Here is a 46,468-nt window from a genome sequence, read left to right on the forward strand (position 1 = left end):
TGATTGACGAGAAACTCAGGAAGTATGAGTTTTAGTAATTCTAGGTAATTATCCAATTTGAGTTTTTTTTACAAAAATCGCGATCTTATTTCAATTCACACACACAACTTTTGTGCTTGATCCAAAATAATCTTATTTATAACGTTAATGGTAGTAGGGTCTGTAACAGCCCAAATATTAGATCCAGTAAAATGGACTACATCTGTAACGAAAATTTCTGATACCGAATATGAATTGGTTGCTACAGCAACAATAGATCAGGGATGACATTTATATTCGCAATCCGTTCCAGAAGGCGGCCCTATTCCAACACGTTTTAGTTTTAAAGGCAATAAAGATTTTTTAAAAAAGGGTAACACTCAAGAAGGAGAAGGACATGTTATAGATGATCCTATTTTTGAAATGAAAATAAAATATTTCGATGGTCAAGCGGAATTTAAACAGCGTATAAAATTGAAAGGTACTGTTCCTATTACTGTTAATGGTACTGTAGAGTTTATGGTTTGCGACGATACTAGATGTTTGCCACCAAACGAAATAGATTTGGTGTTTGATATAAAATAGCCAACTTGCTATAATAATAAAAGTGTGAAACATAAAAAAACCTTCAACATACAATAATGTCGAAGGTTTTTTTTATATCAAGTTGTTTTACTCTGTAACTTTATCTACAACAAGTTTGTTTTCTCTATTTGCCAATTCCCAAGCGGTATAAAACACCAAACGGGTTCTGTTTTCTAATAAATCGTATTCAATTTTATCAGGTGTATCTGTTGGTTTGTGGTAATCGTCGTGGGTTCCGTTAAAATAGAAAATAACAGGGATGTTATTTTTTGCAAAGTTGTAATGATCCGAACGGTAATAAAAACGATTAGGATCGTTGTCTTCGTTAAAGGTGTAATCCAGTTCAATTTTACAACATGACTCGTTTACCTCTTCAGAAATTGTATGTAATTCAGTACTTAATTTATCACTTCCAATTAAATATAAATAATTTCTGTTTGTGCCTTCACGTTTAGGATCTATTCTACCAATCATATCAATATTTAAATCAACCATAGTTTGATTTAACGGAATAATAGGATCGTAATCGGCATAATAACTAGACCCTAATAATCCTTTTTCTTCACCAGTAACATGTAAAAGTAAAATAGAACGTCTAGGTCCTTGCCCGTTATTTTTTGCAGTTTTAAATGCTTCAGCAATTTCTAAAATAGCAACAGTTCCAGAACCATCATCGTCTGCACCATTATAAACTACACCATCTTTAATACCTTCGTGGTCTAAATGCGCAGAGATAACAATAACTTCGTCTGCTTTGTCTGTTCCTTTTATAAAGGCCGCAACGTTTTCAGAATTAAAATTATCGCTTACTTTTTTATACTCTAAATTGAAATCTGTTTTAATCGTTTCCTGAGTGTGTGTAGTTGCTATATTAGGTAAAATGGTTTGTGCTAAATTAGTATCGATTACGAAGTAGTATAATGTTTCTTCTTTAGCTTGCAAATTCATTCTTCCTTGAGATTTACCATAGCGATTTGCTGCCGTTTGGTAAATGTCTGGAGCATAGAATAAAATGGCTTTAGCACCTTTTTCTCTGGCTAAATCTCTTTTTAAAGCAAATTCTTGTCTGAAATTAGACCATTTACTTGCATCTGTTGTTCCCGAAATTGCATAAGTTCCATCTGCTTTTTTAGGTTCACCAGCTTTAAATAAAACAACTTTACCTGCGATGTCTAAATTGGTATAATCAGAATACGATTCGGTTTCAATACCATAACCAATATAAGTAATTTCGTTTGTTTTTATGTTTCCTGATTTGCTAGGAAGAATAGAAACGAAATCGGTAATTAGTTCAAAATTTTTGTCATTTATAGATAAACTTGCTTCTGGTGTTTTTAGAATTTCTAAAGGCACTTCTTGAAAATAATTACCATCTGTTTTAGCAGCTGGAATATCTAAATCTACATATTGTTTTTTTAAGAATTCTACAGCTTGTTTTTGTCCTGGCTGTCCTGTTTCTCGACCTTCAAATTCATCTGAAGCATAAACCATTAAATCTGTTTGTAATTCTTCAGCTGTAATAGTTTCAGCATAAAAATTAACATCATAAGATTTTTTTACTTCTGTTTCCACAGTCGTGGTTGTTGATTTTTTAGAACTTCCGCAACCAATAACAATAGCGGTTATGCTTGCAAGCAGAAAGGTTTTTTTCATAAAATAAAGAGATTAGTTTTTTAGGGTTACGATATTACAAAAATTGATTTAAAACATTTTAATAATCAATTTACTTTAACAAAATTTTACTTACAAAAATGTCATTTTTTATGAATCTGGATCAATGTCAGTATTAATTTCGGGACGGTTAGGCTGGTTTGCCAACTGCCATGCGGTTGCAAATACAAATTGCGCTCGTTTTTGAAGCATTTTAAAATTAATTTTATCTACAGTATCTGTAGCTTTATGGTAATCTGCATGCGTACCATTAAAATAGAAAATAACAGGGATGTTATGTTTCGCAAAGTTGTAATGATCTGATCTGTAATAAAACTGATTTTCATCGTCTAGAGCATTAAATGTATAGTCTAGTTCTAAATTGAAATAAGTATCATTTACTTTTTCAGATGTATAATGAAGGTCTTCACTTAAACGATCGGATCCTATTAAATAAACGTAATTAGGATTGTCTATATGTTTATCATCCACACGACCAATCATATCAATATTTAGATCGGCAATAGTGTTTTCTAAAGGAAAAATTGGATGTTCAGAATAAAAACGCGAACCGTATAATCCTATTTCTTCTCCCGTAATATGCAAGAATAAAACACTGCGTTTTGGCGGATACCCATTTAGTTCAGCTTTTTTAAAAGCTTGAGCAATTTCTAAAACGGCAACTGTTCCCGAACCATCATCGTCTGCACCATTATAAATTTCGCCATCAATAATTCCAACATGATCTAAATGCGCTGAAATAATGACAATTTCTTCAGGTTTTTCTGAACCTTCTATAAATGCTAAGACGTTTTCTGAATCACCTATGTTTTCCGGTAAATAGGAGGCAGGTATTTGCTGGAAATAAACCGTATCGTTAATTGGTGAAGAAATCTGTTCCTTTATATAATATTGTTTTAAATATTCTGCAGCTTTTTTCTGTCCTCTAGTTCCTGTTCTGCGACCTTCAAACTCATCTGATGCATAGATTTCTAAATGACCTTTTAATTCGCTAGTTGTAATTGTATTGGCGTATTGCCTTACCAAACTACTATCCAGGATAGAGATAGATTCTACAATATCTTCAGTTTCTGTGCTATCTTTTGTCTTTGCGCAAGATGCAATCATAAAAAAAGTAGCAAGGATGAATAAAAATGTTAAAGGTTTTGATTTACTATTATAAGAGTGAACATTCATTTGAAAACTTATTTTTTATAATTCTGTTTTAGAAGTGATTGTGTCTATTTTGTGTTCTCGTAACCCTCTTATAGAATCTTCTTTGAATTCCAATAATTCAAGTTCATAGTCGTCAAGCTCTTCTTCAATAATACGTTTTTTTACTTTTACTTCTTTGGTCGTTTCAGGTTCAGTTTCTGAAGTCATAAAAGCCAATTTGTATCCAACAAGTAAAATTGCTAAAACACTTAATACTATGGCAAGTTGTGCTGTTTTATTCTGTTTTAATTGATTTTTAGATATTTTCATCCCAAAATATCCTAAGATCAATGCAATACATGCCGGTATAAGGGCATATAAAAATACAGTAAGAGATCCTAAAATGATTGCTAAAACAGACAGTGTTAATGCTAATAGCACAACTAATTTTCTCATATATTATTTTTTAAGCTGAAGTGATTTTGAATTGTGTCTCAAAAATACGATGTTTTTTAAATTAAGTCTAACTATACCGTGAAGTTTAGAATGAATAAAGCCCTTTTTTTAATAAAAAAAAGGGCTTTATATATAATCTATTCTAATTAGGTAACTGTGTTATTTCCATCCACCACCAAGGGCTGCATATAAATCTACAACATTTAATAGTTGTTGAAGTTTACTTTCAACCACACTAAGTTCTGCATTTAAAGCAGCAGCTCTTGCTGTTAATAAATCTAAATATGTACCGTAACCATAATTTAATAATTCTTCAGAATTTGTTTCGGCTTTTCTAAGTGCTACAACTTCATTTTCTCTAAACGTAATTTTTCGATTTTCTGCATCGTATTTATACAATGTATTAGAGACTTCACCTCCAGCAACAAGTAATGTCTTTTCGAAATTTAAAAGGGCTTGCTCTTGTTGTGCTATAGACACTTCGTGTTGCGTTCTAATATTTCGTTTGTTTAAAATGGGTTGAGCTAAACCACCAATAATGTTTGCAAAAATAGAGTTCGCACTAATCCAATCTTTTAAATCTAAACTTTGAAATCCTCCAGACGCTGTAATCGTTAACGATGGGTAAAACTGACTTTTAGCTACGTTTGTTAATTCGAAAGCATTTCTTAAACCAAATTCAGCAGCCATAACATCTGGTCTGTTTCGTAATAATAACGATGGCACCCCCGTTTTCATATCAGTATCTAATTTCTGATTGTCTAATTCTGTTCTTGCTATAGGGCTTCCAGGTTTTCCTAAAAGGAGATTAAACGTGTTTTCTGTAACGAAAATAGCGGTTTGTATATCTACTCGTAATGCGCTGGCACTATTAAACTGTGCAATACTTTGGTCTACCGCAACTTGATTTACCTGTCCAGCATTTTTTAATGCGGTTATGGTCTCTACACTTTTTTCACGCGTTGTTATCGATAAATTTGTGACTTCTAGTTGCGCATCTAAAGCTAATAACTGATAATAGACTGTTGCAATACTCGCAACTAATCTAGTTTTTACAGCTTTATGTGCCGCAACAGATTGTAAATAACTGGCATCTGAAGCACGTTTAGCACTTCTAATTTTTCCCCAAATATCGGCTTCCCAAGATAAGTTTGCCGCTAATTCGTACTGGTCTAATGAACCATTAAATAAAGCACCAAACTGACTATTGTTAGATAATTCTTGATGCGTTGCAGTTGCCCCTATACCTAAAGTTGGATAATAACCTGCTTTGCCTTGTTTTGCATAAGATTCGGCAATAGACATTTGCTGTATGGCCATTCTTATGTCGATGTTATTTTGCAGACCTTCTTCAATATATTGATTTAAATAGGTATCTGTAAATAACGTTTTCCAAGATACATCTGCCATAGAAATAGTATCTGTTGGCAGATTATCTGTACGGTATAAATCCGGTGTATCTTTAAACTGAGGTTGTTCATAATCTTTAGCAACAAAACAACTTTGTAATGTTACCATAGCAAAAAGCATGATTGCAATTTTACTGAGTACTTTGTGTTTTATAATTGATATCATACGATTATTCTTCAATGTTTTGTTCGATTACTACTGGCTTACTAGATACTTTTTCTTGTAACCATTGGAATAAAATAAATAATATAGGGATAACAAATACTCCTAATAAAGTACCTATAAGCATACCTCCAGCAGCACCTGTTCCAATAGATCTGTTTCCTTCTGCACCAACACCTTTAGCTAAAACTAGAGGCATTAATCCTAAAATGAAAGCAAAAGAAGTCATTAGAATAGGGCGCAAACGTGACTTCGCTCCATTAATAGCAGCACTTACAATATCTTCACCGTTTTTCCGTCGTTGTAGCGCAAATTCTACAATAAGTATGGCATTCTTGGCGAGTAACCCAATAAGCATTATGAGGGCAATTTGAAAATAGATGTTGTTCTCAAGACCAAATAATTTAGTACTAATATAGGCTCCAAAAACTCCAAAAGGTATTGATAGTACAACAGCAAATGGTAACAAATAACTTTCGTACTGTGCACTTAATAAGAAGTACACAAATAGAATACTTAATGCAAAAATAAATGTAGTTTGGTTACCTGCATTCACCTCTTCACGTGTTAAACCAGAATACGCAATAGAATAATTACTAGGTAATTTTGCTGCTTCCGCTTCTATAATTCGAATGGCATCACCAGTACTAAAACCATCGTTTGTAGCTCCTGTAATTGCTGTAGAATTGAATAAGTTAAATCTGGTAACAGATTGTGGACCATAAACTCGTTTTAAACTCACAAACTGAGTAATTGGAGCCATTTCGCCAGAATCAGTTCTTACATACATACTGTTTAAAGCATTCTCATCGGCTCTGTCTTCTGGTAATGCTTGGATATATACTCTAAATTGTTTTCCGAAACGCGAGAAATCTGAAGCATAAATACCACCAATATAACCTTGTAAAGTAGAGAAGATACTATTAATAGGGACTCCTTTTTCTTTAGCTAATGGCACATTAACTTCCATTTCGTATTGTGGATACTTGGTGTTAAACGAAGATTGGGCATATTTAATTTCAGGATGCTGCATTAATGACGCTGCAAACTCCTGATTCATTTTATCTAAGTCTGTAAACTCACCTCCGAATTTATCTAGTAAATTAACTTCAAATCCAGCAGAGTTACCAAAACCACGAATACTTGGTGGAGAAAAGAATATAATATTTGCTTCTGGAATGGCAGCTGCTAATCCGAATAATTTTCCCGTAATAGCATTAGAAGACAGTGATTCGTCTTCACGTTCATCCCAATTCTCTAGCTTAATAATTCCAAAACCGTAGTTACTACCGGCACCACTAATTAAACTACGTCCTTTAATAAAGTTTACACCTGCAATACCTTCTATACCACTTATTCTATCGTATAAATCTCTTGATACAGCATCTGTTCTATCTAAAGAAGAACCAGCTGGTAACTCTATGTTCGCAAAAATAATTCCTCTATCTTCATTAGGTACAAATCCAGTAGGCGTTGTTTTCGCTGCCCAAAAAATTCCAATTACAGCTAAAACTAAAAGTAAAACTGGGACCCATTTTTTTCTGTATAAAAAGTGAAGTGATTTCCCATAACGTTCTACTGTAGCATTAAACCCACGGTTAAAAAGTGTGTAAAAACGTTTTAATGGACTTTTTCCTTTTAGTTCTTCATCGTCTTTATGTGTTTTTAATAATAACGCACACAAGGCAGGACTTAAGGTTAATGCATTTACTGCAGAAATTAAGATGGCAATAATTAATGTCACACCAAATTGCTCGTAGAATACACCTGTTGGTCCTGTAACGAAGGTTACTGGTATAAATACAGCTGCCATAACTAAGGTTATCGAAATAATGGCTCCCGATATTTCGTTCATTGCAACTAGTGTAGCCGTTTTTGGGTTTTTTTCTCCTTCATCCATTTTTGCATGGACGGCCTCAACAACTACAATGGCATCATCTACAACAATACCAATGGCGAGTACAAGCGCGAATAGCGTTAATAGGTTTATAGAATATCCGAAGACATTCAAGAAAAAGAATGTACCAATAATCGATACCGGAACCGCTATGGCAGGGATTAATGTAGAACGGAAATCTTGTAAAAAGATAAATACAACTAAGAATACAAGTAAAAAGGCTTCTAATAAAGTATGGACTACTTTTTCTATCGATGCATTTAAGAATAAACTCGTATCATAAGGAACAAAAATCTTTAATCCATCTGGTAAATCTTTTTCAACCGTACCTAATGTGATTTTTATATTTTCAATAATCTCTTGTGCATTTGATCCTTTTGTTTGGAAAATCCCCATAAATACAGCAGGGTTTCCTAAACTCATGGCGTTAGAAGAGTACGACTGTGCGTCTAATTCTATTTCTGCTACATCGTTTAATCTTAGAAATTCACCATTTCCTAAAGCTTTAATTACAATATCACCGTATTGTTTTACTTCTTTAAAACGTCCGCTATAAGTTAAAACGTAAGAAAATGCTTCTCCGCTATTTTGACCTAAAGCACCCGCTGCAGCTTCTAAGTTTTGTTCTTTTAATACCGCAGTAATATCTGTTGGAATTAAATTGTAGGCTGCTAATTTTTCTGGTTTTAACCAGATACGCATGGCATAATCTTGTTGAGAGAAAACACTAACATCTCCAACACCGCTAATACGTTGCATAGCAGGAATAACATTTATTTTTAAGTAGTTCTGAATAAATGTAGCATCGTAATCGTCATTCTCCGAATACATTGAAATAAACATCAATGCACTGGTTTCTTGCTTTTGTGTGGTCACACCCGTAGCAACAACTTCTGCAGGTAATAATGGATTTGCTCTAGACACACGATTTTGAACGTTTACAGCCGCAATATCGGCATCCATTTCCTGATCAAAATAAACTGTGATTTCGGCAGTACCGGTGTTTGAAGCCGTTGAAGTAATGTACGTCATGCCTTCAACACCGTTAATTTGTTCCTCAATAGGAATAATAACACTCTCTAATACTGTTTCTGCATTGGCTCCTGGATATGATGCCGTAACCTTAATGGTTGGTGGTGCAATATCCGGATATTCCTCTACGGGTAAACTGGTTATACTGATTACCCCAAGGATAACTATGATAATAGAAATTACCGTTGAAAGAACGGGTCTTTCAATAAATGTTTTTAACATGTTTTATGAATTTCTAGTTTTTAAATAATACTACTATTGGCTTAGTAACCTCGTTAAAAGGGACATCTTGTGGTGTAATAACCATATCGTTTCTTACTTTTCCAATACCCGATGCAATAATTTTATCGTTGGCATCTAATCCAGATTCTAAAACATATAAACCGTCTATGGAAGCTTTAACTTTAATAATGGTGTTTACTGTTTTATTATCTTCTCCAACTTTAAAAAGCATAATATTTCCTTGTTGCTCGTAAGTCGCTTTTTGTGGCACTACAATAGCTTCTTCGTATATTGTAGGGATTTGAATTGTGCCACTACTACCATTTGTAATTAACTGATTTGGGTTGTTAAAAACAGCTCTAAGACTTACTGTTCCTGTATTTTGGTTAATTTGACCGGAACTTGTTTGAATTTTTCCTTTTTCAGAATACATACTTCCATTTGCTAATATTAAGTTTACATCTGGGTAGTTAGATAATTTCTCTTCTAAATTTTTTCCTTTAGCATTTTGTAGAAAATCTAAATACTGAGTTTCATTTAAACTAAAAAAAGCATAGACTTTACTAATATCGCTTACAGTAGTTAAAGGTGTAGGGTCGCTAGGACTAATTAATGCACCTTCTCTAAAATTAATAGCACCAACATAACCATCTACTGGGCTTTTAATTGTTGCATAACTTATGTTCGCGTTTACGCTACTGTAGTTCGCATTTGCTTGTGCTAAATTAGCTTTTGCAGTTTCTAATTGTACAGCACTAATAATACCTTTCTCTACTAAGGGGATTAATTTATCAACTTCAACTTGAGCCACATTAACACGGGCTTTTGCAGCTCCAGCATCTTGACTTAAAGATTGCGTTTCTAATTTAAAAAGCACTTGACCTTTTTTTACAGGCTCACCTTCATCTATCAATACTTTTTGAATATAGCCGCTAACCTTAGCTCTAACTTGGCTACTTACTATACCATTAATACTTGTTGGGAAATTTTCGTAAGCAGTAACAGTTTTGTTTTGTAAAACAGTAACCGGAAAAGTAGGAGCTTGTTGTGGCTGCTGCGGTTGTTCGGCTTTATTTTCGCCACAACTTATAAAAGTTATTGCTATTAGGGCAAGCGAAATTATAGTGTAATGTCTTTTTTTCATTTGATTTTCGGAATTTATAATGCTATTAATTTGACTGATTGTTAATTATTTTTTCTTTTAGAACGGTAACTAAATTCATGGTCTCATCTAAAAAAGTGATATAATTATTATGAAATTCTAAATTGAATTTTTCTGCATCATCAGCAGTTACATCATTCATTTTCTCTTTGTAAGATTTCATTTCTAAATGCAATTCTTTTTCAGAGTTCCACGAGTTAATTATATTGTCCATATGTGTTAGAATATGACATTGGCTAATAATATAATATTTCTTTCTGTCGCCTTGTTTTGTGAAGTATTCTAATTGTTTTAAATCTACTAAATGATTTAAATGCGTGGAAATTGTGCTTTTACTGGCGCATAAATTTATCACTAAATCATCGAAAGTAACTCCCGATTTCCCTGTTAAAACTACATAAGAAATAATACGAGAAGCAACTGGAGCCAACTTGTTATTATTTTCTATAATAACACCAAGTTTTTCTACAAGTCTATGTTTTTCCTCTAGAAGGTGTTTGTTCATATTTAATATATTTACAGCAAAGGTAAGGTTGGTTCGGTAATTTCCGAACTAACAAGTGGTTAATAAAATGTTAAAAGTAAAATATTCATTTTTTGACACTGTTTTTTGAGTTTTTATTAAAAGGAAAGTCTGTTTTTTAATGTATTGGAGGTGTTTTTTTATGGTCCTGAAATTGATTGTCTAGTATTTATGCTAAAAATGTATTGTGCAATATAAATGAGAAAGGACATGCGCTTGTTTTAAAATATATAAAGCTTAATAAGAAAAGTAATTCATAAATTATTGAAATTAATTGGTGTATAATTTAATACGTGTTCCTTACAATTTTTATACTTTTAAGCTTTGTATTTTTTTATATATAAAGTCAGTAATTAATAATTAGTAAAACATAATGGCAAAAGCATCAATTACCAAATCAGGATTCGGAATAACTCCAAAAGGACAAGAAGTAGATCTTTACACGCTTAAAAATGCAAACGGGATGCAAGTCGATGTGATTACGTTTGGAGGAATTATAACAACTTTAAAAGTTCCCAACAAAGAAAATATGTTCGAGAATGTGGTTTTAGGTTACGATACTTTTGAGCCTTACTTAACAAATCCTACGTTTTTTGGTGCTATAATTGGGCGTTACGGAAACCGTATTGCGAATGGAAAATTTACATTGAATGGAACAGATTATAATTTAGCCAAAAACAATGGTCCGAATAATTTACACGGTGGTAATAAAGGGTTTGATAAAGCTATTTGGAGCGCAGAACCTATAGATGGCGCAGAAACAGTAGCTCTAAAATTAACCTATTTAAGTACGGATATGGAAGAAGGATTTCCTGGGAATTTAAAGACTACAGTTGTGTATACTCTAACTGCAGATAATGCTTTAGAGGTTTATTACCAAGCGACAACAGATAAAATTACGATTGTAAACTTAACACAACATTCATATTTTAATTTGTCAGGCGATTTTTCTAAAACGATTTTAAAGGAGGAGGTTATGATTGATGCAGATCGTTATATACCTACCGATGAAACAGCAATTCCAACAGGAGAATTAGCATCGGTATCAGGTACGCCTTTCGATTTTACTTCAGCAAAAACTGTAGAAAAGGATATCAATGCAGACCATATTCAAATTAAAAATGGCTCAGGTTTCGATCATTGTTGGGTGTTAAATAATCAAAATAAAGGTGTTCGTTTAGTGGCAACGGTTCATGATAAATCTAATGGTAGATTCTTAGAAGTAGCAACAGACGAACCAGGAATTCAGTTTTATACAGCAAATTTTTTAGAGACACCTTTTGCTCCCCGAACAGCATTATGTTTAGAAACACAACATTATCCAGATTCACCAAATAGAGCAGAATTTCCAACTACAATTTTAAAGCCCGGAGAAACTTATAAATCGCAAACTAATTTTAAATTTTCAATAAAATAAATCAATAAAATTAAGTCTTTAATACATTTCATACCATGATTTTTAGGCCTTTTTTTGAAAGCATTCTACTTAAGAATAAAATTGAATTTGCTTTGTAATACTTATCTTTAAAATCTTATTTGTAAGTTATGGTTGAAGCATTAAAGCAACATTATGGGTATTTATTTGAAGAAGAGTTACTTCAAGATATAAATCAGAGTGGTCTTTTTAAAGAAGTTCCCGAAGGATTTATACTAATGGATATTGGTCAAACCATTACGCATATGCCACTTTTAATGAGTGGAGCACTTAAGATTTTAAGGGAAGACGAAAAGGGAGATGAATTGCTATTGTATTTTATAGAACAAGGAGATACGTGTACCATGAGTATTTCGTGTTGCATGGGGAATTCTAAAAGTGAAATTCGAGCTATTGCCGAAACTCCTGCGACGCTAATTATGGTTCCTGTAGAGAAAATGGGAGAGTGGATGAGTAAATATAAAAGTTGGCAAAATTTTATTCTTCAAAGTTATCATGAACGGACTCTAGAATTATTAGAGTCTATAGATTCCATTGCTTTTTTAAAAATGGACGAACGGCTATTAAAATACTTAAAAGATAAAGCAATGGTAAATCATAATGAAATGATTTTGGTAACACACCAAGATATTGCACAAGATTTGCATACATCGAGAGTCGTAATTTCTAGATTGCTTAAAAAACTAGAAAACGATGGCCTTTTAAAACTGTACCGTAATCAAATTCACTTGTTAGATTTGTAATATTTAAAGACATCTTAAGTATTGTGTTTTTTAGTTCTTAATAGTTAATTAAAACATATGTTCGTCTAATTTTAGTTTGCTATAAATCAATTTCGTTAGTCTATTTTGTAAAACACATTGTAACCTATGTTACTTCCAGAACTTAGGTTAAAGAGTACATTTGTTTAAAGTTTACACATGGACATTTCACAACTCATAGGTTTTATAGGCGCATTAATTGTCGGTTTGGTTTTGGGTCTCACCGGTGGTGGAGGTTCTATTTTAACCGTTCCTATTTTGGTGTATTTATTAATGCTAAATCCAGTAACGGCAACGGCGTATTCTTTGTTTATTGTAGGTGTTTCATCCAGTTTTGGTGCGTATACTAATTTTAAAAAGGAATTAGTCGATTTAAAAATAGCAGCCGTGTTTGCAATACCAGCCTTTACCATGGTATATATCACGCGGAGATTTATAATTCCTGCAATACCAGACTCTATTTTTGAAATAGCAAGCTTTGTTGTCACAAAAGACATGTTTATAATGGTCATGTTTGCAGTCATGATGTTGGTTGCTTCGGTAACTATGTTAAAGCCTAAAAAAGATGATTTTGAAGACCATTCGCCAAGAAAATTAAGTAATCTTTTAATTTTTAATCAAGCTATCGTTATTGGTTTTTTTACCGGAATAGTTGGTGCTGGTGGCGGATTTATTATTATTCCTGCTTTAATTATATTAGGGAATTTGTCCATGAAAAAAGCAGTAGGGACGTCTTTATTTATAATCGCAATTAACTCCTTAATTGGATTTATTGGAGATATAGGGAATATACAAATCGATTGGGTGTTTTTATTAAGTTTTACATCAATAGCAGTCGTAGGTATTTTTTTAGGAAGTTATTTGTCGAATTATATTCCTGGAGAAAAACTTAAAAAAGGATTTGGTTGGTTTGTATTAGCTATGGGGATTTATATTATAATTAAAGAACTAATTATGTAATATAGAATGCCAAAAATTATTAAAAACAGAAGTATTTTAAATAGAATAAACAGATTATGAAAGTAGATCAAATATATACAGGTTGTTTAGCGCAAGGTGCTTATTATATAGAAAGTAAAGGTGAAGTTGCAATTATCGACCCGTTGCGTGAGGTAGAACCTTATATCACTCGTGCAGAAAAGGAAGGATCAAAGATTAAATATATTTTTGAAACGCATTTTCATGCAGATTTTGTTAGCGGACATGTTACATTATCTGAATTAACGGGTGCTCCAATCGTGTTTGGCCCAACTGCAAACCCTTCTTTTGATGCTATAATTTCTGAAGATGGTCAGGAATTTAAGTTGGGAGATGTTGTTATAAAAGTGTTACATACACCTGGTCATACTATGGAAAGTGCTACGTTTTTGTTGAAAGATGAAAATGGAAAAGATTATGCTATTTTTAGTGGTGATACGTTGTTTTTAGGAGATGTTGGTCGTCCGGATTTAGCTCAAAAATCAGATATTACACAAGATGATTTAGCGGGATATTTATTCGATAGTTTACGTACTAAAATTATGCCTTTAGCTAACGATGTTATTGTATATCCTGGTCATGGTGCTGGTTCTGCTTGCGGGAAGAATATGATGAAGGAAACGGTTGATTCTTTAGGAAATCAGAAAAAGATGAATTATGCTTTACGTGAAGATATGACCAAAGCAGAATTTATTAAAGAAGTTACGAATGGATTAGCACCGCCACCGTCTTATTTTCCTCTGAATGTAAAAATGAATAAAGAAGGTTACGATAATATTGAAACTGTAATTGAGAAAGGAACAAAAGCCTTAGATCCTGATGCTTTTGAAACCCTTGCAAATACTATTGAAGCTTTAGTTTTAGATGTACGCCATCACAATGATTTTATAAAAGGACATATTCCACGATCAATTTTTATTGGTTTAGACGGCGGATTTGCGCCATGGGTAGGTGCATTAATTAAAGATGTGAAACAGCCTATTTTATTGGTAACAGACCCTGGAATGGAAGAAGAAGCAGTTATCCGTTTATCTCGTGTGGGGTTCGATAATACTTTAGGGTTCTTAAAAGGTGGTTTCGACGCTTGGAAAGGAGCAGGGAAGGAATATGATTCTATTTCTTCTATTTCAGCAGATACTTTTAAAAGCCGTTTAGAATCAGATAAATTACATGTTTTTGATGTCCGTAAAGACTCGGAGTTTGCTTCAGAACATATTGAGAATGCTAAAAACGTGTCATTAGAATTTATAAATGATTATCTATCAGAAATTCCAAAAGAAGCCCCTTTTTATGTGCATTGTGCAGGTGGATACCGTTCGATAATTGCAGCTTCAATTTTAAAAAGTCGTGGATTTCATAATTTAATAGATGTTGCAGGAGGTATTAAATCCATAAGAGAAGCTGGAATTCCTTTAACAGATTTTGTCTGTCCTTCAACTTTAAAGAAATAATTCCTTTAACTATGAATTGGACTTCAGAAAAAACAACAATTCAACACTACTTATTTTTCTAAAATATGTTTTAAATCACCGAGTCACCCTGAGCTTGTTTCAGGGTGATATCTTAGTGGATCCAAAAGTTAATGTATTGCCAAATTGTGTTTTGAACATCTAACTTCATTCATTAATAATTTAAATCCGATAGCTTCAATATTAACTAAAGGTTAAATAAATATTAAACAATAACATGGTAATTGATTAAAAGTCATACTTTTGCAATCGCAAATTTTAATACATTTTGACAAATGAGTCGGTTTTCAGAATTAATAAAACAAGATAAACCTGTATTGGTAGATTTTTTCGCCGAATGGTGTGGGCCTTGCAAAGCGATGGCTCCGATTTTAAAAGACGTAAAAGATAGTCTTGGTGATTCGGTTTCAATACTAAAAATAGATGTCGATAAGAATCAAGAGTTAGCCTCGCAATTGAATGTAAAAGGCGTGCCTACTTTAATTCTTTATAAGTCGGGAAAACAAATATGGAGACAATCTGGAGTGGTTCAAAAATCGGAATTACTTCAAATTATAAAACGTGATAGTTAAACCTTAGGGTTACTTATCTAGTGTTGATTAATAGCGATAAAAGCATCCTTCCCGGGGTGCTTTTTGATTTTACAAAATTGATTTCTAAACCGATTTAAAGTTTTTTTAAAGTTGTAATATTTTATTTATCTGATAACTAATATTGTAATGAAGATGAATTAATTGGATAAATCGTACTGTTTACGTGACTTTTGTTAACATTTTTTTAGAATTCAGATTCGACTTTCTTCTCAATTTTGAGTACATTTGGAGATTAACACAGACTAGTTTTTAAAAAGTGAATTTGTTTAATCAGAAAAAAAATAAAGCGTTTAATTATAAACCTAAACTTCGAGAAGAAGCGGTTAAACCTTCTAACGAAATGTCTTCTAAATGGGACGAGCTTAAACAAACGCGAAAGCATCAAGGTAAAAAAGGCATCCGTTTAACGGGGTGGCTTGTAATTTTTATTTTGGTGATAGTTTTATGGTATGTTTTAAATAATTATGAATTGTAGCAAGTAACATGGGGATTTTTAAAACCAGAACAAATAAAAAATTTACGTACACGTCCAGACATTTTAAAAATGATGGCGAAGGGAGTCCGTACGAAATGAAACATAAATTCGACGAGTATAGAAAAACGGTTGGTCCATCCGGTGGTATAAAATCTAAATTCCAAAATGCATTTGAAGAATTAAAAGAAACACCTGACCGTTCTGCTAACCGACGTATTATAATTATTATTGCTATTCTTATTCTTGTTTTTCTGTTTATTATAGAATTCGATTTATCCATATTCCTTCCAAATAAATAATGGCAGATATTATTCAACTTTTACCAGACCATGTTGCCAATCAAATAGCAGCGGGCGAGGTAGTGCAACGGCCAGCTTCCGTAGTTAAAGAATTATTAGAAAATGCAATTGATGCCCAAGCAGGAACCATAAAATTATTGGTTAAAGATGCCGGTAAAACATTAGTACAAGTTATAGACGATGGCTTAGGAATGAGTGTTACAGATGCGCGTTTGAGTTTTGAGCGTCATGCTACTTCAAAAATTCGTTCTGCCGAAGATTTATTCCAACTCAATACAAAAGGTTTTCGTGGAGAAGCTTTAGCTAGTATTGCTGCGATTGCACATGTAGAATTAAAAACAAAACAAGCTGATGAAGAAGTTGGTACAACAATAACTATTGAAGGTAGCGAGATTGTAAACCAAGATGTGGTAGTTACGCCAACAGGAACATCGATTGCTGTAAAACATTTGTTTTTTAATATTCCAGCACGCCGTAATTTTTTAAAATCGAATACGGTTGAAATACGTCATATTATTGATGAGTTTCAGCGTGTAGCCTTGGCTCATCCCAGTATTTGTTTTGTCATGTATCATAACGGATTGGAAGTTTTTAATTTACCACAAAGTAATTACAGACAACGTATTGTAAATATTTTTGGACCTAAAACCAATGAGAAATTAGTACCTGTAAATGAGGATACTGATGTCTTGAAAATTTCTGGTTTTGTTGGAAAACCTGAATATGCTAAGAAATCTAGAGGAGAACAATTCTTTTTTGTGAATCATAGATTTATAAAAAGTGCCTATTTAAATCATGCGATAACAGCCGCTTTTGAAGGACTTATAAAAGATGGTACCCATGCGAGTTATTTCTTGAATTTAGAAGTGAATCCGCAAACCATCGATATTAATATTCATCCTACAAAAACCGAGATCAAGTTTGACGATGAGCATACGTTATACGCCATTTTAAGGGCATCTGTAAAACATAGTTTAGGACAATTTAATATTGCACCTGTTTTAGATTTTGAACGTGATGCGAATTTAGATACACCTTACGATTATTCAAATAAATCTGCAAGTACACCGACTATTGAAGTAGACCGGTCTTTCAATCCGTTTAATGCCGAAAAACCTGTAGCGCCTTCAAGATCATTTTCATCATCTTATTCTGGACGCAAAGACCCATCAACAGCGGGTTGGGAAAGTTTATATGTTGGAATGGAGTCGAAAGGCACAAAATCGAAAAATGATTTTAGTGAAATCCAATTCGAAAGTGTAGAAAGCACTGCGTCTCTGTTTGATGATTCACAGATGTCTTCAAAGCAATCTTCGTATCAACTTCAAAATAAATATGTATTAAGCGCCATTAAATCGGGGATGTTAGTTATCGACCAACATCGTGCGCACCAACGTATTCTTTATGAAGATTTTCTAAAGTATATAACAGGAAAAGATACGGTGAGTCAGCAGTTATTATTTCCGCTGCAAATTCAATTGTCAAAACAAGAACATGATATTGTTTTGAATTTAAAAAGTGATTTAGAATACGCTGGTTTTGTGTTTCAGAATTTCGAAGATCATATGGTAGAAATAATTGGTCTGCCAATTAATGTTCCAGAAAGCGAAGTAAGTATTATATTAGAGCAATTAATTAGCGATGTGGAACACGAGGTGCCGGATGCAAATTTTAGTGCAGCCGATTTATTAGCAAAATCTTTAGCGAAAAGTTTAGCAATTAAATCTGGGCAATCGCTTGCTCAAGCAGAACAAGATCATTTGGTAAATAGTCTATTTGCTTGTAAAGATCCCAACGTTTCGCCTACTAATAAACCTACATTTATCACCATGACGGTTGATGAGTTAGATAAAAAATTTATGTAATTTCATAGAAATAAAGATATTATGAGTAGAATTACCGATATAGTTAAACACCTTATAATCATAAATGTTATTATGTTTATTGGGACCCAGTTTGTAGGTGGTGGCACCTTGTTTTATGATTGGTTTGCATTGCATTTCCCTAAGAATGAAGCTTTCCAACCTTGGCAAATATTCACACATATGTTTATGCACGGAGGCCTTATGCATATCGCATTTAATATGTTAGCGCTTTGGATGTTTGGTTCTCCTGTAGAACAACAATTTGGAGGGAAGAAGTTTTTATTCTTCTATCTGTCTTCTGGTTTAGGAGCCGCGCTCTTAATGTTGGGATACTATTATTATCAGTATTCCTCTGGAATGTCTGCTTTAACAGGAGCAGGTTTTACGCAAGCAGAAACGTTGGAGACTTTACGTTCCGGGTATGCGATGTACGACACACGCTGGTCTCAAGTTTTAGACCCCGAACAATTAGGACAATTTGTAAGTGTTTTTAATGGTACTATGGTGGGTGCTTCTGGAGCCATAATGGGGGTATTAGTCGCTTTCGGGATGTTATACCCAGAGTCTAAATTGATGCTTATATTTTTACCAATTCCTATAAAAGCGAAGTATTTTATTCCTGGAATTATTGCTTTAGATTTAATTTCGGCTGTTACTGGACAATCATTCTTTAGTCCGAGTAACACGGCATATGTTGCCCATATTGGAGGAGCTTTAACCGGTTTCTTAATTATGTGGTATTGGAAGAAAACACAATTCAATAAAAACCGTTGGGACTAATATATGAACACACTTAATAACGATATTAAAGAAAAATTAACGCATTTAAATGTTCTAGAAAAGATAATAGCTGTAAACGTTGTTGTCTTTTTTGTTGGATTTATTTTACAAGCGTTAACGTCTTCATTACCCCAGCATTCTAGTTTAAAATGGTTAGAATTATCAAGCCATTTATCTGAACTATTAGTGACGCCTTGGACGTTTATAACTTATGCTTTTGTGCATTACGATTTTATTCATATGCTATTTAATATGATTTGGTTGTATTTTATTGGGCAATGGTTTCTAAATGTGTTCAATAAAAAACTGGCGATAAACATTTATTTTTTAGGAGCTATTGCTGGTGCTCTAGTTTTTATATTAGGCTATAATGTATTGCCAAATGTCTTTAATACAGGAAGCAGATTAGTTGGTGCTTCGGCAGCTATACGTGCACTTTTAATTTTTATGTGTGCCTATATGCCACAAATGGATTTACGTTTTTTTACGTTCAATATTAAATTATGGATTGTTGGTGCTGCCATAGTTGCGATGGATGTTATAGGTTTATTCGGGACAAATTCAGGTGGGAATTTAGCACATATTGGAGGCGCTGCATTAGGATACTTTTATGCCATTCAGTATAAAAAAGGAAATGATATAGGTAAAGGTTTCGAGTCTTTGATTGATCAAATTACAGGCTGGTTTTCTAAATCCAAAAAATCACCACTTAAAACCGTTCATAAACGTAACAAGAAAGATATGGCTGGGTTTAAGAAAGAAGAATTTGATGCGTTTACCAATCAAAAACGTATCGATGTTATCTTAGATAAAATTAGTAAAAGTGGTTATGACAGTTTGACTAAAGAAGAAAAAGCATTTCTTTTTAAAGCCGGAAAATAAGTATGAGTAAGTTAAGTGTTATTGATAAATTTATCTTTTTCATCAATTCGATTTTAGCCACCTTGTTGCTACTATCTTATATTTTACCCCTTTTTCCGCCTAAGATTTTTGCCCTTTTATCTGTTTTAAGTCTTACCGTGCCTCTGCTAATAGCAGTGAATGCATTATTCGCTTTATATTGGTTATTAAAGCTAAAACGCCAAATGTTATTATCTATTATAATTTTGGTAATTGGTTATTTTTATTTGGGTTCGTTGTATAATTTTTCAAGTGATTCAGATAGTGACAGTGTTAGTGAAGACAATCTTTCCATTATGAGTTATAATGTAAGATTATTTAATATTTACAATTGGATTCCGAATACAGATACGGGTTTAGAAATTTCGAAATTTGCAAAAACGGAATACCCTGATATTTTAAGTTTACAAGAATATCATCCAAATAATAAAAGTGCAGATTTTTCATTTTATAAATATAAATACATTCAATTAGCTGGAGAAAAAAAACAATTCGGGCAAGCTATATATTCTAAATTTCCAATAATTGCGAAAGGTTCGGTTACATTTCCTAATACGCCAAATAATGCTATTTATGCTGATATTGTAAAAGGAAAAGATACCATTCGTGTTTATAATATTCACCTGCAATCTCTGAAAATTAACCCAGAAGTTGAAGCCCTAAAAAAGCAAGATTCCGAACGTTTACTGAAGAGTATAGGAAAGTCTTTTGCTATGCAGCAGTCGCAAACTGAGTTGTTTTTAGAGCATAAAAATAGTTGTCCGTATAAAATGATTATTACTGGCGATTTAAATAATACGGCTAGTTCTTATGTATATCGCATGATTAAAGGTGATTTAAATGATACGTTTAGAGAAGCAGGACATGGTTTTGGAAAGACCTTTAATTTTAAGTTTTTCCCTGTGCGAATTGATTTCATTTTTACAGACGAAGAAATGCAAATAACCGGATTTAAAACCTTTACCGAAGTGTATTCTGATCACTATCCCATCATGGCCAATATCACTTTACATTAAGCTACAATCTACAGTGTCTGCTATAATATGAATAACTAAACCCAAGCCTATAAGTCGTGTTTTCTTCGGAAATAAAAGCAAGATGTAAAAAGCAATAGCCCAATAGGAGTGAAGCGGATGAAAGTTTATACTACAACGTCCTGGGCTGAAAATAGGGGTTGCAAAAAGATGATCCACATCAATCAGCATACCACAAATCATGATTAAGTAGGCGTATTTCCATTGTGGTTTATAAAACCATAACGCAATAGCCAGAGGTACTAAAAAGTGAATTCCATAATGTATAAACGATTGTAACATTACAGCGAAAGATCTTGATTTTCTAGATACTCTAAAGCATTTGGACCTTCATTAAATAATAAATCTAAAACGCTTAAATTGTTTATAAATCCATGTTTATCATCGAATACTTGTGTGTATTTTTCATTTTGAAAATTCACAAAAGATTGTGGGTTTACCAACGACCTTAAATCAGAAGCCTCACTAATTTCATGCTTAAATTCTTCAGTTTTTTGAATTGATTTTTCCAATTGAAGGCATTCAGAAATGACGTCGAAACACTTCAAATTAAAATCTAAAATGTAATCTGCTTTCATTTCAAAAAGCGGACGTAAATCATCTTCGTAATATTCAAAAAATGGTGATGTTTTATATGCTGAAAGTAAAGATTTCCAATGTAAACTTTGCCAGTTTTCGGTATTTGAAATTTTTACATCACGATATTTCTGACGATTCTTTTGCGTATAAATTACAGGGATATTTAGTAATAATTTCCCGTTTGCAGCATATATATATGTACGCGTTCTATAAGTTTGTTTGGCAAAATTATCATCCATTTCAAATGTTACAACATCAGATTGCGCAATGGCAGCCATATGTGCAACATTTGGAAAATATGTAGGATGTAAAACGCTATTAAAACTCATAAAACGTTTATGCTTTAGCTTTTTTACGTTTTCTATAGGCGTTGAAACCAAATAATCCTGCGATTAAAATTAGCGCTGGTATTAGGTAAGATACTGGTTTTCCTGATCCACCAACAGTGGTAAAGAAACGGTCCCAACGCGGTTTCCCGTATTGATCCCAACTCATCCAAATAAATACAGGCTTTCCAACAACATGATCGAAAGGTACAAATCCCCAGGCTCTAGCATCTTGCGAGTTATGTCTGTTATCTCCCATCATCCAATAATAATCTTGTTTAAAGGTGTATGTGTCTGTAGCTTCTCCATTTATAAAAATCTGATTGCCTTTAACTTGTAATGTATTCCCTTCGTATTCAGTTAAAACACGTTTGTAAAGCGGTAACATATCTACATTTAAGTCAATTGTTGCACCTGCTTCTGGAATATATAATGGTCCGAAGAAATCGTTATTCCAATCGTAATTAGGGTTGTGAGGGAAAATTCTAGAATCTCTAACTCCTTTTTCTTCTTTAATTGGTGTTATACTTTCTACGTTTGGATGATTTTTAAATTCGGCTGCAGCTTCATCTGTAATCGACATAAACATATACGTATTTTTGTCGTTTATGATACCAAAACGGTCGGTAATTCCGTATCTGTCTGCTAATTCTTTAGCATTAAATTGATGTGTTTTAGGTTGTACCAAGTAGCTAAATTGAAGTTTAGCACGGTCTGGTAATTCATTTTGTACACCATCAATAAAGACATAGCCATCTATTATTTCAATAGTATCACCAGGCAAACCAACACAACGTTTTACGTAATTCGATTTCTTATCGATTGGTTTCCAATAACTACGGTCTGGATTTTTAAAGAATGCCTGAACAGTATCTACAGGCCAGTTAAACACAACGATATCGTTACGTTTTATTTTCTGAAAACCAGGGAATCTTAAATACGGTAAAAGTGTTTTATTTTTTAATGAGTTGGCTTTTGTTTCAACATTATCATCGGCTACATATGATTTTAATTTGGTCTTCGGAATAGAATCGTGAACCATTGGTAACGCTAAAGTTGTTTGTGGTAATCGTGGTCCGTAATTTAATTTACTTACAAATAAGAAATCACCAATTAGTAATGTTTTCTCTAGAGAAGACGTCGGAATAGTAAATGGTTGAATAATGTATGTATGAACAATAGTTGCAGCAACAACGGCAAATAATATTGAACTAATCCAATCGCCAGCGCTAGTTCTGGGCTCTAAACTACGGTCTTTTTTATACTCTACTTCTGCCACATAGTTTAAGTAATAGTTATAAAAACCAAGTGAAAATATTGCTAATAGAGTATCTGTAGTCGAGTTTTTACCGAAACTTCTAGCTGTCTCCACCCATATTACAGGGAACATGATTAGGTTAACAATTGGTAAAAATAAAAGGATAGTCCACCACCAAGGTCTGTTTATAATTTTCATTAAAATCACAGCATTGTAAACCGGGATAAAAGCTTCCCAAGCTTGTCTACCTGCTTTTACATAAAGTTTCCAAGTTCCTAATCCGTGAAGTACTTGGATAATTATAAAAAAAATGAACCACTGAGTTAAAGTCATAATCTACTTTTATTGCTAACTGTCTTACCGACAATAATTAATCTGAATATTTGTATAAATAAAGGTTGGAATGTAACAGAATTTTAAGCTATTAACCAATATTTAACACATCTTTCATGCTATACACGCCTGTTTTTCCTAATAACCACTCTGCAGCAACAACAGCACCTAAGGCAAAACCTTCTCTATTATGTGCTTTGTGCTCTATAGTAATTGAATCTACATTACTTTCGTAAGTTACAACGTGTGTTCCAGGAACTTCTGGGATACGTTTTGCAACGATAGGAATTGTATTTGTTTCTGGAGTATTTAACGCCCATTTTTCGTAGCTTTTATGCTCCGTAATAATATCGTTTGCTAAAGAAATTGCTGTTCCGCTAGGTTCATCTAGTTTTTGTATATGATGAGTTTCTTCCATAGAAATATTATACTGGTCTAGGTTACTCATCATTTTTGCTAGTGTTTTATTCAATTCAAAAAAGATATTTACACCTAAGCTAAAGTTTGAAGCGTAAATAAATCCGCCTTTTTTCTCTGCACATAAAGCAGTTACTTTATCGTAATCTTGTAACCAACCTGTAGTTCCAGAAATGACAGGAACACCATTATTAAAACAATTTGAAATATTTCCTACAGCAGCATTGGGCATACTAAAATCGATAGCAATATCTGCTTTTGTAATATCGTATTCAGGCGCTTCGATACTTGCTCTAATTACTATTTCATGGCCACGTTTAAGGGCAATTTGTTCTATGGTTTTACCCATTTTACCGTATCCTAGTAATGCGATTTTCATGTTTTAAAATTTAAAGTTAAGGGAAAGTCCGAGATTTGTGGTGCTTTCAATCTGGTTGTAATTAAAATGTGGTGCTAGCGATAAATTATCATCTATATTAAATTGTAATAAATGCGCGTCTACGTTGGCATCAACAATGTTTAATACATATAAACCAAATGTGATAAGCAGAGACATTTCCATATTTTGGCGTAATTGCTCTTGTGCGTTTATTAAACCATCGTCGGATATGCGGCCGTAATATTGATCGTCAGTAAAACCGGCCAATCTACTTTTATATGCATCTCGATAGCTATTGTAAGCCTTATTATTATCGACATAAAAATAAATTCCTGTACCTAATGCGGCATATACGATAGGAATTTTCCAATATTTTCTATTGTAAGCCTGACCTAAACCAGGAAGGATTGCAGAATAAAATGCAGCACGAGCAGGTGCCAAAGGATCTATGAAGCGGGATTCTATTTCGGGATTTGTAATCGCTAAAGAATCCTTTAATTTTCTCCGCATTTCTTTTTTAGAAACAACTTTACTAGTGTCCACCACTAAGGTGTCTCCAGTTTTTATGTTGTCTGCAGCGGGTTCTTTACTGTCTTCCTGCGCAAGGCTATTTAAACAGAAAAAAAATGAGAAAAGAGTAGTTATAAAAAATTTACTTTGCACTCTGTACAAGTTTTTTTATGCGATTAAAATCTTCTTCAGATTGAAAGGGAATAGTGATTTTTCCTTTGCCATTTTTTGCAACTTTAATATCAATTTTTTGTCCGAAGTATTCGGAAAAATCTTGAATACTTTTCTTAACAAATACAGGCGTTTCTACTTCTGGTTTAGTAGTAGATTTAGGATCTTCCAATTCATTAGTTTCGTTATAATTACGAACCAAAGTTTCAGTATCTCTAACCGATAATTTATGTTTTAAAATACGTGTGTAAATGTCTAACTGTATGTTCTGGTCTTCAATATTAATAATTGCGCGTCCGTGACCCATAGAAATAAATCCGTCACGCATTCCTGTTTGAATAATCGGATCTAATTTTAAAAGGCGTAAATAATTTGCAATTGTAGAACGTTTTTTACCAACACGATCGCTCATTTGCTCTTGTGTCAGGTTAATTTCATCAATTAAACGTTGGTATGATAAGGCGATTTCTATAGGATCTAAATCTTGACGTTGAATATTTTCAACCAAGGCCATTTCTAAAGATTCCTGATCGTTTGCAATTCGAATATAAGCTGGAATTGTTTTTAATCCTAAAGTTTCAGAAGCTCTAAAACGACGTTCTCCAGAGACTAATTGATAGGTGTTGAAATTTAATTTTCTAACAGTAATAGGCTGAATTACACCTAATTCTTTAATAGAAGATGCTAATTCGCGAAGTGATTCCTCGTTAAAATTTGTACGGGGCTGAAACGGATTCATTTCAATAGTACTTAATTCTAACTCAACAATATTACCTATAACTTTATCCGCATTTTTATCTTGAACCGAATTAATATCGTTTGCTGGGTCTCGTAATAATGCAGATAATCCTCTTCCTAATGCTTGTTTCTTTAATGCCTTCGCCATAGTTCTTTTCTAAGAATTTTTATTTATTACTTCTTTAGCTAAACTTAAATAGTTTATTGCACCTTTACTACTAGCATCAAAATTTATAATGCTTTCACCAAAACTTGGCGCTTCACTTAAACGTACGTTTCTCTGTATAATTGTTTTAAAAACCATATCGTTAAAATGTTTTTGAACTTCTTCTACCACTTGGTTTGAAAGTCTTAATCGCGAATCGTACATGGTTAATAAAAGGCCTTCAATATCTAAATCTGGGTTGTGTATTTTTTGAACGCTTTTAACAGTGTTTAATAGTTTCCCTAAACCTTCAAGTGCAAAATATTCACACTGAATAGGAATAATTACGGCATCGGCCGCTGTTAAGGCATTAAGTGTTAAAAGACCTAAAGATGGTGCACAATCTATAATTATATAATCGTAATCGTCTTTAACTTCTGCCAAAGCAAGCTTCAACATATATTCTCTATTGTCTTTGTCTACAAGTTCAATTTCAATTGCAACTAAATCGATGTGAGACGCTATAATATCTAAATTTGGTGTCTCTGTTTTAAGAATTGCTTCTTTTGCTGTATTTGTATGTTCTAATAATTGATAAGTTCCAATTTCTACCGTTTCAATATCTATACCTAATCCGGAAGAAGCATTGGCTTGAGGGTCAGCATCAATTAGCAATACTTTTTTTTCAAGCACCCCTAAAGAGGCAGCTAAATTAATAGAAGTCGTTGTTTTTCCTACTCCTCCTTTTTGATTTGCAATTGCAATGATCTTGCCCATTAATGATTTAGTTTTATAAGGTGTAAAAATACAACTATTTATGACTTTTAAAAATGTAACTTGTTAACAAATGTTAAGCCTAGTTTCTTTTTGGCTTTGGTTTGCTTTACTGTTGATTTCCAGTACGAAAGAAATCCTAAAAGGCTATTAGAATATAAAGTGAATTGGATGTATAAATATTATGAACTAAATGCTAGAAAATCCTTAATCCTAATAACTTCAAATTAAGTGAATTTTATTTTTTATTCATATGGTATAATCACCTATAAAACCTATCGCTTTTTTAAATAAATTAGGAATAGGTGAGTTTTCTTATTTTGCTTATATATAATGGTTTACCTTTAAAAATAACATAAAATTTATTATGGTGTCAGAAACTGATAATTATCATTTTTTATTATAAAAACTAACTTTAAATTTGATCTATATAAAAGATAAAAAGGTCTTTTATGAGTTTAAAACTAATTTGTTAAAACCAAGGATATGAAAATAAAACAAAATGCTCTAAGAAAAGTCTTCAATTTGAGGCACTCATTGATTGCATTAGCTTGTGTCGCTCTAGCATCTTGTGCTGATAAAAGTAAATCTGAACAAAAAAACGCAGAAGATATTACAGTAAGTCAAGAAATGATAGCCGAGTTAACCGCCCCGCCATTTGTGCCTACGCCCATTGGTTCTCGAAAAGCGAAAAAGCTTATAGTGGATATGGAAATTCTTGAGCAAGAAGGTGAAATGACTAATGGCGTTAAGTATGTGTATTGGACTTTTGGAGGTTCGGTGCCAGGAAGTTTTATTAGAACGCGAGTTGGAGATGAAATAGAATTTCATTTAAAGAATCATCCAGATAATAAATTACCACACAACATCGATTTACATGCTGTAAATGGTCCGGGTGGAGGAGCAGAATCATCTTTTGTAGCACCAGGACATGAAAAAGTATTTTCATTTAAAGTTTTAAATCCAGGATTATTTGTTTACCACTGTGCAACAGCACCTGTAGGAATGCATATTGCAAATGGAATGTACGGACTTATTTTAGTGGAACCGGAAGGTGGTTTACCTCCAGTAGATAAGGAATATTATATGATGCAAGGAGATTTTTATACCAAAGGCGCTCATGGCGATCGTGGTTTACAACCTTTCGATATGCAAAAAGCAATTGATGAAAAAGCCGACTATGTTGTGTTTAATGGTAAAGTTGGTGCCTTAACAGGAGATAATGCAATTACTGCAAATGTTGGAGAAACGGTTAGATTGTTTGTAGGAAATGGCGGTCCAAACTTGGTGTCATCTTTTCACGTAATTGGAGAAATTTTCGATCGTGTTCATGTTGAAGGTGGAGATCTTATTAACGAAAATGTGCAAACTACATTAATTCCATCGGGTGGTGCAGCTATAGTTGAATTTAAAGTTGATGTTCCTGGAACATTCATTATGGTGGATCATTCTATTTTTAGAGCTTTTAATAAAGGGGCTTTAGGTATGCTTAAAGTTGAAGGAGAAGAAAATAAAACCATTTACTCTGGAGAATTAAGAGATGACATTTACTTGCCTGAAGGTGGAGGAATCCAAACTATGCCAGATACTGGTGAAATTGCAGAAAGCGATATTCCTGCACAGTCTCTAGACGAACAACTAGAATTTGGTAAACAGACATATATGCAAACATGTTTTGCATGTCACCAAGCAGAAGGTCAAGGTATACCAAGCGCATTTCCTCCTTTAGCAAATTCAGATTATTTAAATGCAGATGTAGATCGTGCTATTGGTGTTGTTTTACATGGTTTAACAGGAGAAATAACAGTAAATGGAGAGCAATATAATAGTGTAATGACAAGACAGACTTTATCGCCTAGCGAAATTGCAAACGTATTAACCTACGTGTATAATAGCTGGGGAAACTCTAAAAAAGTGGTGACTCCTGAAATGGTTCTTAAAGTAAGAAATCAGAAATAATTAAAACTAAAACTATGCTACAAAAAACATATTTAGTGTTTTGTATGGCATTGCTTACGCAAATACTTTTTGCGCAAACAACTGAAGATATGGTTACGATTAAAGGGGGAAGTTACATTCCCCTTTATGGTCGTGATTCTACACTTGTAAAAGTTAGTGATTTTTTAATGGATAAGTTACCGGTTACAAATGAGCAGTATGTTGCTTTTGTAAAGGAGTATCCAGAATGGCAAAAATCTAAAGCTAAAAAACTATTTATTGATGGTACATATTTAAGAAATTGGAAAAATGATACCATGTTAAACGATACCGAAAAGCCTAAAAGTCCCATTACTTATGTGTCTTGGTTCGCCGCAAGTAATTATTGCAAATGTCAAGGGAAACGATTGCCTACGGTTGATGAATGGGAATATGTTGCCATGTCTGACGAAGAACTTGCCGATGCTCGTGTAAAGGAAACTTATAATCAAAAGATATTATCTTGGTATGAAGCTCCACGAACAAACACCTATGAAGTTGGTCGAAATTCTGAAAATTATTGGGGTGTTAAAGATTTACACGGATTGGTTTGGGAATGGACTTCAGATTTTAATTCCATTTTAATTACTGGAGAATCTAGAAAAGATGTCGATAAAGATTCCAATTTATTTTGCGGAAGTGCTGCCATTGGTGCAACCGATTTAATGAATTATGCTGCATTTATGCGCTATGCTTTTAGAGGAAGTATCTCTGCACGTTATAGTATTAAAAATTTAGGTTTCAGATGCGTTAAAGATGTGCCTCTACCTTAAAATATATGATTATGAAAAAAGCAATTTTAGTCTTTACTCTTATTTTATTAGGATTTGTGTCTTGTAAAAAAGGTACTAATACTACTGAAACAGAAAATAAAACTCAGCAAATGGAAAAATCTGATGAAATCTCAGACATGTCTATTTACAATTTGCCTTCAACTTGGACGAATCAGAATGGTGAAGATATTCAGTTAAAAGATTTAAAAGGAGATGTTTTAGTCATGGTAATGATTTATACTACTTGTAAAGCGGCTTGTCCAAGGTTGGTTGCCGATATGCGTAATATTGAAAAGCGTTTACCTGAAAATACTAAAGGAAAAGTAAAAATGATTTTTGTAAGTATCGATCCTGAAACAGATACACCAGCACGTTTAAAAGGGTTTGCAAAAGAAAATTTTATGGACGAAGAACCATGGGTATTCTTACGATCTTCCGAAGAAAATACAAGAGAATTTGCTGCAGTTTTAGCGGTGAAATATAAAGAAATTACGCCAATGGATTTCTCACATTCAAACATAATTAGTGTGTTTAATGAAGCTGGGGAATTGGTGTTTCAACAAGAAGGTTTGGGTGTAAACTCAGACGAAACCATTGAGAATATTGAGAAAGCAGTGAATGAAATGTAACGTCTAAAATCTCGAATAGTAACTCTATTTAAAACTTACGTTTAGTGTTTAAGCACCAATTTGAAACTATATATGTTTTGTTGGTGCTTTTTGTGTTTTATTTGTCAAAATACGTTAGAGCTTTATGTGAGACCCTGAACTAAATTCAGGGAGACGGTAAGCTAAAAAGTGAGTCATGCTGAATTTATTTCAGCATCTCATTATTGTTATCATCAAAAGATTGTAAGTGATAAATGTGCTATGCTTAGTGTAAATTAGAACTATAGGAAATCATGACTTTTAATACTGAAAATTCAAACTACTTCCAAAATTCGTCATCAATTTTATCAGGAATGTTTGGTTCGTAATGAATAGTTTCAATATGCGCCATTTCTTCAGGAGTTGCTATGTTCTGAATTTCAGGAAATAAAACACGCTCTTCAAAACGTATGTGCTTTTCTAAAACATCGGCGATTTGATTCAAATTTTCATCTAAATTGTCGGTATTTTCTATCAAATCTTTTATTTGCTTGTGTTCATCAATAGCCTGTATTCTTAAGAGGTTGTCTTCCGCTAAAAGCGAAAAGATATGAGCTTCTTCCATTTCAAAATGAGGGATTAAATGAGCCGTATAAAACCAATCTGTATAGGTTTTAATACGGTTAGCCTCAACATTTTTCTTAAATCCTGTTCTAATTTTCCAGGACAATAATAATCCATGATGATGATCTCTGCTAAGAGGTTGTAAAGATTTATGTCGTTTTAATGGTTTCTTTTCTGTCATAATAGTTTGTTTTTGATTGTAATATGCTAATAAAGATAAGAGTTATGCCTAAGACTAAAAAGGAACTCAATATAAATAATAAAAGGTAATAATTAGGAATTAAACCAATGCCAAACACAAAGCGTATCCCTTGAAAGAAAAGCATAAATTCGGTGCCTAAAAATCCTAAAATAAAGCTATAGACTCCATATTTGAAAAGGGATGCCGTATAGGTTGTTTTCGATTGAATGATATACGCAAATAGGAATCCAGTTACAACACCTAGCATCGTTAAATGAATAAATCCAATCACGAAATTATGATTTTGTTTAGCGATTAGGGCTATGTACGGAAAAAGTGATGCACTTTGGAATATAATTTTTATAGTAAAAGAAATCAGTGCAAAAATATATAGATATTTAGCGTCTTTGGTAACGGAATTGAGATGTGTTTTAATAGCAGATTTAGACATTTTAATAAACATAATGAAACACGCAATCTGGCATAGAATACCAAATCCATTTATCCAATTTAAAATTGGAGTAGGAGCGAACCAACTTACAGGTAAGGCTAAAGTACACACTGTAGATAATACCAATGTAAGATGAAAATGCTTAAATAATGAATTGTCTTTTAAATTGAAAAAATGAAAAAACAACCCCAAGAGTCCAATTAAAAACCAGCCATTAAACTGAAAGTGTAAAAAGAACTGAATTGCGATTTGATAAAATGCAGATGCCTGTCCTAAAAGGCCAACGGCTGGTCCTAGACACCAAACACCAATAGTCGAAATTAGCATGAAGATTAGTGCGGTTTTCAAAAGTATTCTAGTTGGTTTAGAGTCTATATTTTGATGTTTAAAAACAAGATATACAAAGTAATAACTGCAAAAAATATGAAGGGTAGAAAATGATATAGAAAATGCGGCATAACCTTGTATAGGAAAACTAATCATCATACCAACCACAGCAAATTCAGTAAGCCAAAATAAGCGATTGAAAACTTTTTGTTTCTCAGAAACAAAGTAATTCACTATAAAAACATATAGCATTAAATATACCCAACCCAACATGGCGACATGCGAATGTGCATGCATTAAATTTCGGTAGTTAAAATCTATGGGCGATACAAAAGCAAAACGCATAGTAAGCCCCATTAATGCGGCAACAAGGAAATTAAAAAGACAAACAAGAATCAGTTTTTTTGAAATCATTTTTACATAAAATAGAAATTCCGAAACATTATAAAATTAGTGTTCCGGAATTTAAATTATTTAATCGGATTTTTAACAAAACTCACTTTCCAATTTTTCGGCAGCAGGGAACAGTATGTTGTTTTCTAAATGAATATGCAGATGTAAATCTTGTTCAAATTCTTTTAGCATTGCATAAGTTACCTTGTACGTATTACACCCATCGGCAGGTGGTGTGTATCCATCTGTAATGGCTGCTATTTGTCTAAAACGTACACCTTCATTATCATGTTCTTGCATCATCATGGCAATCGGGTTTTTAACAGTGCCAAATCCTGGAGCTTCAATTGGGGTGTTAGTCGATTTTGCTTTTAATAAACGTTTAACGAAAGGGAATAAAATAATTTCTTCTTTCTTTAAATGTTGCGCTAATTCGCCGGCAGATGCTGTGAATAATTCATTTACCTCGAATAATTCTGGATGTCTCTCTCCATGAACGTTGCATAACTTATCTAAAAATTGTTTGATGATAGGTGATTTTTCTTCCACATATCGATGATGTTTTTTCTCGATATAATCAATTAACAAATCTAATGGCCAAGATTTATAATCTATAGATTGATCTGTTTTAGAATTGATAACATGCTCTAAACTGTCTACTAATTCACTCGTTAAAATGCCGTTTTTCTCGCAAACTTCTTCTAACGATCTGTTTCCTCTGCAGCAAAAATCGATTCCATATTTAGTAAAAACTGCGGCAGTTCTAAAATCTTCAGCAACAAATGTTCCTACGTGTTTTTGTGTTATAGTGTCCATAATATTATGTATTAATTGTTTTTTGTTATTTTATTTTTTAGTGTTAAGTCGAATACAAACCAGCATATAGAAACAATTCCTACAGCGAAGATGACGTCTCCTATGGTTCTCATCCATTTTAATGTAATCATTGTGGGGTCTTGCATTAATTCCGAAGAACGGGCATACCACATACCGTGTTCAATACTTTCAATAGCTTGCCAGATTCCCATTGGAAGTAAGCTTAATAGTGCCATTCCTAAAAGGCCAAAGTTTAACGACCAAAATGCGGTTTTTAAAAGTTTGTTGTTCCACTGTACATTTCTGTATAAGCTTCGCAATACAAACAGCATCAATCCGATTCCTAACATACCATATACTCCGAATAATGCAGTGTGTGCATGTAAAGCCGTAGTGTTTAATCCTTGAATATAGTATAATGCAATTGGCGGATTAATAATGAAACCAAAAATTCCAGCACCTAAGAAATTCCAGAATGCAACGGCAATCATAAAGTATATTGGCCATTTGTAATCTTCAATCCATTTGGTGGCTTTAGATAGTTTATAATTATGATAAGCTTCGTATCCGATTAACGTTAATGGTACAACTTCAAGTGCACTAAACGTTGCTCCTAATGCCATAATTGCTTTTGGTGTTCCAGAGAAATATAAGTGGTGAAATGTTCCTAAAATACCACCAGACATAAACACAATAGTTGCTATTAAAACATTTAAAGTTGCTGTTTTTGTTTTTAATAATCCCAGTCTAACAAATAGGAATGCTATTACTACAGTGGCAAAAACTTCAAAGAATCCTTCAACCCATAAGTGTACAACCCACCATCTCCAATATTCTGCAATGGCAAGATTTGTATGTTGTCCCCACATTAATCCAGAAGCATAAAACAGAGCAATAGCTGTACAAGAAATTAAGAACATGATAATAAGATTCTTCTCTTCAGTTTTACGTTTTAGTACAGGAAGTAACGGTCTTACCATTAATGCTAACCATAATACAAGTCCAATAAAAAGGAATATTTGCCAGAAACGACCTAAGTCTACATATTCGTAACCTTGATGGCCGAACCAGAAATTTTCTAAATAGTTTAATTTTTGCATCACACCAAACCATTGTCCAATCATAGATCCCAATACAATAATTAAAAGGGCAAAGAATAAGAAGTTTACACCAAATTTTTGGAACTTAGGATCTTTACCTGAAACTGCTGGAGCAATGTATAAACCCGTTGCTAACCATGCTGTGGCGATCCAGAAAATAGCCAATTGGGTATGCCAAGTTCGTGTTACAGAATATGGTAATATTTGGTCTAATGCAAAGCCGTAGAATCCGTCACCTTCAACACCATAGTGTGCGGTAACTATTCCTAATAACATTTGTAGAACCATTAATAAAGTCACAACCCAAAAGTATTTTTTAATAAGGTGCATACTTGGTGTCATCCCTTGTTTAAGTAATGGATCTTCAGCAGGAACAGGCATATCTTCGTCTACACCAGATTTTACATGATAGAACACAAGAACACCAATACATAGAATAAGTAGAATAATACTAACACCAGACCAAACCATTAAATCCATTGTTGGTACGTTTCCAACAAGATCGTCTGCAGGCCAGTTGTGTGTGTAAGATACGTTACTGTCGGGACGTTCTGTAACCGTTGCCCATGTTGCCCAAAAGAAAAAGGCATTCATTTTTTGCATTTTCGCATCATCCTTAACTGTGTTTTTCGGAATGGCGTAATCTGCTCTTAATTTGTCAAAAGATGGGTCGTTTGTAAATAATCCTTTATAATAATTACTTAAATAACGAATCGCTTCTACACGATTTTGACTAATGGTAATTGTATTTGTTGCAGCATTAAAGGTGTTTTTTCTAACATCGTTTTGTAATCTTATTTTTAAAGCAGCTTGTTGCTCGTCGGATATGTCATCATAAGGTTTTCCAAAGTCCTTTTCAGCATAAATATTTAGAATATAAACGGCTTCTCTGTGTAACCAATCTGCGGTCCAATCTGGTGCTACATAAGCTCCGTGTCCCCAAATAGAACCTAATTCTTGTCCGCCAATACTTTGCCAAATATTTTGTCCGTCTTGAATATCTGCCTCAGTAAAAATGGTTTCTCCGGTATCGGAAACCACTGTATTAGGTATAGGAGGAGATTGTTGATAAATTTCAAAGCCATAGTAACCCAGTACGCTAAAGGAGCAGATAACAACTGCGGCAAATAATATCCATAGTTTTTTTTCTTTGTTCATAATGATAATAATATAGAGGTTGTTTAATTGATTTTAATTCAGACAAAATTGTCTTTTTTATTTGCAAATTTTTTTTATCGTTTTAAAAAGGTTTCCCCTAATTTGATATCTAAAGCTAAAGATTCTAAATCTGTAGATTCTAACATATATCTTAATTCGTCTCTTACCGACTTAAATTTTTCGTGCATAGGGCAGGGTCTATTCTCATCACATTCATGTAAACCTAATCCGCAACCTTTATAAATATTGTCTCCATCAATAGCATCAACAATATCAGATAACTTTATAGTTTTAATATCCTTTTTATTGATTTCAAAACCACCATGTGCACCTTTAATTGAATTAACAACATTATGTTTTGCTAAGGCTTGTAAAATTTTAGCGGTAAAGGCTTCGGGTGAATTTATTTCTTTAGCTATTTCTTTAGGACTAACGCGACGTTCTTCTAGGGAACTTAACGCAATAAAAATAGAAGCTCTAATACCGTACTCACATGCTTTTGAAAACATAAATTATTAATTAAGGTGTAAATATATATATTAATTTTAATTAAGACAAATTTATCCGAATTAAATTAAACTATCATTTTAAAAGGTTAATTTGTTAGTCGTCAGTCTGATAATTAATCAAGTTGTAATTTATAAAGATATATAATTAAGATAGATACAGATATGATTTACATCAGTTTTCTTTTTTGATGTCTATTTTAATTAAAGGAGGGTACAAATTAAGTGGAAGTGTGTTTTTTCCTTTAATGAAGAGTCTTCTGGATTTAGCTTGCGATACCTTTTAAAAAGTGATGTATTTAGATAATGCTGAAGAAATAATTTCACTAAGTTTTGTGTACCTATAATTAAAGCTAATATCTATTTGCTGAATTTAATATTGAGCCATATTTCCAATAAAAATTAAAATATAAAATTTATTTACATAAATAATAAAATTTTTTAATAGGTAACTTGATTTTGAAAACAGAGTAGAATTAAGTTTTAATAATATGATAATCAGTTGTATGAAAAAATAAAAACGCGACTAAGTTAGACGCGTTTTTAAAGGTGTTTTATTTTATTTTAAAATTTTTATCCAAATTACGGGTTTCAGTAAAATATAAATATTTAAGCTCCTTACCTTTGAATAGCTATTAGTTGAAGTAGTTCTTACTACTTAATTAAGAAGAGGCTGTTTGGGAGGGCAGCCTCTTTACTTTTTTAATAAAGTATTGAATTTATTTTAAAGCTTTCAATGCAGTAATAATATCTGCAGGTTCTGCTCTTTTACGGTAATCGACATCTAAAAAAGCATATGTAATTTTACCATCTGGGTTAATTACGTAAGTTGCAGCTAAAGGTAATTTATCACTTTCATCTCCATTAGATCCATGTAAATCGAATCCTTTTTGATAACGATCTGCAACAGCTTCTGTAAGTTTGTAAATAATACCATAATCTTGTCCAACAATATTTCCAACATCACTTAAAACTTCAAATTTAAGTTCGTTTTTCTCAGTTGTATCCATAGATTTGTCTGGTAATTCAGGAGTTAAGGCTAACAAATTGGCACCTTCAGCTTGAAAATTACTTAATTCTTGTTGTAATCTGTGTAACGTTAAATTACAATAAGGACACCAACCACCACGATACCATGTTAATACTACAGGTCCTTTTTTTAGATATTCGTTTAAAGATACGTCTTTACCAACTGCATTTTTAAGTGTGAAATTAGGAGCTTTGTCTCCAATATGTTTTGCATTTTTAATTATGCCGCTTTCTTCAACAGCTTTTAAGCCTTCAGCATAATCTTTCTTTTTGTCTTCTGGAGCTTCGGTGTTAAAATCATCTTTTTTAGCGTCTAATACACTTATTAAAGAGGGGTTTTTTTTCTTTTTCCATAATTATTTCTGTTGAGGTTTTAGGTCGTTGAACTATTATTTTTTGTTGATTTTACTTGCAACCAAATACTGTGACTACAGCGAATAAAGAACGTGATGTCGTACTAAATTTGATATAGAAAAGTTTGATTTCTGATTGGTGTTTTTATTTAGGTCGTAAGGAACAAAAAGACTTAACAATTTGGATTAAATTAAATTCAAAAATTAATAGCATTTGTTAACGTGTAAACTTTCTTAAACAATTTAGCTCAGAAATGAGTTGTTCAAAGTTTTTGAATTTTTCAGAAATAAAAAAAAGAGATATTTAATTTTTTGAAAAAAAAAAGGAGGTTTAAAATATAATTTTAAACCTCCTTTTTGATATCGATATATTATTCGCTAATTTGAATCTAATCGTGTGATTTTTGCTCCAATAGCGCGTAAACGTTCGTCTATGTTTTCGTAACCTCTATCTATTTGTTCAATATTATGAATTGTAGATGTTCCTTTCGCAGATAATGCAGCGATTAAAAGAGAAACACCAGCTCGAATATCTGGCGAGGTCATGGTTGTTGCTTTTAAACTCGATTTAAAATCGTGACCGATAACAGTTGCACGATGCGGATCGCAAAGGATAATTTTTGCTCCCATATCGATTAATTTATCGACAAAGAATAATCGGCTTTCAAACATTTTCTGATGTATAAGTACGCTTCCTCTTGCTTGTGTTGCTACAACTAAAATAATACTTAACAAGTCTGGTGTAAATCCAGGCCACGGTGCATCGGAAATTGTAAGTATAGAACCGTCAATAAAACTCTGAATTTCATAACCATCAGTATGTGCTGGAATATGAATATCGTCGCCTTGTCGTTCTACAGTTATACCTAGTTTTCTAAATACATTTGGTATTTGTCCAAGATCGTCCCAACTTACATTTTTAATTGTAAGTTCACTTTTTGTCATTGCAGCTAAACCAATCCAACTTCCAATTTCAATCATATCTGGAAGCATGCGGTGTTCTGTTCCTCCTAAAATATCAACACCATCTATAATTAACATGTTAGAACCTATGCCGCTAATTTTTGCGCCCATACGGTTTAACATCTTACACAGCTGTTGTAAATAAGGTTCGCAAGCAGCATTATAGATTGTAGTTCTTCCTTCGGCTAAAACAGCAGCCATTACAATATTTGCTGTTCCGGTAACCGAAGCTTCATCAAGAAGCATGTAAGTTCCTTTTAGTTTTTTAGCTTCAACACCATAAAAGTGATCTTCTTTATTATATCTAAAATCGGCTCCTAAATTTATAAACCCTTCAAAATGCGTATCTAATCTTCGACGACCAATTTTATCTCCACCAGGTTTAGGAATATATCCTTTTCCGAAGCGAGCTAATAGTGGACCAACAATCATTATAGAGCCACGAAGACCTTTTCCATCCTCTTTAAAGGCTTCAGATTCTAAATATTTTAGATTAACCTCGTCTGCTTTAAAAGTATATGATCCTTTTTCAAGTTTGTTCACTTTTACACCTAGTTTGCGTAATAGATCTATAAGTTTATTAACATCAACAATATCGGGGATGTTGTTAATGGTAATTTCTTCAGCAGTTAAAAGTACTGCACATAAAATTTGTAAAGCTTCGTTTTTTGCGCCTTGTGGTTGGATGCTACCTTGTAATTGGTGTTGTCCTTCAATAATAAATGTTGCCATAGCTATTTAGTAGCGTTTTCTATTACGGTTAGAATTTGTATTTGTATTCGTGTTTTTCTTGTAGGTCTTCTTTGTATTCGTAGTCGTGCTGTATTTCTTTTTAGTCCGTAATAAACTTGTAGAATCAGAAAGATCTTCGTCTGCATTCTTTAAATTGATTTGACCATCAGACAATTCATATAAATGATTAAAAATCACATTATCGTCTACAGTATCTTTATTCCAATTTAAAAAGCATTTTTTCATGTGATTTGCAATAGAGTAGATAAGTGCATCTTTAAGATCGCCTTCTTCCCATGTATTTGCAACATCGATCATGGTCTTAATATTGTTTCCGTAAAAACGATATTTTGGAAAATTTTGAGGATAAGGTAAATTGTCAGGTCTTTTTTCTAACAACTCTTTATCAGGAATACCATAAGGGGAATCTACATCCAATTCAAAACTAGCAATTATAAAAAGCTGATCCCAAAGTTTATGTTGAAAATCTGGAACGTCGCGTAAATGCGGTTGTAAATTTCCCATAACAGCAATAATGGCGTGTGCCTCTTTATTTCTGTCGTCTCTATCTTCTATAGTTTTGGCATGATTAACCATTTTTTGAAGATGTCTTCCATACTCTGGAATAATCAAATGTTCACGCTCGGTGTTATATTCTATGTTATCTATCAAAATATTCTGTGTAGTATTAAAAATGTGCACGAAGTAATTATGCCCTCGCAAAATACAAAAAAATATTAAAGACTGATAACGCCTTCCACATTTTCTGTAACTTCTTTATATTTTTCGATAACAGCTTCTGGATCCTTCATTTTAGCATTGATGGATATACTTGTGTATTTTCCGTTTTTTGAAGGCTGTGTTTTTATTACAGCGCCTAAATTGTTAAATGCCCCTTCAATTTCGGCTATTTTTTTTGGATCGGATTTTACTATAAATTTGTATAAATATTCTGCAGGCCAAACTGCAGTATCGTATAATTGTGTTTTTAATTTATCGTAAAATTCTGTTTGATCTTGTGGTGTACTCATAATTATTTTTTAGTTTGCTAAGATACTATTTCATTAGCATTTTTTATTTCTGATTAAAATCACGAATTTTACAACCAAAACCTTGCCAAATTGAATACGAAGAAAATTGTCATAACAGGAGGTCCCGGAACAGGAAAATCATCTATTATTCATGAACTACAAAAAAAAGGGTACTCATGTTTAGAAGAAATATCCAGACAGGTAACCTTAAAAGCTAGAGAAGACGGGGAAGAACAGATGTTTTTAACGCAGCCGTTATTATTTAGCGAGCGCCTTTTGCAAGGACGAGAATCTCAGTTTCATGAAGCAAACACAATTGTAAAACCTTATGTTTTTATAGATCGTGGTGTGCCCGACGTTTTGGCATACATGGATTTTATTGGAGATGTTTACCCAAATACGTTTAAAGATGTATGTAAATCTTTAGAATACGACCATATTTTTATTTTAAAACCTTGGAAAGAAATTTATAAAAGCGATGCTGTGCGTTACGAAAATTTTGAACAAGCGATAGAAATTCACGAATGTTTAGTAAAAACTTACGAAGGTTTTAATTACACTTTAATTGATGTCCCTTTTGATACTGTAGAAAATAGAGCCGATTATATTTTAAATGAAATAAGAGGGCTGTAATGCAGCATCCTTTAAAAATACTAGAGCAGTATTGGAATTTTACAGAATTTCGTCCGTTTCAAGAAGAAGCTATTCAAGCTGCGATTGATGGGGAAGATGTTTTTGTATTGATGCCAACTGGAGGAGGAAAATCGATGTGTTTTCAAATTCCTGCTTTAGCACAAGATGGTATTTGCATCGTCATTTCACCACTTGTTGCACTTATGAAAAATCAAGTGCAGGTATTACAAGATAAAGGTATAAAAGCGATGGCGCTTACTAGCGGCCTTTCATATAGTCAGTTAGATACCATGTTGGATAACTGTATTTACGGGAAGTATAAATTCTTATATATTTCTCCAGAACGTCTTCAGCAAGAATTGGTTCAAGAACGGATTAGACAAATGAATGTCAACATAATTGCCATAGACGAAGCACATTGTATTTCGCAATGGGGAAACGATTTTAGACCCGCTTATAAAAATATTACAATACTTCGCGAATTGCATCCTACAGTAAATTGTATGGCATTAACGGCTTCTGCAACACCTTTAGTTGTAGATGATATTGTTTCGGAACTTGATTTTATTAAGCCTAAAATTTTTAAACAATCTTTTTATAGACCGAATTTGGCTTATATGATGTTTCATGAAGATGACAAATATTACCGTATTGAGTCTATTCTGAAAAAATATAAATCATCGTCTATTATATATGTCCGTAGCAGAAAACTGACTTTAGATATTGCAAATTTTTTAGAATCGAAAGGCATAAAAGCATCATCTTTTCATGGCGGATTAAGTAATCATGAAAAAGACGAACGCTTAAACGATTGGTTGGCTAACAAAATGCAGGTTATGGTGGCCACGAATGCTTTTGGGATGGGAATCGATAAACCTGATGTTAAAACCGTTATTCATTTAAATTTACCAGATAGTCTAGAAAGTTATTTCCAAGAGGCTGGGCGAGGCGGAAGAAATGGGGAAAAAGCTTTTGCCGTAATTCTGAAAAATAAAAGTGACGATGTATTGGTGAAAAATCAGTTTTTAGATGTTTTACCAAGTATCGATTTTATAAAACAAGTGTATAGAAAACTCTCTAATTATTGTCAGATTTCTTATGGAGAAGGTGCTTTAACCACTCACGATTTTAATTTTAACGAGTTTTGTAAGGCATATAAATTTAATGGCGTTTTGGCGTTTAATGCACTTCAAATTTTAGATAGAACGAGTATTATAACTTTAACTAAGCAATTTCAGAATAAAACTTTAGTTCAATTCGTTATTTCCAATGCCTCTTTATTTCATTATCTAGATACCCACTCCGAATTACAACTCATTGTAAAATCGTTATTAAGAACATACGGCGGTATTTTTGAACATGCTACAAAAATAAATGCAACCTTAGTTTCAGAAAAAGCATCTATTCAAGAACATGTGCTTATGCGTGCTTTAAATACTTTAGAAAAAGATGAAATTATCGTCTTACAGCAAACTAAAACAGATGCTCAAGTGACGTTTATAGAACCTCGTGAAGACGATAAAACTATAAATAGAATTGCTAATATTATTGAACAACAAAATAATTTAAAACAGAAGCAAGTACAAAGTGTACTAGAGTATGTAAATAACGATACGGTTTGTAAAAACATTCAGTTACTGACTTATTTTGGCGAAAAAGATTTAAAACCTTGTGGTATATGCTCTGTTTGTATAGGAGCTGTGAAAGCTGTTAAACCGACAGATTTTACGTCTATAAGAAAACAAGTGATTACTCATTTAGAGCATGGCCATTTATCATCAAGAGCATTAGCTTCAGCAATAAACTGCACAGAAGCCGATGTTTTAACTGTCTTGAAATTATTGTTAGAGCATCACATAATTGCACTAACAAAAACAAATACTTATAAATTATACCATACTTAAACATGTGTTTTAAGTTGATATGATTTCAAAATAAATAAAAAATGAAAACATTAAATATTGTATTCATGGGAACTCCAGATTTTGCAGTTTCCACATTAAAGACTTTAGTCGAAAATCAATATAATATAGTAGGAGTTATTACGGCTCCAGATAAACCCGCAGGTCGTGGACGAAAATTAAATGAAAGTGCGGTGAAACAATATGCCGTATCTCAAAATTTAAACGTTTTACAACCTACCAATTTAAAAAATGAAGCATTTTTAACCGAATTAAAAGCTTTAAATGCAAATTTAAATATTGTTGTCGCTTTTAGAATGTTACCTAAAGTGGTATGGAATATGCCAGAATTGGGAACTTTTAATTTACACGCTTCATTATTGCCAAACTACCGTGGAGCAGCTCCAATTAATTGGGCTATTATTAATGGAGATACAAAAACAGGAGTGTCTACATTTTTTATTGATGAAGAAATCGATACTGGTGAAATGATTCAGCAGGAAGAAATTGCTATTGATGCGAATGAAAATGCGGGACAGTTACATGATAAATTAATGGCTTTAGGTAGCGAGCTTGTTTTAAAAACAGTTAAGCAGATTGAGGCTGAAGACGTGAAAACTACGCCGCAAATAGAAAATGCCGATTTAAAAACAGCCTATAAATTAAACAGAGATAATTGTAAGATAGATTGGACGGCATCAATTCAAGATATTCATAATAAAATACGAGGCTTAAGTCCATATCCAGCAGGGTGGTGTATTTTACAAAATGGAGATGAGCCATTAGATATAAAAATTTACGAAGCTACAATGGAACTTGAATCTCATAATTTCGAAATTGGTTCTATTCAGAATACAAAAAAAGAGATTAAAGTTGCAGTCGAAAAAGGTTTTATAAATATTCATTATATGAAACTTCCTGGAAAGCGAAATATGCAAGCAAAAGACTTGTTAAACGGATATGAATTTAAAATGGGTTCAAAAATGCTGTAAACCCTTATTATAGCTCGTTTTAGCAAAAATTCGATGAAATACATATTCGTTATTAACAAATATGTAAAGTTATTAACAAATACATGGATTTCCCTTGCCATTACTTGCATGGTTGGCTAATCCGTATAAATTTGTATTGATTTAAAAGTTTAACCGACGATTTATTAATAATTAAATTTAAAATTATGAACAAAACAGATTTAATCGATGCAATGGCAGAACATGCAGGAATATCTAAAGCAGCTGCAAAAAAAGCATTAGAAAGTGCACTTACTGAAATAGGTGGAGCATTAAAAGAAGGTAAAAGAGTATCTTTAGTAGGATTTGGTTCTTTTTCAGTTTCTGAAAGAGCAGCTAGAGAAGGAAGAAACCCACAAACAGGAAAAACTATTCAAATTGCAGCAAAAAAGGTTGTAAAGTTTAAAGCTGGATCTGAATTATCAGGTGCTGTAAACTAATTAGTTACTCCATTCATATTATTTAAAGCCTTCTATTTATAGAAGGCTTTTTTATTATATTTTCATCAAATATTGGATTTTAACAAAAATAATATTAGATTTAGTTATAAATTCCTATGAAATATGATTACAATAAAACCAAAAAAAGGTAATTTGTTAATCGCAGAGCCATCAATTATAGGTGATGTATCTTTTAATCGGTCTATAGTTTTGTTGGCAGATTATACAGATGATGGTTCTATAGGTTTTATTTTAAATAAACCTTTAGATTATACAATTAACGACCTAATCCCAGAAATTGATGCAAACTTTAAAGTTTACAATGGTGGGCCAGTAGAGCAGGATAATCTGTACTTTATTCATAAAGTTCCAGATTTAATTCCTGATAGTATTGAAATTTCCCTAGGTATTTTCTGGGGAGGCGATTTTAATGTTGTTGCAGAACTTATTGCGAATAACCGTATTAAAGAAAAAGATATAAGATTCTTTTTAGGGTATTCGGGATGGGATAGCGACCAATTAGACGAAGAATTAAGTGTTAATTCTTGGGTAGTTACAGAAAATGTCTACCAAAAAGATATCATTGAAAAAGATTATGAATCGTTTTGGAAAGAGAAAATGCTAGAATTTGGTGGCGAATATAGTATTTGGTCTAATGCACCGGAAAACCCGAGTTACAATTAACTCAACCTCATTTTTACATTTAATTTTTGAATAAGTGATTTTGAAACATGGCTTGTGAAATTCTTCTTGCGGTATTTAGAAACCGGCTGAATTCCAACAATTGTATTACTTATAAAAATTTCGTCTGCTTTTTGAAGTTCAAATGCAGAAATTGATTCTTCTATAAGCTCGTATTCTGGAATAGCTTTTATGATTTCAATAAGCTGTTTACGCATGATGCCTTTTAGACAACCATCGCTTAAAGGAGCTGTTTTAATAAGATTTCCTTTAATTACAAAAACATTGCCATTTAAGGCTTCTACTACATTTTTATTGGTATTAAGTATCAAACAATTATTTAAATTATTTTCCTTGGCGTAGATGCTCCCAACAACGTTAAGCACCTTGTTATTTGTTTTTAATGTAGATAATAAACTAGGAGAGATGTAAAAATCTTTAAATAAATCGACTTCGTAAACTTGGTCTGAAATGATGTAGAAATCGTCTTGTAAAGGCTTGGTATCAATTATAAAAGTCACATCGTTTGTTTCTGGTAAATATAATCCCCCTTCATTTCTAAACACTGTAAGCTTTACTCTTGCAGAAGCATCGGTTAAACTATTAGCTTCTAAAGTGTTTTTAATTTTAGATTCAAGAAATTCCATATTAAAATGCATCGGAATTTCCATTCGTAAAATGCGCATAGAAGCCATTAATCTGAAATAATGATCTTCCCAAAAAAGTATTTTCCCGTAAGATGTTTTTATCGTTTCAAATAGGGCATCACCATATGCAAAACCTCTATTGTTAGCATTTAAAACTGTGTTGTTATCTTGAATAGTACCGTTAAAATTAATCATAAAAAAAAAGCCCGAATAGTTTCGGGCAAATATACTTTAAAATATATAGAAATCGATTATGCAGAGCCTAAGACATGCTTTAAATCTGAAATTTGATTTTCCCAAAGCATTTTAGTTTCTTCAATTTCATCTTCTTCAGAAAAGTCTATAACAATAAGAGAAACATCCTTAGTAATTTCATCTACTTGAATACGCAGTTCAAAATAATACGGCGCATCTTCGTCGTGTAACCATTTGAACTTGATACGTTCACCACTTTTTTTACTTAATAATTTAGCTTGTTCTTCAGCTCCATCCCAAATAAATTTATAAAGTTCACCTCTAGAATTTACGTTGTCGGCAAACCATTCAGATAATCCAGATGGTGTAGAAATATATTGGTAAAGTAACGTTGGGGATGCGTGTATTGGGAATTCAAGTTCAAATTTTATTTTATCTTCCATGTGTTCATTCAAAAAATTATTGGCTCAATATATACATTAATTAGATACTTTCTAGATAAAATAAATAAAAAATAAATTTTGTAAAAAAAGATTTGCATAGACTAAAAAAGTTGTTATATTTGCAGCCTCAAAATATGGCGAGGTAGCTCAGTTGGTTAGAGCGTTGGATTCATAACCCAGAGGTCACGAGTTCAAATCTCGTTCTCGCTACTAGTAGGCAAAGGGCTTTCAGGAAACTGAAGGCCTTTTTTTTTGAAGGGGTACAGAATAGGTACAGAATGATCTTTTGTTTTAGTTTTTTTTCAATTACCTACATATGCAGGTATACAGTGTTTTAGAGTGGTTTTTAGCACCTCTTTAAAGTCAAGAAAATACTTTTAAATAACCTTCGTTTTTAATAATAAAGTAAGAATTTACTTCAATTTTTGTCAAATCTTCGATTTTAAGGCCTTAAAAAAAATAGTTAAATCTGAATTAATTGACGTCCATTTTTAATTTTTATGTATAGTTATTCAATAATAATTGAATTGTTCTTTAGAGATTTATTGTTGTATTCTATATTTTATGACATTCTTTTTAAAAAATAGAAATAGTAATTGGTTTATTTCATGTGCCATAATATTTCTAATAAGATATTCCTGTTTAGGGTTGTAAAAATTTTCACTTATTATGATAAATTGTTTTTAAACTTTGTTGAGTTTATAATTTTGAAAATCAAGTTTGCATAATCTACATGTTTTGTTTTAAGGTGTTTTGGCTATGAAATTTCCTGCTTTGAGTTGTTTGAAAATACTAAATAATAGAAAATTCTGAATCAAGAATTAGATCGATAAATTCATTAATTTCTCCTTTGGTCTCCAATTTGAAACCTGTTTTATTATTCATTATACTCAAATTCCCTTCTGATTTTGACGAACGGAATTTTTCAGGATGATAAACAAGGGATCAAGCACAAAAGTTGTGTGTGTGAATTGAAATAAGATCGCGATTTTTGTAAAAAAAACTCAAATTGGATAATTACCTAGAATTACTAAAACTCATACTTCCTGAGTTTCTCGTCAATCA

At 32.6% G+C, this 46,468-nt stretch carries 44 protein-coding genes, 1 tRNA gene and 1 pseudogene; 21 read left to right on the forward strand and 25 right to left on the reverse strand.

What is annotated here, in order from left to right:
• Positions 1-279: 279 nt before the first annotated feature.
• Positions 280-564, forward strand: a pseudogene (locus R6X41_RS17650) (protein-disulfide reductase DsbD domain-containing protein); the annotation flags it as partial.
• An 87-nt stretch (positions 565-651) separates the two neighbouring features.
• On the opposite strand, the gene R6X41_RS17655 reads toward R6X41_RS17650, so the two are convergent.
• The 7 genes from R6X41_RS17655 to R6X41_RS17685 form a co-directional block, all read right to left on the reverse strand.
• A complete protein-coding gene (locus R6X41_RS17655) occupies positions 652-2,217 on the reverse strand; it encodes a M28 family peptidase (RefSeq protein ID WP_318501679.1) in 1,566 nt (521 codons plus the stop codon).
• Positions 2,218-2,325: 108 nt separating this feature from the next.
• Positions 2,326-3,411: a M28 family metallopeptidase gene (locus tag R6X41_RS17660; RefSeq protein ID WP_318501680.1), complete on the reverse strand. Its 1,086-nt coding sequence runs from the start codon at positions 3,409-3,411 to the stop codon at positions 2,326-2,328.
• 15 nt (positions 3,412-3,426) lie between these two features.
• The gene (locus R6X41_RS17665) at positions 3,427-3,825 is read right to left on the reverse strand and encodes a hypothetical protein (RefSeq protein WP_318501681.1); all 399 of its coding nucleotides are present in this window, start codon (positions 3,823-3,825) and stop codon (positions 3,427-3,429) included.
• A gap of 159 nt (positions 3,826-3,984) precedes the next feature.
• Positions 3,985-5,400 carry a TolC family protein gene (locus tag R6X41_RS17670; RefSeq protein ID WP_318501682.1) on the reverse strand — a complete coding sequence of 472 codons (1,416 nt, stop codon included), beginning with the start codon at positions 5,398-5,400 and terminating at the stop codon, positions 3,985-3,987.
• Positions 5,401-5,404: 4 nt separating this feature from the next.
• Complete coding sequence (locus R6X41_RS17675) at positions 5,405-8,548, reverse strand: efflux RND transporter permease subunit (protein WP_318501683.1); 3,144 nt, start codon at positions 8,546-8,548, stop codon at positions 5,405-5,407.
• Between the two features lie 13 nt (positions 8,549-8,561).
• Positions 8,562-9,692, reverse strand: a complete 1,131-nt coding sequence (locus R6X41_RS17680; protein ID WP_318501684.1) for an efflux RND transporter periplasmic adaptor subunit — start codon at positions 9,690-9,692, stop codon at positions 8,562-8,564.
• Between the two features lie 25 nt (positions 9,693-9,717).
• Positions 9,718-10,215, reverse strand: coding sequence for a GbsR/MarR family transcriptional regulator (locus tag R6X41_RS17685; RefSeq protein WP_318501685.1), 498 nt, complete (start codon positions 10,213-10,215; stop codon positions 9,718-9,720).
• Between the two features lie 391 nt (positions 10,216-10,606).
• Here R6X41_RS17685 and R6X41_RS17690 point away from each other — a divergent pair, with 391 nt between their 5' ends.
• The 11 genes from R6X41_RS17690 to R6X41_RS17740 all read left to right on the forward strand — a co-directional run bounded on the left by R6X41_RS17690 (position 10,607) and on the right by R6X41_RS17740 (position 20,804).
• On the forward strand, positions 10,607-11,650 hold the full coding sequence (locus R6X41_RS17690) for an aldose epimerase family protein (RefSeq protein WP_318501686.1): 1,044 nt from the start codon (positions 10,607-10,609) through the stop codon (positions 11,648-11,650).
• A gap of 128 nt (positions 11,651-11,778) precedes the next feature.
• Positions 11,779-12,411, forward strand: coding sequence for a Crp/Fnr family transcriptional regulator (locus R6X41_RS17695; protein WP_318501687.1), 633 nt, complete (start codon positions 11,779-11,781; stop codon positions 12,409-12,411).
• A 177-nt stretch (positions 12,412-12,588) separates the two neighbouring features.
• The gene (locus tag R6X41_RS17700; protein ID WP_318501688.1) at positions 12,589-13,389 is read left to right on the forward strand and encodes a sulfite exporter TauE/SafE family protein; all 801 of its coding nucleotides are present in this window, start codon (positions 12,589-12,591) and stop codon (positions 13,387-13,389) included.
• A gap of 56 nt (positions 13,390-13,445) precedes the next feature.
• Complete coding sequence (locus R6X41_RS17705; RefSeq protein ID WP_318501689.1) at positions 13,446-14,858, forward strand: MBL fold metallo-hydrolase; 1,413 nt, start codon at positions 13,446-13,448, stop codon at positions 14,856-14,858.
• Between the two features lie 293 nt (positions 14,859-15,151).
• A complete protein-coding gene (trxA, locus tag R6X41_RS17710; protein WP_318501690.1) occupies positions 15,152-15,448 on the forward strand; it encodes a thioredoxin in 297 nt (98 codons plus the stop codon).
• Between the two features lie 277 nt (positions 15,449-15,725).
• Positions 15,726-15,944: a hypothetical protein gene (locus tag R6X41_RS17715; RefSeq protein WP_318501691.1), complete on the forward strand. Its 219-nt coding sequence runs from the start codon at positions 15,726-15,728 to the stop codon at positions 15,942-15,944.
• 8 nt (positions 15,945-15,952) lie between these two features.
• A complete protein-coding gene (locus R6X41_RS17720) occupies positions 15,953-16,243 on the forward strand; it encodes a riboflavin synthase subunit beta (RefSeq protein ID WP_318501692.1) in 291 nt (96 codons plus the stop codon).
• On the forward strand, positions 16,243-18,108 hold the full coding sequence (gene mutL, locus R6X41_RS17725; protein WP_318501693.1) for a DNA mismatch repair endonuclease MutL: 1,866 nt from the start codon (positions 16,243-16,245) through the stop codon (positions 18,106-18,108). The genes R6X41_RS17720 and mutL overlap by 1 nt, the downstream gene beginning before the upstream one ends.
• A gap of 21 nt (positions 18,109-18,129) precedes the next feature.
• Positions 18,130-18,888: a rhomboid family intramembrane serine protease gene (locus R6X41_RS17730; protein WP_318501694.1), complete on the forward strand. Its 759-nt coding sequence runs from the start codon at positions 18,130-18,132 to the stop codon at positions 18,886-18,888.
• A 3-nt stretch (positions 18,889-18,891) separates the two neighbouring features.
• On the forward strand, positions 18,892-19,770 hold the full coding sequence (locus R6X41_RS17735; RefSeq protein ID WP_318501695.1) for a rhomboid family intramembrane serine protease: 879 nt from the start codon (positions 18,892-18,894) through the stop codon (positions 19,768-19,770).
• A 2-nt stretch (positions 19,771-19,772) separates the two neighbouring features.
• Complete coding sequence (locus R6X41_RS17740) at positions 19,773-20,804, forward strand: endonuclease/exonuclease/phosphatase family protein (protein WP_318501696.1); 1,032 nt, start codon at positions 19,773-19,775, stop codon at positions 20,802-20,804.
• Here R6X41_RS17740 and R6X41_RS17745 read toward each other — a convergent pair.
• The 7 genes from R6X41_RS17745 to R6X41_RS17775 all read right to left on the reverse strand — a co-directional run bounded on the left by R6X41_RS17745 (position 20,796) and on the right by R6X41_RS17775 (position 26,455).
• Positions 20,796-21,104 (reverse strand): DUF6122 family protein, encoded by a 309-nt coding sequence (locus R6X41_RS17745; protein WP_318501697.1) that lies wholly within the window; start codon positions 21,102-21,104, stop codon positions 20,796-20,798. The two genes, R6X41_RS17740 and R6X41_RS17745, sit on opposite strands and share 9 nt — an antisense overlap.
• Positions 21,104-21,730: a WbqC family protein gene (locus R6X41_RS17750; RefSeq protein ID WP_318501698.1), complete on the reverse strand. Its 627-nt coding sequence runs from the start codon at positions 21,728-21,730 to the stop codon at positions 21,104-21,106. Before R6X41_RS17750 ends, R6X41_RS17745 begins: the two co-directional genes overlap by 1 nt.
• Positions 21,731-21,737: 7 nt before the next feature.
• Positions 21,738-23,318, reverse strand: a complete 1,581-nt coding sequence (gene lepB / locus R6X41_RS17755; protein ID WP_318501699.1) for a signal peptidase I — start codon at positions 23,316-23,318, stop codon at positions 21,738-21,740.
• Between the two features lie 91 nt (positions 23,319-23,409).
• Positions 23,410-24,114 carry a 4-hydroxy-tetrahydrodipicolinate reductase gene (dapB, locus tag R6X41_RS17760; protein WP_318501700.1) on the reverse strand — a complete coding sequence of 235 codons (705 nt, stop codon included), beginning with the start codon at positions 24,112-24,114 and terminating at the stop codon, positions 23,410-23,412.
• Positions 24,115-24,117: 3 nt separating this feature from the next.
• On the reverse strand, positions 24,118-24,777 hold the full coding sequence (locus tag R6X41_RS17765; protein WP_318501701.1) for a DUF5683 domain-containing protein: 660 nt from the start codon (positions 24,775-24,777) through the stop codon (positions 24,118-24,120).
• Positions 24,767-25,681, reverse strand: a complete 915-nt coding sequence (locus tag R6X41_RS17770) for a ParB/RepB/Spo0J family partition protein (RefSeq protein WP_318501702.1) — start codon at positions 25,679-25,681, stop codon at positions 24,767-24,769. The genes R6X41_RS17765 and R6X41_RS17770 overlap by 11 nt, the downstream gene beginning before the upstream one ends.
• A 9-nt stretch (positions 25,682-25,690) precedes the next feature.
• Positions 25,691-26,455, reverse strand: coding sequence for a ParA family protein (locus R6X41_RS17775; protein ID WP_318501703.1), 765 nt, complete (start codon positions 26,453-26,455; stop codon positions 25,691-25,693).
• 483 nt (positions 26,456-26,938) lie between these two features.
• Between R6X41_RS17775 and nirK the strand changes: the two genes are divergently transcribed.
• From nirK to R6X41_RS17790, 3 genes are read left to right on the forward strand one after another with little or no spacing between them, the layout of a single operon-like run.
• The gene (gene nirK, locus R6X41_RS17780; RefSeq protein WP_318501704.1) at positions 26,939-28,411 is read left to right on the forward strand and encodes a copper-containing nitrite reductase; all 1,473 of its coding nucleotides are present in this window, start codon (positions 26,939-26,941) and stop codon (positions 28,409-28,411) included.
• 14 nt (positions 28,412-28,425) lie between these two features.
• Positions 28,426-29,202: a formylglycine-generating enzyme family protein gene (locus R6X41_RS17785; RefSeq protein WP_318501705.1), complete on the forward strand. Its 777-nt coding sequence runs from the start codon at positions 28,426-28,428 to the stop codon at positions 29,200-29,202.
• Positions 29,203-29,213: 11 nt separating this feature from the next.
• A complete protein-coding gene (locus tag R6X41_RS17790; protein WP_318501706.1) occupies positions 29,214-29,831 on the forward strand; it encodes an SCO family protein in 618 nt (205 codons plus the stop codon).
• 298 nt (positions 29,832-30,129) lie between these two features.
• Here the strand turns inward: R6X41_RS17790 and R6X41_RS17795 are convergent, their stop codons facing one another.
• From R6X41_RS17795 to R6X41_RS17835, 9 genes are all read right to left on the reverse strand, one after another.
• Positions 30,130-30,594: a hemerythrin domain-containing protein gene (locus tag R6X41_RS17795; protein WP_318501707.1), complete on the reverse strand. Its 465-nt coding sequence runs from the start codon at positions 30,592-30,594 to the stop codon at positions 30,130-30,132.
• Positions 30,563-31,786, reverse strand: a complete 1,224-nt coding sequence (locus R6X41_RS17800; RefSeq protein WP_318501708.1) for a hypothetical protein — start codon at positions 31,784-31,786, stop codon at positions 30,563-30,565. Before R6X41_RS17800 ends, R6X41_RS17795 begins: the two co-directional genes overlap by 32 nt.
• Positions 31,787-31,858: 72 nt before the next feature.
• Entirely contained in the window at positions 31,859-32,581 is a 723-nt protein-coding gene (ric, locus tag R6X41_RS17805; RefSeq protein WP_318501709.1) for an iron-sulfur cluster repair di-iron protein, read from the reverse strand.
• A gap of 11 nt (positions 32,582-32,592) precedes the next feature.
• Positions 32,593-34,839, reverse strand: coding sequence for a nitric-oxide reductase large subunit (locus R6X41_RS17810; RefSeq protein WP_318501710.1), 2,247 nt, complete (start codon positions 34,837-34,839; stop codon positions 32,593-32,595).
• A 74-nt stretch (positions 34,840-34,913) separates the two neighbouring features.
• Positions 34,914-35,348 carry an RrF2 family transcriptional regulator gene (locus R6X41_RS17815; RefSeq protein ID WP_318501711.1) on the reverse strand — a complete coding sequence of 145 codons (435 nt, stop codon included), beginning with the start codon at positions 35,346-35,348 and terminating at the stop codon, positions 34,914-34,916.
• A gap of 716 nt (positions 35,349-36,064) precedes the next feature.
• Complete coding sequence (locus tag R6X41_RS17820) at positions 36,065-36,700, reverse strand: peroxiredoxin-like family protein (RefSeq protein ID WP_318501722.1); 636 nt, start codon at positions 36,698-36,700, stop codon at positions 36,065-36,067.
• Positions 36,701-37,105: 405 nt separating this feature from the next.
• Positions 37,106-38,422, reverse strand: coding sequence for a UDP-N-acetylglucosamine 1-carboxyvinyltransferase (murA, locus tag R6X41_RS17825; protein ID WP_318501712.1), 1,317 nt, complete (start codon positions 38,420-38,422; stop codon positions 37,106-37,108).
• A 6-nt stretch (positions 38,423-38,428) separates the two neighbouring features.
• Entirely contained in the window at positions 38,429-39,094 is a 666-nt protein-coding gene (locus R6X41_RS17830) for a DUF4290 domain-containing protein (protein ID WP_318501713.1), read from the reverse strand.
• 65 nt (positions 39,095-39,159) lie between these two features.
• On the reverse strand, positions 39,160-39,453 hold the full coding sequence (locus tag R6X41_RS17835) for a DUF493 family protein (protein WP_318501714.1): 294 nt from the start codon (positions 39,451-39,453) through the stop codon (positions 39,160-39,162).
• Between the two features lie 90 nt (positions 39,454-39,543).
• Between R6X41_RS17835 and R6X41_RS17840 the strand changes: the two genes are divergently transcribed.
• The 5 genes from R6X41_RS17840 (at position 39,544) to R6X41_RS17860 (ending at position 44,121) form a co-directional block, all read left to right on the forward strand.
• Positions 39,544-40,086, forward strand: a complete 543-nt coding sequence (locus tag R6X41_RS17840; RefSeq protein ID WP_318501715.1) for an AAA family ATPase — start codon at positions 39,544-39,546, stop codon at positions 40,084-40,086.
• Entirely contained in the window at positions 40,086-41,990 is a 1,905-nt protein-coding gene (locus R6X41_RS17845; RefSeq protein ID WP_318501716.1) for a RecQ family ATP-dependent DNA helicase, read from the forward strand. Before R6X41_RS17840 ends, R6X41_RS17845 begins: the two co-directional genes overlap by 1 nt.
• Before the next feature lie 41 nt (positions 41,991-42,031).
• Positions 42,032-42,979 (forward strand): methionyl-tRNA formyltransferase, encoded by a 948-nt coding sequence (gene fmt / locus R6X41_RS17850; RefSeq protein ID WP_318501717.1) that lies wholly within the window; start codon positions 42,032-42,034, stop codon positions 42,977-42,979.
• 185 nt (positions 42,980-43,164) lie between these two features.
• Positions 43,165-43,437 (forward strand): HU family DNA-binding protein, encoded by a 273-nt coding sequence (locus R6X41_RS17855; RefSeq protein WP_318501718.1) that lies wholly within the window; start codon positions 43,165-43,167, stop codon positions 43,435-43,437.
• 123 nt (positions 43,438-43,560) lie between these two features.
• Positions 43,561-44,121, forward strand: coding sequence for a YqgE/AlgH family protein (locus tag R6X41_RS17860; RefSeq protein WP_318501719.1), 561 nt, complete (start codon positions 43,561-43,563; stop codon positions 44,119-44,121).
• On the opposite strand, the gene R6X41_RS17865 is transcribed toward R6X41_RS17860, so the two are convergent.
• On the reverse strand, positions 44,118-44,960 hold the full coding sequence (locus R6X41_RS17865; RefSeq protein ID WP_318501720.1) for an aminotransferase class IV: 843 nt from the start codon (positions 44,958-44,960) through the stop codon (positions 44,118-44,120). The genes R6X41_RS17860 and R6X41_RS17865 overlap by 4 nt on opposite strands.
• A 56-nt stretch (positions 44,961-45,016) precedes the next feature.
• Positions 45,017-45,403: an START-like domain-containing protein gene (locus R6X41_RS17870; RefSeq protein ID WP_318501721.1), complete on the reverse strand. Its 387-nt coding sequence runs from the start codon at positions 45,401-45,403 to the stop codon at positions 45,017-45,019.
• Between the two features lie 136 nt (positions 45,404-45,539).
• Here R6X41_RS17870 and R6X41_RS17875 point away from each other — a divergent pair.
• Positions 45,540-45,613, forward strand: a tRNA-Met gene (locus R6X41_RS17875).
• Positions 45,614-46,468 lie beyond the last annotated feature (855 nt).

The organism is Formosa sejongensis, assembly GCF_033447105.1.
Lineage (GTDB): Bacteria > Bacteroidota > Bacteroidia > Flavobacteriales > Flavobacteriaceae > Formosa.

Coding starts and splice junctions, on each gene's coding strand:
- R6X41_RS17655 (WP_318501679.1), bottom strand. CDS start 2,217: ATGAAAAAAACCTTTCTGCTTGCAAGCATAACCGCTATTGTTATTGGT.
- R6X41_RS17660 (WP_318501680.1), bottom strand. CDS start 3,411: ATGAATGTTCACTCTTATAATAGTAAATCAAAACCTTTAACATTTTTA.
- R6X41_RS17665 (WP_318501681.1), bottom strand. CDS start 3,825: ATGAGAAAATTAGTTGTGCTATTAGCATTAACACTGTCTGTTTTAGCA.
- R6X41_RS17670 (WP_318501682.1), bottom strand. CDS start 5,400: ATGATATCAATTATAAAACACAAAGTACTCAGTAAAATTGCAATCATG.
- R6X41_RS17675 (WP_318501683.1), bottom strand. CDS start 8,548: ATGTTAAAAACATTTATTGAAAGACCCGTTCTTTCAACGGTAATTTCT.
- R6X41_RS17680 (WP_318501684.1), bottom strand. CDS start 9,692: ATGAAAAAAAGACATTACACTATAATTTCGCTTGCCCTAATAGCAATA.
- R6X41_RS17685 (WP_318501685.1), bottom strand. CDS start 10,215: ATGAACAAACACCTTCTAGAGGAAAAACATAGACTTGTAGAAAAACTT.
- R6X41_RS17690 (WP_318501686.1), top strand. CDS start 10,607: ATGGCAAAAGCATCAATTACCAAATCAGGATTCGGAATAACTCCAAAA.
- R6X41_RS17695 (WP_318501687.1), top strand. CDS start 11,779: ATGGTTGAAGCATTAAAGCAACATTATGGGTATTTATTTGAAGAAGAG.
- R6X41_RS17700 (WP_318501688.1), top strand. CDS start 12,589: ATGGACATTTCACAACTCATAGGTTTTATAGGCGCATTAATTGTCGGT.
- R6X41_RS17705 (WP_318501689.1), top strand. CDS start 13,446: ATGAAAGTAGATCAAATATATACAGGTTGTTTAGCGCAAGGTGCTTAT.
- trxA (WP_318501690.1), top strand. CDS start 15,152: ATGAGTCGGTTTTCAGAATTAATAAAACAAGATAAACCTGTATTGGTA.
- R6X41_RS17720 (WP_318501692.1), top strand. CDS start 15,953: ATGGGGATTTTTAAAACCAGAACAAATAAAAAATTTACGTACACGTCC.
- mutL (WP_318501693.1), top strand. CDS start 16,243: ATGGCAGATATTATTCAACTTTTACCAGACCATGTTGCCAATCAAATA.
- R6X41_RS17730 (WP_318501694.1), top strand. CDS start 18,130: ATGAGTAGAATTACCGATATAGTTAAACACCTTATAATCATAAATGTT.
- R6X41_RS17735 (WP_318501695.1), top strand. CDS start 18,892: ATGAACACACTTAATAACGATATTAAAGAAAAATTAACGCATTTAAAT.
- R6X41_RS17740 (WP_318501696.1), top strand. CDS start 19,773: ATGAGTAAGTTAAGTGTTATTGATAAATTTATCTTTTTCATCAATTCG.
- R6X41_RS17745 (WP_318501697.1), bottom strand. CDS start 21,104: ATGTTACAATCGTTTATACATTATGGAATTCACTTTTTAGTACCTCTG.
- R6X41_RS17750 (WP_318501698.1), bottom strand. CDS start 21,730: ATGAGTTTTAATAGCGTTTTACATCCTACATATTTTCCAAATGTTGCA.
- lepB (WP_318501699.1), bottom strand. CDS start 23,318: ATGACTTTAACTCAGTGGTTCATTTTTTTTATAATTATCCAAGTACTT.
- dapB (WP_318501700.1), bottom strand. CDS start 24,114: ATGAAAATCGCATTACTAGGATACGGTAAAATGGGTAAAACCATAGAA.
- R6X41_RS17770 (WP_318501702.1), bottom strand. CDS start 25,681: ATGGCGAAGGCATTAAAGAAACAAGCATTAGGAAGAGGATTATCTGCA.
- R6X41_RS17775 (WP_318501703.1), bottom strand. CDS start 26,455: ATGGGCAAGATCATTGCAATTGCAAATCAAAAAGGAGGAGTAGGAAAA.
- nirK (WP_318501704.1), top strand. CDS start 26,939: ATGAAAATAAAACAAAATGCTCTAAGAAAAGTCTTCAATTTGAGGCAC.
- R6X41_RS17785 (WP_318501705.1), top strand. CDS start 28,426: ATGCTACAAAAAACATATTTAGTGTTTTGTATGGCATTGCTTACGCAA.
- R6X41_RS17790 (WP_318501706.1), top strand. CDS start 29,214: ATGAAAAAAGCAATTTTAGTCTTTACTCTTATTTTATTAGGATTTGTG.
- R6X41_RS17795 (WP_318501707.1), bottom strand. CDS start 30,594: ATGACAGAAAAGAAACCATTAAAACGACATAAATCTTTACAACCTCTT.
- R6X41_RS17800 (WP_318501708.1), bottom strand. CDS start 31,786: ATGATTTCAAAAAAACTGATTCTTGTTTGTCTTTTTAATTTCCTTGTT.
- ric (WP_318501709.1), bottom strand. CDS start 32,581: ATGGACACTATAACACAAAAACACGTAGGAACATTTGTTGCTGAAGAT.
- R6X41_RS17810 (WP_318501710.1), bottom strand. CDS start 34,839: ATGAACAAAGAAAAAAAACTATGGATATTATTTGCCGCAGTTGTTATC.
- R6X41_RS17815 (WP_318501711.1), bottom strand. CDS start 35,348: ATGTTTTCAAAAGCATGTGAGTACGGTATTAGAGCTTCTATTTTTATT.
- murA (WP_318501712.1), bottom strand. CDS start 38,422: ATGGCAACATTTATTATTGAAGGACAACACCAATTACAAGGTAGCATC.
- R6X41_RS17835 (WP_318501714.1), bottom strand. CDS start 39,453: ATGAGTACACCACAAGATCAAACAGAATTTTACGATAAATTAAAAACA.
- R6X41_RS17845 (WP_318501716.1), top strand. CDS start 40,086: ATGCAGCATCCTTTAAAAATACTAGAGCAGTATTGGAATTTTACAGAA.
- fmt (WP_318501717.1), top strand. CDS start 42,032: ATGAAAACATTAAATATTGTATTCATGGGAACTCCAGATTTTGCAGTT.
- R6X41_RS17855 (WP_318501718.1), top strand. CDS start 43,165: ATGAACAAAACAGATTTAATCGATGCAATGGCAGAACATGCAGGAATA.
- R6X41_RS17860 (WP_318501719.1), top strand. CDS start 43,561: ATGATTACAATAAAACCAAAAAAAGGTAATTTGTTAATCGCAGAGCCA.
- R6X41_RS17865 (WP_318501720.1), bottom strand. CDS start 44,960: ATGATTAATTTTAACGGTACTATTCAAGATAACAACACAGTTTTAAAT.
- R6X41_RS17870 (WP_318501721.1), bottom strand. CDS start 45,403: ATGGAAGATAAAATAAAATTTGAACTTGAATTCCCAATACACGCATCC.